Origin of the sequence: Mesoflavibacter sp. CH_XMU1404-2 (assembly GCF_037029465.1) — a bacterium.
Taxonomy (GTDB): domain Bacteria; phylum Bacteroidota; class Bacteroidia; order Flavobacteriales; family Flavobacteriaceae; genus Mesoflavibacter.
The window spans coordinates 288,358-346,028 of the sequence record NZ_JAYMEM010000026.1 but is presented as its reverse complement, the minus strand read 5'-3'; the positions used below and the strand labels follow the sequence as shown (position 1 = coordinate 346,028).

54 protein-coding genes (2 of these 54 only partly in view) are annotated in these 57,671 nt (G+C 31.3%); 14 read left to right on the top strand and 40 right to left on the bottom strand.

Annotated features, from left to right (window positions below):
• Positions 1-404, bottom strand: the beginning of a protein-coding gene (locus tag WA327_RS10030) for a microtubule-binding protein (protein ID WP_336069303.1). 943 nt of this gene lie to the left of the window's left edge; only the first 404 of its 1,347 coding nucleotides appear in the window; the start codon lies at positions 402-404; the stop codon falls past the left edge of the window.
• A gap of 167 nt (positions 405-571) precedes the next feature.
• Between WA327_RS10030 and WA327_RS10025 the strand changes: the two genes are divergently transcribed.
• Complete coding sequence (locus WA327_RS10025) at positions 572-1,363, top strand: MBL fold metallo-hydrolase (protein WP_336069302.1); 792 nt, start codon at positions 572-574, stop codon at positions 1,361-1,363.
• Between the two features lie 251 nt (positions 1,364-1,614).
• On the opposite strand, the gene ettA is transcribed toward WA327_RS10025, so the two are convergent.
• Positions 1,615-3,306: an energy-dependent translational throttle protein EttA gene (ettA, locus tag WA327_RS10020; protein WP_336069300.1), complete on the bottom strand. Its 1,692-nt coding sequence runs from the start codon at positions 3,304-3,306 to the stop codon at positions 1,615-1,617.
• A gap of 33 nt (positions 3,307-3,339) precedes the next feature.
• Positions 3,340-3,522, bottom strand: a complete 183-nt coding sequence (locus WA327_RS10015) for a CAL67264 family membrane protein (RefSeq protein WP_336069297.1) — start codon at positions 3,520-3,522, stop codon at positions 3,340-3,342.
• 290 nt (positions 3,523-3,812) lie between these two features.
• On the opposite strand from WA327_RS10015, the gene WA327_RS10010 reads away from it, so the two are divergent.
• Positions 3,813-4,961 (top strand): MFS transporter, encoded by a 1,149-nt coding sequence (locus WA327_RS10010; RefSeq protein ID WP_336069294.1) that lies wholly within the window; start codon positions 3,813-3,815, stop codon positions 4,959-4,961.
• Positions 4,962-5,012: 51 nt separating this feature from the next.
• On the opposite strand, the gene WA327_RS10005 is transcribed toward WA327_RS10010, so the two are convergent.
• Genes WA327_RS10005 through WA327_RS09995 form a run of 3 tightly spaced genes read right to left on the bottom strand, consistent with a single transcriptional unit; the run spans position 5,013 to position 6,748 of the window.
• Positions 5,013-5,729: a pirin family protein gene (locus tag WA327_RS10005; protein ID WP_336069291.1), complete on the bottom strand. Its 717-nt coding sequence runs from the start codon at positions 5,727-5,729 to the stop codon at positions 5,013-5,015.
• A 34-nt stretch (positions 5,730-5,763) separates the two neighbouring features.
• Positions 5,764-6,207 carry a MarR family transcriptional regulator gene (locus WA327_RS10000; RefSeq protein ID WP_336069288.1) on the bottom strand — a complete coding sequence of 148 codons (444 nt, stop codon included), beginning with the start codon at positions 6,205-6,207 and terminating at the stop codon, positions 5,764-5,766.
• A 4-nt stretch (positions 6,208-6,211) separates the two neighbouring features.
• Positions 6,212-6,748, bottom strand: coding sequence for an NAD(P)H-dependent oxidoreductase (locus tag WA327_RS09995; RefSeq protein ID WP_336069285.1), 537 nt, complete (start codon positions 6,746-6,748; stop codon positions 6,212-6,214).
• Positions 6,749-6,909: 161 nt separating this feature from the next.
• Here WA327_RS09995 and WA327_RS09990 point away from each other — a divergent pair, with 161 nt between their 5' ends.
• Positions 6,910-8,553 carry an acyl-CoA carboxylase subunit beta gene (locus WA327_RS09990; RefSeq protein ID WP_336069283.1) on the top strand — a complete coding sequence of 548 codons (1,644 nt, stop codon included), beginning with the start codon at positions 6,910-6,912 and terminating at the stop codon, positions 8,551-8,553.
• Positions 8,554-8,556: 3 nt separating this feature from the next.
• The gene (locus tag WA327_RS09985; RefSeq protein ID WP_336069281.1) at positions 8,557-10,539 is read left to right on the top strand and encodes a DUF3352 domain-containing protein; all 1,983 of its coding nucleotides are present in this window, start codon (positions 8,557-8,559) and stop codon (positions 10,537-10,539) included.
• Between the two features lie 4 nt (positions 10,540-10,543).
• Here WA327_RS09985 and WA327_RS09980 read toward each other — a convergent pair whose 3' ends face one another.
• From WA327_RS09980 to WA327_RS09955, 6 genes are all read right to left on the bottom strand, one after another.
• The gene (locus WA327_RS09980) at positions 10,544-12,199 is read right to left on the bottom strand and encodes a SulP family inorganic anion transporter (protein WP_336069279.1); all 1,656 of its coding nucleotides are present in this window, start codon (positions 12,197-12,199) and stop codon (positions 10,544-10,546) included.
• A 102-nt stretch (positions 12,200-12,301) separates the two neighbouring features.
• A complete protein-coding gene (locus tag WA327_RS09975) occupies positions 12,302-14,383 on the bottom strand; it encodes a von Willebrand factor type A domain-containing protein (RefSeq protein WP_336069278.1) in 2,082 nt (693 codons plus the stop codon).
• 11 nt (positions 14,384-14,394) lie between these two features.
• The gene (locus WA327_RS09970) at positions 14,395-15,042 is read right to left on the bottom strand and encodes a hypothetical protein (protein ID WP_336069275.1); all 648 of its coding nucleotides are present in this window, start codon (positions 15,040-15,042) and stop codon (positions 14,395-14,397) included.
• A gap of 93 nt (positions 15,043-15,135) precedes the next feature.
• Positions 15,136-16,221: an AMP-binding protein gene (locus WA327_RS09965; RefSeq protein ID WP_336069272.1), complete on the bottom strand. Its 1,086-nt coding sequence runs from the start codon at positions 16,219-16,221 to the stop codon at positions 15,136-15,138.
• Positions 16,205-17,188, bottom strand: a complete 984-nt coding sequence (locus tag WA327_RS09960; protein ID WP_336069269.1) for a CPBP family intramembrane glutamic endopeptidase — start codon at positions 17,186-17,188, stop codon at positions 16,205-16,207. The genes WA327_RS09965 and WA327_RS09960 overlap by 17 nt, the downstream gene beginning before the upstream one ends.
• Positions 17,189-17,191: 3 nt before the next feature.
• Positions 17,192-18,226, bottom strand: a complete 1,035-nt coding sequence (locus WA327_RS09955) for an o-succinylbenzoate synthase (RefSeq protein ID WP_336069266.1) — start codon at positions 18,224-18,226, stop codon at positions 17,192-17,194.
• 59 nt (positions 18,227-18,285) lie between these two features.
• Here WA327_RS09955 and WA327_RS09950 point away from each other — a divergent pair, with 59 nt between their 5' ends.
• Positions 18,286-19,077: an SDR family oxidoreductase gene (locus tag WA327_RS09950; RefSeq protein WP_336069264.1), complete on the top strand. Its 792-nt coding sequence runs from the start codon at positions 18,286-18,288 to the stop codon at positions 19,075-19,077.
• Between the two features lie 2 nt (positions 19,078-19,079).
• Here the strand turns inward: WA327_RS09950 and WA327_RS09945 are convergent, their stop codons facing one another.
• Genes WA327_RS09945 through WA327_RS09935 form a run of 3 tightly spaced genes read right to left on the bottom strand, consistent with a single transcriptional unit; the run spans position 19,080 to position 21,328 of the window.
• Positions 19,080-19,571: a hypothetical protein gene (locus WA327_RS09945; protein ID WP_336069262.1), complete on the bottom strand. Its 492-nt coding sequence runs from the start codon at positions 19,569-19,571 to the stop codon at positions 19,080-19,082.
• 10 nt (positions 19,572-19,581) lie between these two features.
• Complete coding sequence (menA, locus tag WA327_RS09940) at positions 19,582-20,487, bottom strand: 1,4-dihydroxy-2-naphthoate octaprenyltransferase (protein ID WP_336069259.1); 906 nt, start codon at positions 20,485-20,487, stop codon at positions 19,582-19,584.
• Between the two features lies 1 nt (position 20,488).
• Positions 20,489-21,328 carry a 1,4-dihydroxy-2-naphthoyl-CoA synthase gene (locus WA327_RS09935; protein ID WP_336069256.1) on the bottom strand — a complete coding sequence of 280 codons (840 nt, stop codon included), beginning with the start codon at positions 21,326-21,328 and terminating at the stop codon, positions 20,489-20,491.
• Between the two features lie 283 nt (positions 21,329-21,611).
• Between WA327_RS09935 and WA327_RS09930 the strand changes: the two genes are divergently transcribed.
• Complete coding sequence (locus WA327_RS09930) at positions 21,612-22,034, top strand: hypothetical protein (RefSeq protein WP_336069253.1); 423 nt, start codon at positions 21,612-21,614, stop codon at positions 22,032-22,034.
• 173 nt (positions 22,035-22,207) lie between these two features.
• Positions 22,208-22,645: a hypothetical protein gene (locus WA327_RS09925; RefSeq protein WP_336069251.1), complete on the top strand. Its 438-nt coding sequence runs from the start codon at positions 22,208-22,210 to the stop codon at positions 22,643-22,645.
• Here WA327_RS09925 and WA327_RS09920 read toward each other — a convergent pair.
• The 11 genes from WA327_RS09920 to dnaK form a co-directional block, all read right to left on the bottom strand.
• Positions 22,632-23,468: a S1-like domain-containing RNA-binding protein gene (locus tag WA327_RS09920; protein WP_336069250.1), complete on the bottom strand. Its 837-nt coding sequence runs from the start codon at positions 23,466-23,468 to the stop codon at positions 22,632-22,634. The genes WA327_RS09925 and WA327_RS09920 overlap by 14 nt on opposite strands.
• Positions 23,469-23,539: 71 nt before the next feature.
• A complete protein-coding gene (locus tag WA327_RS09915) occupies positions 23,540-23,878 on the bottom strand; it encodes a DUF2853 family protein (RefSeq protein ID WP_336069249.1) in 339 nt (112 codons plus the stop codon).
• Positions 23,879-24,000: 122 nt separating this feature from the next.
• Positions 24,001-25,749, bottom strand: coding sequence for a 2-succinyl-5-enolpyruvyl-6-hydroxy-3-cyclohexene-1-carboxylic-acid synthase (gene menD / locus WA327_RS09910; protein ID WP_336069247.1), 1,749 nt, complete (start codon positions 25,747-25,749; stop codon positions 24,001-24,003).
• Between the two features lie 62 nt (positions 25,750-25,811).
• Positions 25,812-26,936 (bottom strand): chorismate-binding protein, encoded by a 1,125-nt coding sequence (locus tag WA327_RS09905; protein ID WP_336069245.1) that lies wholly within the window; start codon positions 26,934-26,936, stop codon positions 25,812-25,814.
• Between the two features lie 3 nt (positions 26,937-26,939).
• Positions 26,940-27,362, bottom strand: a complete 423-nt coding sequence (locus tag WA327_RS09900) for a hotdog fold thioesterase (protein WP_336069243.1) — start codon at positions 27,360-27,362, stop codon at positions 26,940-26,942.
• Between the two features lie 46 nt (positions 27,363-27,408).
• A complete protein-coding gene (locus WA327_RS09895) occupies positions 27,409-28,683 on the bottom strand; it encodes a hypothetical protein (protein ID WP_336069241.1) in 1,275 nt (424 codons plus the stop codon).
• Positions 28,684-28,764: 81 nt separating this feature from the next.
• Positions 28,765-29,385: a YiiX/YebB-like N1pC/P60 family cysteine hydrolase gene (locus WA327_RS09890; RefSeq protein WP_336069238.1), complete on the bottom strand. Its 621-nt coding sequence runs from the start codon at positions 29,383-29,385 to the stop codon at positions 28,765-28,767.
• Position 29,386: 1 nt separating this feature from the next.
• Positions 29,387-30,331 (bottom strand): nitronate monooxygenase, encoded by a 945-nt coding sequence (locus tag WA327_RS09885; protein ID WP_336069235.1) that lies wholly within the window; start codon positions 30,329-30,331, stop codon positions 29,387-29,389.
• Between the two features lie 56 nt (positions 30,332-30,387).
• On the bottom strand, positions 30,388-31,617 hold the full coding sequence (locus WA327_RS09880) for a class I SAM-dependent rRNA methyltransferase (protein ID WP_336069233.1): 1,230 nt from the start codon (positions 31,615-31,617) through the stop codon (positions 30,388-30,390).
• A 132-nt stretch (positions 31,618-31,749) separates the two neighbouring features.
• The gene (locus tag WA327_RS09875; protein ID WP_336069231.1) at positions 31,750-34,368 is read right to left on the bottom strand and encodes a BspA family leucine-rich repeat surface protein; all 2,619 of its coding nucleotides are present in this window, start codon (positions 34,366-34,368) and stop codon (positions 31,750-31,752) included.
• A gap of 449 nt (positions 34,369-34,817) precedes the next feature.
• A complete protein-coding gene (gene dnaK, locus WA327_RS09870; protein ID WP_336069229.1) occupies positions 34,818-36,728 on the bottom strand; it encodes a molecular chaperone DnaK in 1,911 nt (636 codons plus the stop codon).
• Positions 36,729-36,902: 174 nt separating this feature from the next.
• Here dnaK and WA327_RS09865 point away from each other — a divergent pair, with 174 nt between their 5' ends.
• Both WA327_RS09865 and WA327_RS09860 read left to right on the top strand, forming a co-directional pair.
• Positions 36,903-37,391, top strand: a complete 489-nt coding sequence (locus tag WA327_RS09865) for a hypothetical protein (protein WP_336069227.1) — start codon at positions 36,903-36,905, stop codon at positions 37,389-37,391.
• Between the two features lie 87 nt (positions 37,392-37,478).
• Positions 37,479-38,900, top strand: a complete 1,422-nt coding sequence (locus WA327_RS09860; RefSeq protein WP_336069225.1) for an L-serine ammonia-lyase — start codon at positions 37,479-37,481, stop codon at positions 38,898-38,900.
• A gap of 167 nt (positions 38,901-39,067) precedes the next feature.
• Here WA327_RS09860 and WA327_RS09855 read toward each other — a convergent pair whose 3' ends face one another.
• A complete protein-coding gene (locus tag WA327_RS09855; protein WP_336069223.1) occupies positions 39,068-39,517 on the bottom strand; it encodes a nuclear transport factor 2 family protein in 450 nt (149 codons plus the stop codon).
• Between the two features lie 101 nt (positions 39,518-39,618).
• Here WA327_RS09855 and panB point away from each other — a divergent pair, with 101 nt between their 5' ends.
• The 4 genes from panB to WA327_RS09835 are packed head-to-tail and all read left to right on the top strand — an operon-like array spanning position 39,619 to position 42,972.
• Complete coding sequence (panB, locus tag WA327_RS09850) at positions 39,619-40,437, top strand: 3-methyl-2-oxobutanoate hydroxymethyltransferase (protein ID WP_336069221.1); 819 nt, start codon at positions 39,619-39,621, stop codon at positions 40,435-40,437.
• A 50-nt stretch (positions 40,438-40,487) separates the two neighbouring features.
• A complete protein-coding gene (locus WA327_RS09845) occupies positions 40,488-40,838 on the top strand; it encodes a four helix bundle protein (RefSeq protein WP_336069219.1) in 351 nt (116 codons plus the stop codon).
• Between the two features lie 20 nt (positions 40,839-40,858).
• Positions 40,859-41,563: an RluA family pseudouridine synthase gene (locus WA327_RS09840; RefSeq protein WP_336069216.1), complete on the top strand. Its 705-nt coding sequence runs from the start codon at positions 40,859-40,861 to the stop codon at positions 41,561-41,563.
• Positions 41,564-41,601: 38 nt separating this feature from the next.
• Positions 41,602-42,972, top strand: a complete 1,371-nt coding sequence (locus WA327_RS09835; RefSeq protein ID WP_336069213.1) for an aldehyde dehydrogenase — start codon at positions 41,602-41,604, stop codon at positions 42,970-42,972.
• On the opposite strand, the gene WA327_RS09830 is transcribed toward WA327_RS09835, so the two are convergent.
• The 7 genes from WA327_RS09830 to WA327_RS09800 all read right to left on the bottom strand — a co-directional run bounded on the left by WA327_RS09830 (position 42,958) and on the right by WA327_RS09800 (position 48,449).
• A complete protein-coding gene (locus WA327_RS09830; RefSeq protein WP_336069211.1) occupies positions 42,958-43,794 on the bottom strand; it encodes a histidine kinase in 837 nt (278 codons plus the stop codon). The genes WA327_RS09835 and WA327_RS09830 overlap by 15 nt on opposite strands.
• Positions 43,787-44,497, bottom strand: a complete 711-nt coding sequence (locus tag WA327_RS09825) for a hypothetical protein (RefSeq protein WP_336069209.1) — start codon at positions 44,495-44,497, stop codon at positions 43,787-43,789. The genes WA327_RS09830 and WA327_RS09825 overlap by 8 nt, the downstream gene beginning before the upstream one ends.
• A gap of 6 nt (positions 44,498-44,503) precedes the next feature.
• The gene (locus WA327_RS09820) at positions 44,504-44,962 is read right to left on the bottom strand and encodes a hypothetical protein (protein WP_336069206.1); all 459 of its coding nucleotides are present in this window, start codon (positions 44,960-44,962) and stop codon (positions 44,504-44,506) included.
• 54 nt (positions 44,963-45,016) lie between these two features.
• Positions 45,017-45,739, bottom strand: a complete 723-nt coding sequence (locus tag WA327_RS09815; protein WP_336069204.1) for a hypothetical protein — start codon at positions 45,737-45,739, stop codon at positions 45,017-45,019.
• A gap of 6 nt (positions 45,740-45,745) precedes the next feature.
• The gene (locus WA327_RS09810) at positions 45,746-46,474 is read right to left on the bottom strand and encodes a hypothetical protein (protein WP_336069202.1); all 729 of its coding nucleotides are present in this window, start codon (positions 46,472-46,474) and stop codon (positions 45,746-45,748) included.
• Between the two features lie 3 nt (positions 46,475-46,477).
• Positions 46,478-46,837, bottom strand: a complete 360-nt coding sequence (locus WA327_RS09805) for a hypothetical protein (RefSeq protein ID WP_336069200.1) — start codon at positions 46,835-46,837, stop codon at positions 46,478-46,480.
• A 76-nt stretch (positions 46,838-46,913) separates the two neighbouring features.
• Positions 46,914-48,449, bottom strand: coding sequence for a YifB family Mg chelatase-like AAA ATPase (locus WA327_RS09800; RefSeq protein ID WP_027878832.1), 1,536 nt, complete (start codon positions 48,447-48,449; stop codon positions 46,914-46,916).
• 124 nt (positions 48,450-48,573) lie between these two features.
• On the opposite strand from WA327_RS09800, the gene WA327_RS09795 reads away from it, so the two are divergent.
• Positions 48,574-50,043, top strand: coding sequence for a DASS family sodium-coupled anion symporter (locus tag WA327_RS09795; RefSeq protein ID WP_336069197.1), 1,470 nt, complete (start codon positions 48,574-48,576; stop codon positions 50,041-50,043).
• Here WA327_RS09795 and WA327_RS09790 read toward each other — a convergent pair.
• The 6 genes from WA327_RS09790 to pabB form a co-directional block, all read right to left on the bottom strand.
• A complete protein-coding gene (locus WA327_RS09790) occupies positions 50,040-51,011 on the bottom strand; it encodes an alpha/beta fold hydrolase (RefSeq protein ID WP_336069196.1) in 972 nt (323 codons plus the stop codon). The genes WA327_RS09795 and WA327_RS09790 overlap by 4 nt on opposite strands.
• Before the next feature lie 14 nt (positions 51,012-51,025).
• Positions 51,026-51,274, bottom strand: a complete 249-nt coding sequence (locus WA327_RS09785; RefSeq protein ID WP_336069193.1) for a hypothetical protein — start codon at positions 51,272-51,274, stop codon at positions 51,026-51,028.
• Between the two features lie 32 nt (positions 51,275-51,306).
• Complete coding sequence (ade, locus tag WA327_RS09780; protein WP_336069192.1) at positions 51,307-52,929, bottom strand: adenine deaminase; 1,623 nt, start codon at positions 52,927-52,929, stop codon at positions 51,307-51,309.
• Positions 52,930-52,991: 62 nt separating this feature from the next.
• Positions 52,992-55,364: a protein-disulfide reductase DsbD domain-containing protein gene (locus WA327_RS09775; RefSeq protein ID WP_336069190.1), complete on the bottom strand. Its 2,373-nt coding sequence runs from the start codon at positions 55,362-55,364 to the stop codon at positions 52,992-52,994.
• Positions 55,361-56,677, bottom strand: coding sequence for a tRNA lysidine(34) synthetase TilS (gene tilS, locus WA327_RS09770; protein WP_336069188.1), 1,317 nt, complete (start codon positions 56,675-56,677; stop codon positions 55,361-55,363). Before tilS ends, WA327_RS09775 begins: the two co-directional genes overlap by 4 nt.
• Before the next feature lie 81 nt (positions 56,678-56,758).
• A protein-coding gene (gene pabB / locus WA327_RS09765; protein ID WP_336069186.1) for an aminodeoxychorismate synthase component I crosses the window boundary here: on the bottom strand, positions 56,759-57,671 show its 3' portion. The gene runs 380 nt beyond the window's last position; 913 of the gene's 1,293 nt are visible here — the last part of the coding sequence; the start codon falls outside the window, past its right edge; its stop codon occupies positions 56,759-56,761.

Genomic DNA, 57,671 nt, shown 5'->3' with positions numbered 1-57,671 from the left:
GCTTTTTTGATTTTGCTTTTTCTTCCCCAAAGGTTATTCCACCACGTATCAGGTTTGTTTTGTGCGTCTTCAAGTTCGATTTTAGCACGTTCTAATGCTTTTTGTGCATCGTCGATTACTTTTTGCTCGTCTTCATTTAAAGACGAAAAACGCTCGAAAAGTATACCAACTTCATCTTGATAATCGGTTAAGTCTTTAATTGCATCTAAAAGCGTTGTACGGTCTTTTTCTGCCATATGTACAACATCATCTAAGGTCGCGTTAAGAATTTTTTGACGACTTTCAGGATCGTCTTCTTGTGCTAGTTTAGACTTCATGGTGTCAATTGCTTTTCCCCAATTAACGTCTACTTTTTCGTTTTTTTCTTGAGAGTTGGTTTCTAATAAGTCAAAATCATCAGACATATATACTTAGTTTTAAGGTTGGACAAATTTTATGTAAGCAATTTCGATAAAAAATATTAGTTGAAGAAATATTTAATGCTCATATTATCAGTATTAATTGTTATAAAAATGTTACAAATTATTTTTTCTGTTGAATGATACTTATCTTTAAAAGAAAACCATAAAAAATGAAAAAACTACTATTTATTGCTCTTTCAACGTCTATTTTATTGACCAGTTGTAAAGACAATTCTAAAAAAGAAACGACCTCTGAAATGGCTAACACAGAAGTTATTGAACAACCAGAAACAAAATCGAGTTTAGATTTTACGCCAATCACACATGCAACCATGGTAATGAATTACGGTGACGAAACTATTTATGTAGATCCTACTGGCGGCAAAGCAGCATTTGCTGATTTTAAACAACCAACAATTGTTTTAATTACAGATATACATGGTGACCATTTAAGTATTGAGACCTTAAAAAAATTAAACCTTAAAGGCGCTTTAATTGTTGCACCACAAGCTGTGGTAGATAAGTTCCCTGAGGACTTTAAACCAATGTTTAAAGTGATGAATAACGGACAAACAGCAGTTGTTAAAGACATTAATATTGAGGCTATACCAATGTATAATTTACGTGAAGAAGCTTTAAAATTTCATGAAAAAGGAAGAGGAAATGGTTATGTGTTAACCTTTGGAGATGAACGTGTTTACATCTCTGGAGATACAGAAGATATCCCAGAAATGAGAAATCTTAAAAACATTGATAAAGCTTTTGTTTGCATGAATTTACCTTATACTATGCCTATTGAAAGTGCAGCAAGCGCTGTCTTAGACTTTAAACCTAAAACTGTTTATCCTTACCATTTTAGAGGTACTGAAGGTTTAAGTGATGTAGAAAAATTTAAAGCTATTGTAAACGAAGGTAATCCTGATATTAATGTTGAGCTATTAGAATGGTATCCAAATATATAGTGTATTTATTTGGTAGTTTTAAATAAAGCTTAAAATGATTGTATCTCTTCTACTTTTAATCCAAGAAACTACTGATGTAATATGGTTAGAAAAGCTAACAAGCATATTGTCTTATTCTTTATTAATCGTATTTTGTTTACTAATAATCAGTGTTTACAAAATTTTTCAATTGAAGAAAGAAATTAAAACATTAAAAGAATAAAATTTAATTCATAAAAAAAGCCTTCCAAATCGGAAGGCTTTTTTAATAACTATCTTACAAGCTTTTTATACTTGATTCGTTTTGGCATTAAATCTCCACCAAGACGTTTTTTCTTATTTTCCTCATAATCACTAAATCCACCTTCAAAGAAGTAAACTTGACTATCGCCTTCAAAAGCTAAGATATGCGTACAAATACGATCTAAAAACCATCTGTCGTGAGATATAACAACTGCACAACCAGCAAAATTTTCTAAACCTTCTTCTAACGCTCTAAGTGTGTTTACATCAAGGTCGTTTGTTGGCTCATCCAATAGTAATACGTTACCTTCTTCTTTTAACGTCATCGCTAAATGAAGTCTGTTACGTTCTCCACCAGAAAGTAAGTTCACCTTTTTGTTTTGCTCGCTACCAGAAAAATTAAATCGGCTTAAGTAAGCACGAGAGTTTACTTCTCTTCCTCCCATCATTACCAATTCCTGCTCGTCACTAAAGTTTTGCCAAATGGTTTTTTCTGGATCAATATTAGAATGACTTTGGTCTACGTAAGCAATTTTTGCAGTTTCACCTACTTTAAACTCACCTTTATCAGGTGTTTCTTCACCCATTATCATTCTGAAAATTGTAGTTTTACCAGCTCCGTTAGGACCAATAACACCTACAATACCTGCTTGTGGTAAATTAAAGTTTAAGTCTTCATAAAGTAACTTATCTCCGTAAGCTTTACTTACACCAATCGCTTCAATTACGTTTGTTCCTAAACGTGGACCATTTGGAATGTAAATTTCAAGTTTTTCGTCTAATTGTTTTTGATCTTGACTCATTAACTTGTCATAATTCTTCAAACGCGCTTTTTGCTTTGTTTGTCTTCCTTTAGCACCTTGTCTAACCCATTCTAACTCTCGTTCTAATGTTTTTTGACGCTTAGAAGCTGCTTTACCTTCTTGAGCCATTCGTTTAGATTTTTGATCTAACCAAGACGAATAATTTCCTTTCCACGGAATACCTTCACCTCTATCTAATTCTAAAATCCAACCAGCAATGTTATCTAAGAAATAACGGTCGTGTGTTACTGCAATTACAGTTCCTTTATATTGTGCTAAGTGATGCTCTAACCAATGTACAGATTCTGCATCCAAGTGGTTAGTTGGCTCATCTAATAGTAATACATCTGGCTCTTTTAATAATAATCTACAAAGTGCCACACGACGTCTTTCTCCACCAGATAAAACACCTATTTTTTTATCACCTTCAGGAGTACGTAGTGCATCCATCGCGATTTCTAATTTGGTGTCTAATTCCCAAGCATTAGAAGCATCTATTTGATCTTGTAGTTCGGCTTGACGGTTCATTAGCTTTTCCATTTTATCTGGATCGCTATAGACTTCTTCTAAACCAAACATATCGTTTATTTTGTTGTATTCATCAAGAATTGCAACAGTTTCTGCAGCACCTTCTTTAACAACTTCTAGTACTGTTTTTTCTTCGTCTAATTGTGGTTCTTGTTCTAAATAACCTACTGAATATCCAGGTGAAAACACAACATCACCTTGATAGTTTTTATCTACACCTGCGATGATTTTTAATAAAGTAGATTTACCCGAACCGTTAAGTCCAAGAATACCTATTTTTGCTCCGTAAAAGAAGCTTAAATATATGTTTTTAAGTACTGGTGTATTAGCGCTTTGAAACGTTTTGGTAACACCAGACATTGAGAAAATTACTTTTTTATCGTCTGACATATTTTATATGTTATTTTTTATTATTTATTACAATTATACGCGACCTTTAAGCGCATTAAATACCCATGCTATTGCAAAAAAGCCAATCCCAACAGAAGCAAATCCCCAACCAGCAACATCATCATATCTAAAAGCTCCAAGTGCTATTAAAGCTAATCCGACTACTATCATTATTGTTGTTGCCCATGCTAAGACTGTATTTTTATTCATTGCCATTTTTAGTTGTTTTAAAGTTTAGGAAAAACAAATATCGTGTATTTTGTAAAAAAAGTAGAGAAATTAAAGGCTTTTTTATACTAATAACATTTAGTTTCATATGTAATAGATACAAATGTATATATTATGAATTAAACGAATTGAATTCCTATTTTTTCTTTATATAGCAAGTTTTTAGCGGTTATTTTAAAGAGTTTTTAATTAACATATTATTACAAAAATTAAGACTTCTAAAGTTAATTGTACAAATTACATTTGTAACTTATTTTATCCTTAAACTAACCCTTTTTATGAATAAAGCATTATTATCGTTAGCAATTGGCGGATTTGGAATTGGACTTACCGAATTTGTAATTATGGGAATTCTTCCTGATGTTGCTACTGCTTTTGATATTACTATTCCTGTAGCTGGTCATTTTATTTCGGCGTACGCATTAGGCGTTGTTGTTGGCGCTCCTACATTAACAGGTTTTGGAAGCAAGTTTCCTTCAAATAAAGTGCTTTTAGGTTTGATGATTTGGTTTACCGTATTTAATACGCTATCTGCTTTTGCAACAGGCTATAATTCATTCATTATATTACGTTTTTTATCTGGTTTACCTCATGGTGCATTCTTTGGTATTGGTGCTGTTGTTGCTGGTAAATTATCTAAACCTGGTAAAGAAGCACAAGGCATAGCTATAATGTTTAGCGGACTAACATTTGCCAATCTATTAGGCGTACCACTAGGTACTTATTTAGGTAAAAATTTCTCTTGGAATGTGTCTTTCTTGCTTGTTGGTTTGGTTGGTGTTATGGCTGTTTTAGGTGTTAAATTTTGGATGCCACTTTTAAAAAATTCTTCTGATAAAAGCTTTTTAGAAGAATTTAAAATCTTTAAACGTGCCGAACTTTGGTTAATCGTTCTTTTAACAACTATTGGAACTGGCGGATTCTTTGCTTGGTATAGTTACATTGCTCCGTTAATTACTGAAGTTGCTCATCACACAGAAGATATTGTTACATATGCAATGATATTGGCAGGTTTAGGTATGGTTATAGGTAATTTTGTTGGTGCAAAATTAGCTGAAAAATTCTCATCCCTTTATGCTGTTACTATTGTCTTAATTTTAATGGTTATTTGTTTAATTATCAATACGTATGCGGCTCATCATAAAGTTATGGTTTTAGTTATGACTTTTGTAATCGGTGTCGTTTCTTTTTCAATTTCAACACCTATACAATTACTAATCATAAAAGCCTCAAAAGGATCTGAAACTCTAGGCTCTTCTCTAAATCAAAGTGCATTTAACATTGGTAATGCATCAGGTGCTTATTTTGCTGGATTACCAATTGCAATGGGTTACGGATACACCTCTGCAGATTGGGTTGGAACTGCTATGGCTGGTACAGGAATTCTTCTTGCAGGAATCATTATTTTAATAAGAAAACATCAATAAAAAAAGCACTCTTTTAGAGTGCTTTTTTGTAGATTATAATGTAAAAATGTGTTAGCTCATCGGTACTTCTATGAACAGAAGCTGAGTGTCTTCCTTAGTCTTTAAGGAAAAATCTTTAGTTTCATAAACACCTATTGCATCTCTGGTTTCTAATTCATTATTTTCTACTGAAAAACTTCCAGAAATAGTCATAATATAAACACCATGATTTTCACTTATCAGATTATAGGTAAAAGATTCATCTTTTAATAAATCAATTCTTGATAATTTAGCATTTTGATGAATTTTTAAACTTTCGTCATCATTATCAATAGAAGATACTAAAGTTTGTAATTTACCTTGCCTGTCTTCTGCTTTATAATGTTTTTGGTCGTAACGTGGAGTTACATTTTTCTTATCAGGAAAAATCCAAATCTGAAATAAATTTAAATACTCATCTGTTTTTGCATTCATTTCTGAATGTTGTACGCCACTTCCTGCGCTCATTACTTGTACTTCTCCTGCTTCAACCATTTCCCATTTATTTCCCATAGAATCTTTATGTTTTAAAGTTCCTTTTAATGGAATGGTAATAATTTCCATATTATCGTGCGGATGTGTACTAAATCCCATACTTGGTGCAATAATATCGTCATTTAAGACGCGTAAAGCACCAAATTGTATTTTTTCTGGGTTAAAAAAGTTAGCAAAACTAAAACTGTGGTTTGCTTGTAACCAACCGTGATTTGCAAAACCACGGTCTCCTGCTCTGTGTATTATTGTTTTCATTTTTCTTTTCTTTTTAGCAATATTTTCCCAATCGTTAATGTCTCATTTTATCTAAAAGACTACTTAGTTGTTCTGCTTCGTCTTCGCTTAAATTTTCAATTAAATTTAATTGCGGACTTTGCGGATCAATCTTCTTTAAAAGTTCTAGTCCTTGCTGTGTTATACCTATTAAAACCACGCGTCTATCACCTTCAAAAGCAATTCGTTCTATTAGCTTTTTATCACATAACTTATCGGTTAATCGTGTTAAATTTGGTGCGCGTTCTACCATGCGCTCTTTAATAGTTTGCACTTTTATTGGTTCTTTTGCACCTCTTAAAATTCTTAGAATATTATATTGTTGAGGCGATAAACCAAATTGTTTAAAAAACTCGTTTTGATGACTCGAAATCCAATTTGCAGTATACAATATGTTAAGCATCGCTTTAACCCTATTGTCTACAAAAGAAGAATTTATGGCTTCTGAAAAACTAGGCATAATATTATTTATTTAAAACTGAAGTAAATTTTTCAACAGCTTTTATTAATTCGTCGTTTAGTGCCTCATCAATAATTTTATCATCTTTAAAATTATCATAGAAAGATGGTAAATTAAATGTTGAAACAATTTCTGCTGAATGTCTAGGAAATCTATCTTTACCCATTGTAAAAGAAGAAATTCCTGCTCTTGCTCCTGGCGAAGTACTCATTAAGAGCATTGATTTATTAAAGAAAAAATTCAATTCAATTCTTGATAACCAATCCATTAAACTTTTAAAAACTGCTGTGTAAGCATTGTTATGTTCTGCTAATGATATGATAAAACCATCTGCAGATTTCAACTTTTCTAAAAACAATTTAGCATTTTCTGGAAAACCAGATTCGTTTTCAATGTTTACACTATATGTTGGTAAAGGATAATGATCAAGATCTAAAATTTCTACCTCAAAACCTTCAGTAAGCGTTGTTGCATAAGTCACTAACTGCTTATTTATAGAGGTTTTACTGTCGCTTCCTGCAAAAGCTATTATTTTTTTCATTGTAATTATTTATCTATTGAATGGTACAAATTTACAAAATATCAATTTATATTCCAAGGAATATATTTACATTGGTAAGTTTTTATGAATTAATTAACGTATTGCATTTTTTGTATTAAAAAGCATTTAGTTTTTGTAAATTCGTGGAAAAATGACATTCTATGGATTTAAACTTCAACAAAAACGAAGATCATAATAAATTATTAGTCTCTGAACTAAAGAAAAGACTTGCTAAAGTTAAACTTGGTGGAGGAGAAAAACGTATTGCAAAACACCATGAAAAAGGAAAAATGACCGCAAGAGAGCGTATAGATTACCTTTTAGATTCTAAAAGTAAATCTATAGAAATTGGTGCTTTTGCAGGAGAAGACATGTATCAAGAACATGGTGGTTGTCCTTCTGGTGGCGTTATTGTAAAAATAGGATATATAAAAGGTAAACAATGTATTGTAGTTGCTAATGATGCTACTGTAAAAGCTGGTGCATGGTTCCCTGTTACAGGAAAGAAAAACTTACGCGCACAAGAAATTGCAATTGAAAACCGATTGCCAATTATCTACCTTGTAGATTCTGCTGGTGTTTATTTACCTATGCAAGACGAAATTTTCCCTGATAAAGAACACTTTGGACGCATTTTTAGAAACAACGCGGTAATGAGTAGTATGGGAATTACCCAAATTGCTGCTGTAATGGGAAGTTGTGTTGCTGGTGGTGCATATTTACCTATTATGAGTGATGAAGCTTTAATAGTAGACAAAACTGGTAGTATCTTTTTAGCTGGTAGCTATTTAGTAAAAGCTGCAATTGGCGAAAGTATAGATAACGAAACTCTTGGTGGTGCAACTACACATTGCGAAATTAGTGGCGTTACCGATTACAAAGCTGCAGATGATAAAGATGCTTTAGATAAAATTAAGCGAATTGTAGATAAAATTGGTGACTATGATAAAGCTGGTTATAACCGTGTTGATGCTAAGAAACCAAAAGAAAACCCAGAAGATATTTACGGTATTTTACCAAAAAGTCGCGCCGATCAATATGATATGAAAGAAATTATCAAACGTTTAGTTGATAATTCTGAATTTGATGAATATAAAGAAGGTTACGGACAAACCATTATAACTGCTTACGCACGTATTGACGGTTGGGCTGTAGGTATTGTAGCCAACCAACGTACTTTAGTAAAAACTAAAGGCTCTAAAACCAAACCAACCGAAATGCAATTTGGTGGTGTGATTTATAATGATAGCGCAGATAAAGCGACTAGATTTATAGCAAATTGTAACCAGAAAAAAATACCGTTAGTTTTTTTACAAGACGTTACTGGATTTATGGTTGGTAGCAAAAGTGAACATGGTGGAATCATAAAAGATGGTGCCAAAATGGTTAATGCGGTTAGTAATAGCGTGGTGCCAAAATTTACAATTGTTGTTGGTAATAGTTATGGTGCAGGTAACTACGCTATGTGCGGAAAAGCTTATGATCCTACTTTAATTGCTGCTTGGCCAAGTGCAGAATTAGCAGTTATGAGTGGTAATAGTGCTGCAAAAGTTTTATTACAAATTGAGACTGCTTCTTTAAAGAAAAAAGGTGAAGAGATTACTAAAGAAAAAGAAGAAGAATTATACAACAAGATCAAAGCTAGATATGACAATCAAGTGTCACCTTATTACGCTGCTGCGCGAATTTGGACAGATGCAGTTATAGATCCTTTAGATACAAGAACATGGATTAGTATGGGTATTGAAGCAGCTAACCACTCGCCTATTGAAAAACCTTTTAATATGGGTGTTTTACAAGTGTAATTAATGAAAAAACGTCCCATATTATCCACTTTAGGAGTATTATTTTTAATCTTTTGCTTGTATCAAGTTTACGTGTTTTACTTTGCTACAAACGATAATATTCAGTCCATATATTTGGTACCGAAAGATGCTGTTTATGTAATAGAAACTGATCAACCTGTAGATAATTGGGCTGCAATAAGTAAAAGTGATATTTGGCAACATCTAAATACTAACGACTATTTTAACACGCTTGCTAAAAACCTAAACAAACTCGATTCTATTTTTAAAGAAAGAGAATCTGTTTTTAATCAAATTGGTAATAGAGATTTATTAGTTTCAGCACATGTTTATGCGCCAAAAAAATATGGCTTTTTATATGTTGTAGACTTGCAAAAAATATCAAGATTAAATGTATTAAAGTCGCATTTAAATACTGTTGTAAATGACAATTACAAAGTAAGCAAACGCAAGTATCACGAACATGAAATCACAGAAATTTACGATAAAAAAAAACGTGAAACGCTTTACATCAGTTTTGTAAAAAATCAAATGATTGCGTCCTATGTGCACACGTTGGTAGAAGCATCAATTGATCAATATTTAGAGCCAGAAATTGGTCGAAATCTTAATTTTTTAGAGGTTAAAAAAGAAGTCGACGGTAATGATATGTTTCGTCTATATTTTCAATACGATTATTTAGATGAGTTTGTCAAAGTATTCTCCAATAAACCAAATACACTAACCACATCAATTAGTAAAAGTTTAGCGTTTAGTGGCTTTAGTTTCGATTTAAATAAAAATATCATTACTGCAAACGGAATTACAAATGTTAATCCAAAAGCAGGAATCTACCTTAAAGCCTTACAAAAATCAGGTAAAGGCGGACGTAGTATTACTGAAATAGCACCAAAACAAACCGCGTTATATCTTAGCTTTGGTTTCAGTCGTTTTTCTGAATTTTATCAGAATTTTGAGACGCTTCAAAAAGAAAATCCAGAGCAATTTAAAACCTATACCAAAGGTATCGAGCAAGTCGAAAGTTTCCTTAAAATAAACATTAAAAGACACTTTATAAATTGGGTTGATGACGAAGTGGCTTTGCTTCAATTACATTCGTCAGTATCAGAATCTAAACAAGATGTTGCTTTAGTTTTAAAGGCTAAGCATGTAGATGATGCTAAAGAAAATTTAGGCTTTGTCTTAGAGCAAATTAGAAAACGAAGTCCTCTAAAATTTAAAGAAATAAACTACAAAGGTTATGCTATTAATTACATGCAAATTAAAGGTTTTTTTAAGCTATTTTTAGGTGGGTTATTTGAAGATATTGAAAAACCTTACTTTACAATTATTGATGATTATGTAGTATTCAGCAATCATCCAAATACGCTTAAAAGTATTATAAACACTTACATTGATAAAGAAACACTAGATAATTTTGAAGCTTTTAAAGACTTTGAAGATCAGTTTGAAAATAGATCTAGTGTTTTTACTTACATCAACACGCCAAGTTTATATAATTCGGCTTACCAATTTGTAGATAATGACACAAAAAAGCAACTAAAAGCGAATAAGGATTACTTTATTTGTTTTCCTCAAATTGGATTACAATTAACACCTGAAAATAAGTTTTTTAGTAGTAAAATTATCATGCAATATGAATCTGTAGAATCTGTGAAAAACAATTTCATTTTTGAAGAAGAAAAGCAATACACTTCATCTTATTCCATAGAAATTACAGAAGAAAATTTAGATAAAAACACAGTGTTTAACGTTGCCGAATTATATCCAACAGACTTAACCGCAAGAAGTTTTACCAAAAACTACGCTAACGGAAAGCCTCATATTGTAGTAGAACTAAAAGACGGTTTAAAACACGGTAAATACCAAGAATTTTATCCAAACGGGATTTTAAAAATTAGCGGTAAATACCGAAAAGACAAACAAGTTGGACTTTGGAGAGCTTACAATCTAAACGATGATTTGGTCTACAAAGATAGGTTGTAAACGGCTATAATTTAAAATGCGTTCTTAAGTACTCGTAAGCGTCTTCAATCGTATCAAAAATATGTGTTTCAGATATTAAATCTGGTACAATATCTATAGAAATAAGTTTATCTTTTGGTTGTTCCTGTACAGCGGTTAAAAGTACTTGTATACCGCGTTTTTCTAAATCTAAAACTGCATTTTCTAAAGCATATAAACCAGATTGATCAATGTATGGCACACGATCTAATCTTATAATTAATGCTTTAACTTGCTTTGGTATATTTGCTATTTCATCTTGAAAATGAGAGGTAAACCCAAAAAATAACGGTCCGTAAAGATGTTTAATATATACTTTGTCTTTATGCGCTTCGTAAAACTCTTTTTCGTCTTGCCAAGGTTTTTCACCATCAAAACCAGCCAAAGTACCAACTTCCATACCTTTTTCTCCAATATCACTAGCGCGTTTCATAAATAATAAAGACGCTAGTAACAACCCAATACCTACTGCTTGTATTAAACTTCCAAACGTGGTAATTAGTAAAACAATTATTAAAACTACAGCATCTGCTCTTGGCACAACTAGTAAATGTTTTAAGCCTTTAACATCTATAATTTTAAAGGCAATAGGGATTAATAATCCTGCTAAAACCGATAACGGAATAAACGCTGCTAACTTACCCAAACCTAGTAAAACTGCTAATAAAAATAATCCGTGTGTTGCACCAGATAATCTTGTACGCCCGCCAGAATTAATATTAATCACCGTCCCTTTGGTTGCGCCAGCACCAGGAATACCTCCAAAAATTGCAGCAATTGCATTTCCTATTCCTTGACCGATTAATTCGCGATTACTATTGTGTTTGGTCTTTGTCATATTATCTGCAATAACCGAAGTTAATAACGAATCTATCGAGCCTAGAACAGCCAAAACCAAAGCATATTCTAAAACAATAGCATAGGCACTAGCATCTATTGAAAATAATCCTGAAACTTGTAAATTTGGTAATCCAGAAGGAATTTCACCAATAATTGGCACATCCCATTTTAATAAAAATGCTAATACGGATGAAAAAATTAAAGCTACCAAAGCACTAGGAATCGCTTTTGTGATATAAGGAAATATGAAATATACAATTATCGTTATGCCTCCTAACACTAAGGCTTGCCAGTTAAAATCTGAAAACAACCTTGGCAAATCTTGCATAACTAACCACGTAGATTTAGCCGAACTTAACCCTACAAATGGAAACAACTGAAGAATAATTATAATTAATCCTACGCCACTCATAAACCCAGAAACTACTGGATAAGGAAAGTATTTTACATATCCTGCAATATTTAAAAACCCAAAAATAATCTGAAAAACACCACCTAATAAAAACGTAACAATAATTATTGGCATTGCAGCTTCCAAACTACCAGTAATCTCAATTGAAGCGGCAACTAATGCAGCAGAAACAACCGTCATTGGACCTGTTGGTCCGCTTGCTTGTGTAGCGGTACCTCCAAAAATAGCTGCAAAAATACCAACTGCGATTGCGCCATAAAGACCTGCAATTGCACCTAAACCAGATTGCACACCAAATGCTAATGCTAAAGGTAAAGCAACAACACCAGCAACTAATCCGCCAGTTAAATCTCCTTTTAAATTTTTAAAATCGTAAAATTTAGAACTCATAGGTTGTATTTTTAGTTAGACCATAAAAATAAATGAATAATAATTAAAAATACAACCGAGTTCTAAATTGGTAAGAAAAATACTAGTTAATAGTAAATTGAGTTAAAAGTTTTGTGATTTTGTTAATCTTATAAATTCGGCTCTATATCCATTTTTATCTTCTCCTCTTCCCTTTTCTGCTAGTTCTACAACTAAATCTTGAGATGCATTATTATAAAACTGAGATTGTCTTAATTGCATACCAAACAAAGCAACTGCACTAGCAAAATTCATGTCTTCTGAGGCTTCTGTTACTTCATCTTTTTGAATATGAACCATTTCTATACTCGTATCTTCATCTGGTTTTTTATATCTAAATTTAACTGTAAACAACTCATGAGAATAGTTGTCATTCACTTTTTTATCTGTGTATTTTAAATCAATTTCATCTTTAATATAATAACTTTTTACACCAACTGGAATCACTTCATAAAGAGCTGTTACTGTATGTCCAGCACCTAATTCGCCTGCATCTTTAGTATCGTCAATAAAGTCTTCGTCTGCTAATAATCTATTTTCGTAACCAATTAAACGGTATGCTTGTACTTTATTGGGATTAAATTCTACTTGTAATTTTACATCTTTTGCAATGGTAAATAACGTTCCGCCAAATTCGCTTTCAAAAATACGTCTAGCTTCTTGCATCGTATCTATGTAAGCATGATTACCATTTCCTTTATCTGCTAAAGTTTCTAGTTTAGAATCCTTATAATTTCCATATCCAAAGCCTAAAACCGAAAGAAATACACCAGATTTTCGTTTTTCAGTAATTAAATCTTCCATATCTTGATCTGAGGATGCACCGACATTAAAATCACCGTCGGTTGCTAAAATCACTCTGTTATTTCCTTTTTTATTGAAATTTTCTTGTGCCAATTTATAAGCTAATTTTATGCCTGCGCCACCAGCAGTAGATCCGCCAGAATGCAAATTATCTAATGCTTCGATGATTTTATCTTTATGTTTACCAGATGTTGGTTTTAATACTACTCCAGCTGCACCAGCATAAACCACGATAGATACTTTATCTTTTTCTCTAAGCTGATTTACTAATAATTTAAATGCTTGTTTAAGTAATCCTAGCTTATTTGGACTTCCCATAGATCCTGATACATCAATTAAAAATGTAAGATTTGCTGCAGGTAAGTTTTCGTTTTCATAAATTTTACCTTGTAATCCAATTTTAACCAATTTTGTATCTTGATTCCATGGTGTTTTTACTACTTCTGTATTGATTGAAAATGGATGCTCATCCTTTGGTTGCGGATAATTATAATTGAAATAATTAACCATTTCTTCAATCTTTACAGCATCTGCCGGAACAAATTGACCTGTATTAATTAAGCGTCTTACATTACTATAACCTGCTTTATCTACATCTATTGAAAATGTTGATAATGGTGAATTACTTACGGTTTTAAACTTGTTTTCATGAATTTTTGTGTATGATTCGTTTAAATGTTTTTGTTGAAGTAATAGAGACTTTTGGTCTGTTTTATAGCCTAGTTTTTCCTTTTCTGCAGTTTTATCAGTTGTTATTATTACAACACCATTTGAAGCCTTATCACCATATAAAGATTTTGCTGTAGAAGTTTTTAAAATATTTATTGAACTAATATTTAAGGCATCTAAAGAAATTAAATCTTTCATTATTTTACCATCAACTATATATAATGGAGAGGTTGAATTAGAAATAGAACCAACACCTCTTACTCCAACAAAAGTTTTGTTTTTTAAATTACCATTAGAAGAAATCAATCTTTTTTCATAAGATTTACTTTTAATTTTAGCAACTGAAGAAGTATAACTTTCCCTAGACTTATTACTAAAAGCAGTCACTACAACTTCATCTAAAGTGTTATCAAGTTCCATACTCACATTTATCTTATTAGAAGCTCCAACAGTAACTTCTTTACTATCATATCCTACATAAGCAAAAACTAATATATCACCTTCTTGTGCTGTAATTGAGTAATTTCCGTCAAAATCGGTTTGAGTACCGTTTGTTGTTCCTTTTACTAAAACGGTTGCAGATGGTAAGGGCAATCCGTTCTCATCAGAGACAACACCGCTTATTGTTTTTTCTTGTGCTTGTATTTGTACGATTGTAAATAGTACAAATAATGATTTTAAAAATAGTTTCATGATTATATAGTTTATTTTTTGATAACTTCGATTAATTCTGGTAGTAATGAAATAGCTGTTAAAAGCACAATACTATTGTCCTTAGTTTTTGCACCGTTTGCTTTTAAGGCTTCAACAATTTCTTCTGTTTCACTCGTTTCTGCTTTAGCATCTGGATTTCTTACCATAACTAAAATATTTTGAGCTTCTGTGTTGAAATTTGTATTTGCATGCGAATAAGCTTCTTCTATTCCATCTTCATAATCTTCTATTATATTCTTTTTTACGTCACTTAATGCGTGAAGTATTTTTTTAAGTGATTTTGGTGATTGATTATCTAATAATAATCCGTTTTGACCTGAATAAACTACTGTTGAAAGCTTATCTTTAGTACTTAATCTATCTGATAAAAACTTAAAAGCTTGCTTCAAGATAATTTCATCTTCGTCAGAAAAATTTGAAGTTGTCGTTTCTAATAAAAAAGTGACCTGATAATTTAAGTGGTTTTCATCTTCTTCGTCTTCCTCGTCTTCGTCGGTATTCTCTTGTTGTAAAGGAAAATTATCTGCTACAAATGAAATTAAATTATCTAGCTTTACTGATTTAGTTGTTAGCGTTGTTTCTTGTGCATTAATTACTGTAATAAACAGAAATAATGTTAATGATACAAATGTTTTCATAATCCTTGGTTTTAAAGTTTACAGCTAAACTATAACCAAACCAAAGTTTATAAAACGGGTATTGAGTGAAGTATGTTTTTTGTTGAGTAAAGTCTACTTTTGAAGTAGTTGCAATGTTTTCCCTCTGTTTATTTTTCCAGAAGATGTTTCTTTAAACTGCTCTAAAACATAGATTTTTTTTGGTGCTTCTATCTTAGTTAAACCTTTTAAATCTGAAGGTTTTAAGTTAAAATCTTTATCTTCTACAACAAGTATGACATGCTCACCAAATTTATCATCTTCTTCTTTCGAAATAAAAAATCGTGAAGCTATTTGTGGCTGTAATTTGGCTTCAATCTGTTCTGGAAAAAGTTTTACACCACCAGAATTAATCACGTTGTCTTTGCGTCCTAACCATTCAAAAGTAGTATCTGAATGTAACTTTACAACATCGTTTGTTAATATAGTTTCATCTAAAATATTTGGCGCATCAATGACTAAACACTGCGATTTATTTTGTGATATTTTGATGTTTGGTAATGTTTTGAAATAAGAAGATTCAGCTATGCTAAAATCTTTATCATCATGGAAGTTATTTAGCTTTTTTACAGCAACGTGCGTAATAGTTTCGGTCATACCGTAGGTTTCAAAAACATTGGTTTTTAAACTTTGGATTTGTTCTTTTAATTGATAAGAAACCGATGCACCACCAACAATTATGGTTTTAATATTATCAATTCGTTTTAAAGTTTTTTGAAGCTGAATAGGTATCATCGCACAAAAATCATAATGTACTTCGTTATCAAAAACTGGATTTGTTTTTGGTTCTATAACTTCAATTTCTAAACCTAAAATTAGTGCACGAACTAACATCATTTTTCCTGCTATATAATTTGCAGGAAGACACATTAAGGCTGTATTACCTGGTTCTAAACCAAAGAAATCTCCTGTAGCAATTGCCGAATTAACCATTGCTTGTTTACTTAAACTTATGGTTTTTGGCTGACCTGTAGATCCTGAGGTTTTTACATCGATAAACTCGCTATCATCTTGCCAATGATTTAAAAAATCTCCTATTTGCTTTTCAAAATCTAAGCCTTCTTTTATAAAGCTATAAGCAACTTCTTTTAAATCTTCAAAATTGTAATGTGTACCGTTTAATTTAAAACGATTATGAATGTTTTTATACGTTGGTGTCATTTCCTATTTGTGTAGTTATATCTAATTCTGGAGCTTCAACTTTACCAAATAATCGGTCGTTCCAGTTGTTCCATTTATACATTTTAGAAAAAATAAATAGTAGAATTGGAAAGATTATAAATACAGGAACAAAGATTTCTCCTAAAGCCATTTCGCCTGGTTCAGAAATATCTTTTAGAATAGAATCTGTCTGTAATGCTGTCCAGTCTGCTGTCACCAATAAAGCTGTAAACAAGTTATTTGCTGCGTGAAAACCTAGCGCTAGCTCCATACCTTCGTCCATTAAAGTTATAATTCCTAAGAAAAAACCTGTACCGATATAATATACCATGATCACGTAACCCAGTTTTTCTACTTCTGGATTTGCAATATGCATTACACCAAAAATTACTGAAGTAATCACAAGTGGCAACCATCTATTTTTTGCCATTACACCAATACCTTGCATTAAATAGCCTCTAAATAAATATTCTTCAAAACTGGTTTGAAATGGTAACAATACGATACCTATAACTGCTAAAACCAAGAATTTTTGCAAATCGAAATTCCAAACATAATCTTCTGGTGCTAATTTATAATCCAAAATCACCATTGCAGAAGAAATAATTCCCCAAAAGAAAAACGCAAACAAAATACGTTTCCAATCTACTTTAGTTCTTGCTGTTGTTAATGATTTAAACGATTGTTGATGGATAAATTTAACCACTAAAAATAAGCCAATAAGACCAATAACAAAAGAGATTAACATTAATAACAAAAAGTTATTTTGTCCTAAAAGATTGGTTAAACCAGCAATATCTGATGGTGTATTATTTAAATCTCCACCTTGCTTAAATACAGCCATTACTAAAGCTATTAATAAAGGAATAGCTCCAATAAATTGCCAAGCTACGATGACTAATAATAATCCAACAATGTAACGCCATGCGTCATGCTTAGCGTAAAACGCTTGTTTTATATAATCCATAGGTTAAAAATTAAAATCCCAATTTAAATTTGTATCGTACTGCAATGTACCATTTTTTACAATTAATGGTGAAGAAATATTATTAGTAAATAAACTACCTGTACCTAACCCTTGAGGCATAGTAACTTCTTTTAAATACGTATATTGCGCAATACCGTTAAGTCCAACATTACTTTCTAAAGCACTAGTAATCCACCAGCCAATATTTTGCTTATCGGCAAGGGTAATCCATGTATCACTACCTTTAAAACCACCTATAAAACTTGGTTTTAAGATAATATATTGTGGATTGATTGTGTTTAATAGTTGCTGCTTTCTATCGTCATTAAAAACACCAATCAACTCTTCATCCAATGCTATTGGAAGTGGAGTTTTATCACAAAGATTTGCCATTTCTTCCCATTGGTTTGGTTTTATTGGCTGCTCAATAGAATGTAATTTGAAATCTGATAAACGTTGTAGTTTTTCTAAAGCAGAATCAATAGTAAAAGCTCCATTAGCATCTACTCTTATTTCTATATCGCTTTCGCTAAAATTTTGCCTAATTCCTTTTAAAACTTCTAATTCTGTTTGAAAATCTATAGCTCCAATTTTCATTTTTATACAATCAAAACCATCTGCTATTTTTTGTTTGATTTGCTGATTCATAAAGGCTTTATCACCCATCCAAATTAATCCGTTAATTGGAATTGTGTCATTTCCTTTTGTAAAGTTTGAAGGAAATAATTCGAAAGTAGAATTAGCTTCTAAACTTTTAAAAGCCATTTCTAACCCAATTTGAATGCTCGGAAATTCTACATTTTCATTATAAAGTACGTCTAAGCCTTTTTCAATATTATTACAAGTTTGCTGTAATTGTGCTTCGTAATCTGGTCTATCGTCTGCACTTAAACCTCTTAAAATTCCACATTCACCAATACCACGTTTACCTTCATCCTCAATAATAATGTACCAGGTTTCTTTAGTTTTTAAAACACCTCTAGATGTGCCGCTTGGAACTTTGAAATTTAGAATATGTTGTTTGTAGGTTGCTTTCATAAAGTTAGTTTCAAAAATAGGTATTTATTTTTGTAAATTCACTTAAAATAAAAACTGAAATGACCTTTAAAAATAAAGTGGTTTGGATTACTGGTGCTTCTAGCGGAATTGGGAAAGGTTTAGTAGAACACTTATCTAAAATAGATTGTAAATTAATTATTTCTGCAAGAAATAAAGCCAAGTTAGAAAATATAAAACAAACCTGTAAAACTCCTGAAAATGTAGCTGTTATTCCTTTTGATTTAGCTGAAATTGATAACATGAAAACTGTAGTTGAAAATGCTATTAACTGCTTTGGAAAGATTGATGTTTTAATTAATAATGGAGGTATTAGTCAACGTTCTTTAATTGTAAATACAGACATAAGTGTAGATAAAAAATTAATGGACGTTGATTATTTAGGTACTGTTGCTTTAAGCAAAGCTTTATTGCCTCATTTTATTAAAAATCAAAAGGGTCAATTTGTTGTGGTTACCAGTTTGATGGGTAAGTTTAGTTCACCTTATCGTTCTGGTTATTGTGGTGCAAAACATGCTTTACATGGTTTTTTTGATGCTTTACGCATGGAACACGAAAAAGACAATATAAAAGTGACTATTATCTGTCCTGGGTTTGTAAATACTAATATTGCTAAAAATGCTTTAATAGGTGATGGTAGCTTACAAAACAGCCAAGATCAAGCAACTGAAAATGGACTTACAGTCCAACAGTTTTGTAGTCGTATGATTAAAGCTATCGAAAAAGAAAAATTTGAAGCTTATATTGGTAAAAAGGAAATTTTGGGTGTGTACCTAAAGCGTTTCTTCCCTAAACTATTACATCGTTTTGTAATGAAAAGTGCTGTGAGGTAAAATTAACAGCCACAATATATCTTAACCATTGTCGATGTTTTGTTTTCTATAATTTCATAGTAGCATCCAGCTCCTTCATCTGTTGGTCTAAAAATAGTCATTTCACTATTCCAGCTATGATCAATATCTGTTGGATATATTTTAAATATTTGTTCAACCCAAATAATTAAACTTTTTCTATCTGTTTTTGGTAAAGTTAAAATTGAACTTGAGCCTCCTTCTTCATTACATTGATAGTCTGTAAAATAATTAATATTTTTATAAAAATCCTGATTAAATGAACAAATACTATTAGAGTCGTAATCGTAATATTTTAAATCTTTTTTACTTGCTATTGAATCAAAGTTTTTAATTAAATATAAATAAACTTCATCTGATAAAAATTCTCTACTATTTAATTCTGCTTCTAATTCTTCAATATTTGGCTTTGGTATTACAAAGTCTTGAGAAAAACAAAAAAAGGGAAAAAATAATAAGATAAATAAATTTTTCATTTCGAATTAATTAAAGTAAATACCCAACACCTAAAAGTATACTATACAATACTGTTGATAATGCTAATTTTTTTAATTCTGGGTCAAAATTCTTTGGGTCTGACACTTTGTTAACTTTAGACAAATGCAATGATAACGGAATAAAAGCAATTACAAACAATAAACTAAACGGTGAAAACGTATAATAAAAAATACCAAAAAGTACAGCACAAAACATGGCGCCTCCAACTAAAAAATAATGATAATTTTTTGCATTTTCTTTACCTAATTTAACTGCTAGTGTAATTTTATTTGATTTTGTATCAGAAATAATATCTCTCATATTATTAAGGTTTAAAACCGCTGTACTTAACAACCCAATACTAATAGCTGGTAAAATAACAACATGATCAATTTGTTTAGCATACAATACATAGCAACCAATAACGCTTACTAAACCAAAAAATATAAACACATAAATATCACCACGACCACGATATCCATAAGCTGAATTTCCTACAGTATATTTAACTGCTGCTCTAACCGCTAATCCAGCTAATCCAAAAAAGAGTAAAGCCAAAAGAAAGTGATCCGATCCAAAAGAATAGTATACCAATCCTACAGTTAACACAATAGAAATTAATATGTTTATTCTTATGGCATTAAACATTTCATCTTTTGTAATAGCGCCACTTTGTAATGCTCTTTGCGGACCAATACGATCATCGTTATCTGTTCCTTTTACACCATCTCCATAATCGTTAGCCAAGTTGGATAAAATTTGATAACTAAGCGTTGTTAAAATCGCTAATACAAATATTTTTAGATCAAAAACACCATTATATTCTGCTAGACACGATGCTACAATTATCCCAGAAATTGATAATGGAAGCGTACGTAATCGCATTGCAGATATCCACTTTAAAGTATTTTTCATTTTAAGGAATCCATTTTTTAGGAAAGTTAGGCTTACGTTTTTCTAAAAAGGCATCACGACCTTCTTTAGCTTCGTCTGTCATGTAAGCTAATCTAGTTGCTTCACCTGCAAAGACTTGTTGACCTACCATTCCGTCATCTGTCAAATTCATTGCAAACTTCAACATTTTAATAGAAGTTGGTGATTTTGCTAATATTTCTTGTGCCCATTCGTAAGCAGTATCTTCTAAATCTGCATGAGGTATGACTGCATTTACCATTCCCATTTCATAAGCTTCTTGTGCAGAGTAATTTCTTCCTAAAAAGAAAATCTCGCGTGCTTTTTTCTGTCCAACCATTTTTGCAAGATATGCAGAACCATATCCACCATCAAAGCTAGTTACATCTGCATCGGTTTGCTTAAAAATAGCATGTTCTTTACTTGCTAATGTTAAATCGCAAACCACGTGTAAACTGTGTCCGCCACCAACTGCCCAACCTGGCACAACAGCAATAACTGCTTTAGGCATAAATCTTATTAATCGTTGTACTTCTAAAATATTTAATCTGTGATAACCATCTTCTCCAACATAACCTTGATGTCCTCTTGCTTTTTGATCGCCTCCTGAACAAAAACTGTAAATTCCGTCTTTTGATGATGGGCCTTCTGCCGATAAAAGCACGACGCCTATTGAAGTATCTTCATTTGCATCATAAAAAGCATCGTATAATTCTTTTGTGGTTTGAGGTCTAAACGCATTACGCACATCTGGTCTGTTAAATGCAATTCTTGCTACACCATCACATTTTTTATAAGTTATATCTTGATATTCTTTAGCGGTTTGCCAATTGATTTGATTCATTTTTATAAAGTTCTTTTTTCAGTGTATAAAAATAATTAAAAATAGATTATTACTTCATTTTTATCTATAAATACTGATATTTCAATTGAAAATATGAGTTATAAAATTTAAAATAAATTAATGTAATTCACTCATTACCAATAATTAAAAAAGATTTTTCTCACAAAAAATTTATTTTATCGTTAATTTTTACACTTAACCGAATTATTAGTTTTAACTACCTAACAAGGTTAATCGCTGATAATAAGCAATTTAACTTTGTAGAGTTATTAATCCATTTAAAATGAATATCAAAGAAACCAAACTTATCAACTGTGTTGAAGCCATTAATAATGCTAACTTAGGTAGCCTTTATTTTTATGATAATGTTGTTGTAAGTGAAATTAATGCAGGTGCTCACGTATCATTAAATGTTGGTGAAGAACACATGGAATTAATACAAAACCATTTTGGAGATAAACCATTTATTTATCTATCTAATAGAGTAAATGAGTTTTCTACAAACGCGATAGACTTTGAAAAGTTTTGCAACATATTTCCTAATATGAAAGCCTTTTTAACGGTTTACTATAATCAATTTACTTACAAAAGTTTATTCTTTGAAAAACAATTTTGTAAAACACCTTATTTTGACTTTAAAAATTTAACTGAAGCCTACAATTATGTTAGTCTATATTTACTAAATCAGTTAAATATGATAGCGTAAATTATTCCCTAAGTGTGGCTAATTATTTAGTTACCCTGACTACTAGCCAATAGCCCTAACCTATGGCTAGTAGTTTTTTTAACGAGTAAAGTATATAATTAATCGAAAACTGTTTCTTTAATTTTATAAAGGTATCTATAACACTTAAATTTGCACCTTAATTTATCCCAATAGTGAAAATAGCAGATTCAAATTTAGCAGATCAAATAAAAGACATCTATATTTCTGACCACGGAAATTTTTATTTTATGGATGGTATAATTATTTCTGAATTAAACGAAGGAATAACATATACATGGGAAGAAGCTAAAAAAGTTATTGATTACGCTATAAAGTTTTATGGTGAAAATTATAGTGTTAGTTACATCTCTAATAGAGTTAATAAATATTCTATTAAACCTTCAGATTGGTTAAATTTCAATAAAAAACAACTTAGATTAAACAGTTATGCAGTTGTAACAAACAGTGAAAGTAGCTGGTACAATGCGTTAATGGAAAAGCTTTTTTCTAAAACTGAAATTAAACGTTTTGACAACCTTTATGAGAGTATAAAATGGTGTCAAGCTAAAAACTTAGACCTCTTAAATAGTAAAAAAACTATTGCTTTTTAAGATATATACCGTCTTCTTTAATTAAAATTAACTTTTGCTTATATAGATTACCTATTGCTTTTTTAAAGCTTTTTTTACTCATCTCTAAAGCGTCTTTAATTTCGTCTGGATTAGATTTATCGTTTAATGGTAAAAAGCCTGAGTTATCTTTTAATTCTTCTAAAATTTTATCAGCATTTGGCTCTATACTTCTATAACCTACTTGTCCTAAAGCAATATCTAATTTGTTACCAAGTCTTATTTTTTTGACAATTCCTTGTAACTTATCACCAACACTTATGTCTTGGTAAATGTTGTCCTTATATATTAAGCCAGAATGCACACCGTTAACAATTACATTCATTCCAATATCACTAGGATGAGATGCTATTAAATCTACTTCTTCAAACTGCTCTACAGTTAGATTAGTATTGTCTAAAAACCTATTGGTTTTGCTTGATGCAACAAGGCGTTCTGTCTTTTCATCTACATAACAACGTACTAAATACCAACCTCCTTTTTTCATCGGAAAGGCTTGTTCTTTAAATGGGCAGAATAATTCTTTAACTAAACCAAAATCTAAAAATGCACCGTATTTAGAAACCTCATTACAGCGTAGCATTGCAAATTCTCCATTTTTAATGTAAGGTTTTGTTGTTGTAGCTATGATACGTTCTTCATTATCTAAGTAAACAAATACTTCAATCTTATCTCCTATCTCAAAATGTTGTGGTACATATCTATTTGGCAACAATACTTCGTTACCTTCGCTATCACCAAGAAAAAGTCCTGGTTGCGTATCTCTTAAAATTTCAAGTGTATTGTATTCTCCTATTTGTATCATTTTGCAAATGTAAGCATATAAAAAAAGCGCTACAGAAATGTGTAACGCTTTTTTTATAATTTTTTTATCAATTAATAAACAGACTCTTTTTTAAAGTGTTTAGTTAATAAGTAATATACTACTGCTCTGTATTTATTTCTGTTAGATCTTCCGTAAGTTTCCATAACAGAATCTATAGCTTTATCTAATTCTGGTCCGTCTTTTAAACCTAATTTTTTAATCAAAAAATTGTTTTTTACTGTATCTAATTCTGATTGATCTGATCCTGAAACTGTTGCTGAGTCAGCATTGTAGATTGATGGGCCACAACCAATAGTCACTTTTGTTAACAAATCCATATCTGGACTTACACCACATTTATCTTTTAAATCTGCAGCGTATTTGGTAATTAATTCATCACGTTTACTCATAATTATAATTTTTAGATTAATGTTTTTAGCTACTTTAAAGGTACAATTTTTTGACCTACTTTTCATACATACCGTAAAGAAATACTACAAACACGATAAAAAGTATTTTTTACCGATAAAGTTTATTTTATCGTTTTAAAATAATCTAATAAAACTTCATCATTTTTTGTTGAAGGTGTGAAAACCTCTAACAATTTAGGCTGATTAGACGGTTTGTAAAATTCTGAAAGAGCTTCTTTTAATTGAATTTCGTTATTAACTCTTTCATAATTAAAATCATACATTTTACAAAGATGCTCTGCTGTTAAATGATGTTTAGTTTCAAAATAATAATCAAAATTAGCAGTATTTTTATGACCTGGCAGAATTCTAAAAATACCGCCACCTTCATTATTTATAACAATAATCCTAAAGTCTTTTGGGATGTAATTATTCCACAAAGCATTACTATCATAAAAAAAGGATAAATCGCCTGTAACAAAAAGTGTTGGTTTAGTATTGCCTATAGCAGCTCCAATTGCTGTACTTGTACTACCATCAATACCACTTGTACCACGATTGCAAAAGACTTCTAGCGTTGGATTAACATCAAATAACTGTAAATATCTAATCGTTGAGCTGTTACTAACTTGAAGTTGCCAATTATTTGGTACTGTTTTTAAAATAGAATCAAAAACTTTAAAGTCTGTAAACGCAATATTATCTATATAGTTTTGATGATTTTTTCTACGCTTTTCAAACTGTAATAACCAAAATGAAGCATATTTACTTTGATTAGGTATAGTAAGCGGCAAAAAGGCTTTAAAAAATGAATTTTCTGTTTGTTTAAACACTTTATCCAAAACAAAAAATGTATCATTAGCCTTTTGTTTACCAACATGCCAATGATGCTTTGGTTGATAATCTCTTAAAAATCGTTTTATCTTTTTTGAAACTATTAATCCGCCAAAAGTCAATACAATTTCTGGTTTTAGCACGTCAAATTCATCTGCATTTAATGCTGCAATTAACTTATCAATACTAGGAATAATCCTTGGATGATGAAGGTTTGACGTGGTTTCAGTCATAATCAAAACACTATCATCTTCTGCTAATTGATTGATATATTTTTGCTCTACAGAATTTGGGTCTAAAACTCCAACTAAAACCAATTTTCTATCTGCTTTATTCCAAATTTCAGCATAGTTTTGATAGTCCGTTTCCTCTTCATTTTTAATATTTGGAAGAATGACTTTTGGGTTTACCGAAAGTACATCTACCCGATCATAAAGTGGCTCGTCAAAAGGAATATTAATATGTACAGGACCTAAATTTTCTATAGAAATATTTATGGCTTTATTAATTTCGGTTTCATTAAATTCTTGAATATTTTGCTGTAAACCTAAAAAAGACTCTAATCTATTTTCAATGTTTTTCATTATCGGTAAATCGTCTTCTTTTTTAGATTTTTTTTCGTCTAAATCTAACTTCAAATTTGCCGAATATAAAATGTGATTTTTATAGACATCTTCTTGATTAATGGTCTGTCCGTCACCAATACCTACCAAATATTTTGGTCGATCTGCACTTAAAACAACTAAAGGAATATTGCTATAAAAAGCTTCTGAAACTGCTGGATAATAATTTAACAAAGCGCTACCAGACGTACAAACAACTGCAACTGGCGCTTTAATTTGTTGCGCTATACCAAGTGCGAAAAATGCCGCACAACGCTCGTCTACAATGCTGTAGCATTTAAAATAATCGTCATGCGTAAAACCAATAGTTAATGGTGCATTACGACTACCAGGTGATAAAACAATATGTTGGATTTGTTTAGCTTTACAAAGCTGAACAATGGTCTGTGCTAAGGGAATTTTTGGGTACTTCATTCTACTTACAAAAATACGCAATTTTTAAGTCTAAATGAATTTGATTTTAAAAGAAATCTGGATTAAAGTAAGCTTTTTGTGGTTAAGCTTTTTGCAACGGTTTCTTCCCATTCTTTTTCTGGGTTAGAATCTTTTGTAATTCCGCCACCAACGTAGATTAAAGCTTGATCATTTTTTATTTGAAGACAACGTAAATTAACAAATAAATTAGTGACTGTTTTAATGCTTTGGTAAGCATTGTTTTCTACATTTTTACGGTTGGTATTTCTTGATTTTGTTTGCGTAAAATTAAGTTCACCTAAAAAACCAGTATAAAACTCACGATTATAATTTTCATTTTTTAAAATGAAATCTTTGGCTGGTGCTTTTGGTAATCCACAAACTGCTGGCGTTGGATGTAAAGCTTTTAAAACATTTTTAAAGTTGAAATTAGCTTTATCAAAAACTGCCGAAATTTTTGTTTGTAAGTGTAGTAATTGACCAGCTTTTATCGTTTGTCGTTTTGTAGTACTTACTCTGTTCACCAATGGTTTAAGGCTATCTACAATAAAATCGGTAACAAATTGTTGCTCTTCAATTTCTTTATTTTGCCAAGTTACGTCAGTTGTATTTACATACGGTTGTGTACCTGCTAACGACATTGTTTGCAATCGGTTACCTTCAATTTTTAATAACGTTTCTGGTGTTGCTCCTAACCACAAACCTACTTTTGGATGGTACCAACAATACACCATTGCAGTCTTATAGTTATTTAGCAATCTTTTAAATAGCAAAATAGTTTCTGAACTATTAAATGGCGATTGTTCAACTCTGGAAACGACTACTTTTTTAAAACTTTCGTTTTTAATTGCTTTTACAGCATTTTCAACTAAATTAATATGAAATTGCTTTGCTTCTTCTCTATTTTCTAGATTGAAATTGGGTTGAGAATGTTCCGTTTCATCTAAAATTATTTCATCTTTAAACTCAATAATTTCACTTTCATTTAAAGGAAAAATAATAGCGTTTTCAATATTTTCAAATGGTGAAAACACAAAACCAGAATTAGTAAAATCTTGATAATAATTTACAGCGTCATTCTTTTGTAAAATAGCAGAAACGCTAGTCTCATTTGGCTTACGATACGCTACAAATGGTAACTGATTTACTAAACGATTTTGTAATTGATTGAAAAACGATTGCTGCATTAATTACTTCTTTTTTGGTAAAGAAATAGTTGACAATTTACAGATAGAAATTAAGTTGTCATCTTGATCGGTAACTCTAATATCCAACAATTGCGTGGTACGACCTTTGTGTAAAAATGTTGCTTTTGCAAACACAAATCCTTCTCTAATACTTTTTACGTGATTTGCAGTAATTTCTAAGCCTCTAACCATTAAATTAGAGTCTGTAAAAATAACCGATGCAAAACTACCTACACTTTCTGCTAGTGCTGCTGTTGCGCCACCATGTAACACACCATCTGGTTGATGTACCTTTGAAGTAACTGGCATTCTGGCTACTAAAAAATCTGGTCCAAAATCTACCATTTCTATTTCTAAAGTTTCCATTAATGTATTTTTACTAGCTTTATTGGCTTGTGCTAGCACTTCTTCTTTTGTGTATTGCATGGTTATAATTTTGAGCTGTAAATTTACTAACTATTTTAGAAGAATTTTAATTATTACACTCAAAACACTGTAATAATTTTTCAGGTAAATTAATGTCTTCCGAGCCTTTTAACGGTTGATTTACTAAACCTTTTTTATCAATTTCTACTTTAAATTGCTTGGCATATTCTATTAAATGGTCACGTCTTGATTTTATTTTCGAGATGATTTCTTCTCCATCTATTTCTGCTATTTGTTTTGGCCAAACAGACAACGATTGTTCTAAAACCTCATCGGTTAATAATTTTTGAAGCTGTTTTGCTTGCTCAACAAATAATTCTTCGGACGTATTTATAAGAAAATATTGATCAAAAGGATAGACTAATCCTGGCATAAAATTTATTTCTGATGTAAATGGTCTTAATTCTGGAACTACATTTTTATCTGAAAGTATGGTTGGTAAAACGCCATCTACACTAAAAAAAGCATTGTCCCTATCTCCTGCAATTGGAATAGCTTTTAGCACTTTTTTTTCTTGTTTTACAATCCAGCCCCATTGTTTGGTATGTCTGTCCCAATCGCCAATTAATAAATCAAAAAGACGGACACGAATCAATGCTTTTTTATCTACAGTAAGTTGTTCTGGTTGTTCTAATTTTAGCTCTTGTAAATCGTCTGTATCTAATATTTCAATTACATTATTTTCTTTTGTCCAATTGGTTTTGCTTTCGGTTTCATATTCTAAAAGAAATAATCTATTTCCGTATTTATCATTATAATTATCTAGTGTTTTCTGTTTTGGTACAAAGACTAATTTAGGTTTTGTGTGATGTACTTTGGCGTGTTCTGCCAATTTAGCCACTAAAATAGCTGCGTAAGGATGTTGTGCCGAAATACCATCTACCACAATATTTTCTAATCCTAAAGTTTTTGCAAATTCCGGAATTAATGCTTCTGGATCTTTATTAACGCTACGTAACGTTAATTCGATATCATTTTTGGTTTTTAATTTTAAAGAATGGGTTTGCTTACCGCCACCTTCTTTTTCTATAGTAACGCCACCAAATAATGTATCTAAATACATAACTGGCACTTTTACAGGTGTTGACCAAGCTTTACGGTATTGCTCGCCTTGCATTAGTTTTTTAACCTCATCTGCTTGATACAAATCACTTGCTGCAACTAATACAGAATCTTTAGTTTTAAAATCTACTGAATTGATATTTTTAATATTAATTAATTCTGACTTTTTGAAAACTTGGTCTGTAGAAGAAGTTGACCAGTATAACAAGCCTAACGCTATTATTAACAGAATTATAAAAAAATATAGAATTCGTTTCATTAAGATTTAAGTTGGTTTTCTACAAGTTACAAAACTTAAAAAACCTTCAAAAATCAATTTCAGAGATTAATATTTTATTAACTAATTTCTAAAGCTTTTTACTAAAGTTAGGTGCTTGTTATTAGCCATTCCGTTAGGATTACAACCTAACTTACCTTCGGGAATTTCGATATTTAATGTTTTGTAATGACTAATCCAACCTTCGTGAAACTGATTGGTTTTTGGATCTTTAAACGTCATTGGTTCTAATTGAAACACTTGATGATCTTTGAAGGCTTCGTAGACAAATTCTGAACAATAATAACCTTCATCTTCAAAAATATAAGTGGTATTATAAGGTTGACCAACCAATGCTTTTGCATTACTAATAGCTTTTGAAGCTTGAGTAGATTCAAGCTGATTTATACGGTAAACATCTGCAAAATACGTTGTAGAATCTTCTGGTTGTAAAAACACTTGTAAAGGTTGAATTACAACGCCTAAATCTGCATCGGAATGTATCACTTTTACTGAGTCGTTTTCAATAAAACAAATACCCATATGCGTGTAATTAGTCACTTTTTGGGTTTGGGTAACTTCATTTATAGCTTCAGAAAGTTGACTGATTGAAATGGGTTCTCTAAAAATAACATCACCAGTTTTTATAGTCTCTTTTTTTGCACAAGAGACTATTAAAACTAGGATTAAGCATAAGTATTTCATCTTAGACTAAATTTGCAATAATGTCTTTTACAGGCAAAATTTCTTTTGTGTGTTCTATACTTGGACCTGCAACCCAAACCGTTTTGTAAGTCGCTTTTTTAGCTGCTTTTTCGGTAGCTTTCATTCCTATTGAAAAACGAATCATTTTCACCCATTTTTTCAATTTTTTATTCTTGTTTAACAGGTTTTCTATCCAAGTAGCTTTTGTACCAATCTTTTTAACATAAGGCGTATTAATGACTGTACATGGTGTACCCGAAATACGCTCGGTCATTACTATATCTTTTGCGCCATAATCTACGCAAGCTTGCTTATATTCATCTGTAACACCAGCTTCTACCGAGGCTATAAACGGACTTCCAACAGAAACGCCAACAGCACCATAACTTAACATTTTTTCAATATCTGCTTTTACTCCAACACCGCCTGCAGAAATAACAGGTATGTTTAAATGTTCTTTTAAAGTTGAAATTAATTGTTCTGGTGAGATATTTCCTCTATGTCCGCCTGCTTGGTTATTAACTGCAACAACAGCATCTGCGCCTAAACTTTCAACTTTTTGAGCAAAACGCAAATCGGTAATATCGCAAAACACTTTTATACCTACTTTATGAGCTTCTTCTATAGTTTCTTTTGGGTTACCTAAAGAGGTTAAAATAAAATCGCAACCTTCTTCACATAGCACTTCTAATTGTGCTTTTGCTTTAGGGTTAGATTTGTTTACGATTAAATTAAATCCAAAAGCACCACCTTCTGGTTTACTTGCTTTTAGCTCTTTTATTGCCGCTCTTAATTCTTCTAAAGTTCTGTAATTAAGTGCAGGAATGCAGCCTGCAATACCAGATTGCATGGCTTCTTTAACCATTGCAACATTAGACACCAAAAACATTGGAGCCATAATTATTGGATGTTTTATATTAAGTAACTCTGTAAGTTTAGTTTGCATTTTGTTATAATTTAGAAGGTCTAAATATACAAAATATTATGCACGCATAACACTTTTTAGTTTTGAAATCTATAATAACCACATTTAAGGTATTCTCCTTCTGGAAAGGTTACTGGATGATCAATGTCATGTCCAGTTTTTAAAATTAGGTTAAACGATCTATTACTATCTAGCAAAACCTGTTTATTAATATCGAAAAACACTTGAGGAACAACTCTAGAAGAACATGACGCTAAAACTAATAGTCCTTTTTTAGCAGTAAGTTGTTCTCCTAATTGGGCTAACTGCGCGTATTTCTTTTTAGCTAAATCTATTTCTGACGCTTGTTTTGCAAAACTTGGCGGATCAATAACAACTACATCAAACGTTTTGTTTTCTTTGATAAGTAGCTTAAGCGCTTCAAAAGCATCACCTGCAATGGTTTTATGTAAACCTAAATAATCGTTTAATTTTCCGTTTTGGATAGCAACTTCCAGCGCTTGTTTACTTATGTCTAAACTTGTTACTTCTTTTGCACCGTTATATAATGCGTGTACCGAAAATCCGCCAGCATAACTAAATACATCCAACACGGTTTTGTTTTTACTCCACTCGCCTACTTGTTTTCTATTTGCACGGTGATCTAAAAAGTAACCTGTTTTGTGACCTTTAATAACATGAGCTGAAAATTTTACGTCGTGTTCAACAAATTCAACAACTTCATTATGTAATTCGCCATAAATAACATCGCCATCTTTTAATTGGTGATTAGATGAATTTTCTAGACTTCGGCTTAATCTAACAACTACAGTTTCTGCTTTAGAAATTTGTTGTAAACTAGGAATAATGGTTTCTATATAAGGTAGCCAGATTTCAGAATACAATTTAACTACTAAAACTTTGTCATACACATCTGCAATTAACCCAGGGAAACCATCATTTTCACCAAACAATAAGCGATAACTATTAGTATTGGTTTGCAATAACGGTTGCCTTAATGCAAATGCGTTTTCTATTTTATGATGAAAAAAAGCTGAGTTGACTTCAACTTTGTCTTGAGAATTGTGAATGATTTTGATACGAATAGGCGAATTAGCATCAAACAAACCTAAAGCAATAACTTTGTTTTTGTTTTTACTGAATATAATGGCTAAATCACCAGTTTTAGCATCGTCATTTATCTTAACAATACTGTTAGAAAATACCCAAGGATGACCTTTTACAACAAATTGCTCGCCTTTTGCATTTAATTTTACAGCAAGGCGTTTGGGTTGGTAATTTGCTTTTATTTTTTCTGAAAAAGTCATCTATTAATTTTACTACAAATGTAGGTTTTATAAATGCAAAAACGCAACCGAAATGGTTGCGTTTTTGGTTTTATTTAGATTCCTGCTTGCACTTCGACTGCGCTCAGTGTGACACTCTGAATGACAAATTATTTAATTCTTTATAATTTTCTTACTTATCTTACCTTGATTGGTTTGTACTGACAGTAAGTATATCCCTGAAGACAATGCTTCGGTATTAATATATTCTACTGAATTATTAATATCTATCAACTTATTTCCTTTTAAATCATAGATTTTAGCTGACGTTATAGATACTCCGTTTTTAGTATTTAAAAATAGACCTTCTTTAACTGGATTTGGATAAATAGAAATTAATTGACTTACTGAAAATTCATCTGTACTCAAATTATTTACAACAGTTGTAGATACTGTGTTTGTTATAATTGGCAAGTTGTAGTCAAAATAAATACTTGCATCACCACTAAACACATCTCCTAATTGTACTGTTGTTTTTGGTTTTATTTTGTAGGCAATATAGCCATGACTGTTTGGTTCATCTGCTGCTTCATAAGCTAGATTAATGTTGTCAAATAAAAACTCAACTTCATTACCATTTGTAATTTTCACTTCGTAAGCATGGCTTGCACTTGTAATTTTAATCGTATTCCAGTCTAATTCTGGGTCTAAAACATCTTCTATTCTTACAAAAGTAGCATTAGCACTTCCTGTGTTTTGAAATCTTATAATATAATCTAAATAATTTGTTGTTTGAGACATTGTAATTTCATCACCTTGTAATACGCGTTTATCGTTAGGATCATAAGCATTAACTACTATTTGATCTAAAGTAAATACATTATCATTTGGAGTATAATCTGACGCATCTGGTAATACTGTAGCTGTAAACGTTAATACGTCATCTGCATTTACTGTTGGCGGTGTAAAGTTTTGCATAACAAAATCTACCTCTGCGCTACCAAATGGTACTATAGTGCCAATACTAAAATCTAAAGTATTTGCTGTTGTACTTGTAGCTGTTGGGTTTGCAGAAACAAAAGATTGTTTGGAATTATCAAATACAACATTTGCTGTTACTGCATTTAAAGTTTCTGTACCTACGTTTTGAACAATTAGTTTGTAATTAGACTCAAAACCAGGTCTAGCATCATCTAAAGGCAAAATAGTAATATTTAAATCTTCTACAACTTGGTTAGCTGTTATACAGAAATCTACTTGCTCTGTTGATGTGGTTGAAAAATCTACGGTTTGACTTTGTGGTGTTACCGTAAAATATGATGGTAAATTTAATAATGAAACGGTTTGATTGCCTCCATATACTGAAATATCATAACTGTTACTAGTTACAAAAGTAGAATAAGAATTAATACCATTATTAGAATCAACAATAAGATTAGATGTATGTATATCAGTATTTGTACATCCATTATTATCATAATCATAATAAATTGTACCTTGTATTTGGTTACAGTCTGAAGATTGACTATCTCCTACAAAAACACATCCATTATTCAATAAGTAATTACGTGGCGAGTCATTACAATAACCTAATCCTAGTACACCAATTGATTGATTATTAATATTTAAATCCGCCAATCGTTGTAAAAAACTATCATAATTGCTTACGTTTAAACCAGAATTATCTAAAAAATTTGAAAAATTAGTAACACTTGAAAAATTCCAACTATCTAATGATTGATTAAAAGCAGTTGAATTATTAAACATTTTAAACATATTTGATACATTAGAAACATCCCAGTTGTTTAAAGATTGATTAAAAGATGTACAGCCTGAAAACATAAAAGACATATCGTTAACATTTGAAACATCCCAGTTGTTTAAAGGTTGATCAAACGAATCACAATTAACAAAAGCTTGAGATAAGTTTGTTACACTTGAAACATCCCAATTATTTATAGATTGATTGAAAGAATCACAATTTCCGAAAATATAAAACATTTCTGTTACACTTGATACATCCCAATTATCTAATGTTTGATTAAAAGAGTTACAATTTTTAAACATTTGATTCATATTAGTAACACTAAAAACATCCCAATTATTTAAAGGTTGGTTAAAGTTATTACAATAATGAAAAGTATCAGACATATCTACTACACTTGAAACATCCCAATTATTAATGTTTTGATTAAATAATGAACACTGATAAAACATACCAGACATATCTGTTACGTTTGAAACATTCCAATTGTCTAGTGGTTGGTTAAATATATCACATGAATAAAATACATCTCTCATTATATTTACATTTGATACATCCCAATTATTAATGTTTTGATTGAAAGAATCACAAAAAGAAAACATTCTAGTCATATCTGTCACTTGTGATAAATCAGGAACATCCGTTGCATTAATAACCATATTTAAGCAATAATAAAACATTCTTTTCATACTTAACCATTGAATATTCCCCCATTGTTCTACGGATTTTAATTTTTCTGAATTTGTTGAATTATTAGAAGATTGATACAAACTAGGAAAAATACCAGAAATTTTTACTGTATATATTCCTGCACTACTATAAGTATGAGTTATATCTCCTGTTACATTTGTATTAATAACACCATCTCCAAAATCCACAGTATAATTGTATGTATAATAAAAAGAATTTGTATCTATTTTAATTGACAAATCACTACTTGTAACTTCCCAAGTCGTAATAAATTCATTTTGAGAAAAAGAAAGTGTTATTGTAAAAAGTAAAGTAAATAAAAAGTAGATTTTTTTCATTAGGTATTGATTAATAGGTTTTAAAGGTTGGCAATATCGACAAAATATTCAAAAAAAAAAAATGGACTGTTTTTTTTCTTTTTGTGCTCTTAATTATTAGTTGTTTTATATAGGTTTAGATGTTTTGCTTTGCAATTTGATAATAATTTGACAATACTTCGACAAGCTCAGTATGACAAGCTTAGTCTGACACTTTGAATGTAGAGATTTTTGGATTTTGGATTTTGCACTTCGACTGCGCTCAGTGACCAACGGTTGCGCTTTTTATTAGAATGAGATACTGAAACTAGTTCAGCATGACAATCATACTATAAAAAAAAAAGAGGCTGCCTAAAAAGGCAACCTCTTTTTTACTTCTAGCTTTCGTCTTAAGACTTCAAGCATTAATACTTCGACTACGCTCAGCATAAGCGATTCTCACACTTTTTTACTAAAAAGTGGTTCTCTGCTTACTTTACTTCTTCAAAATCTACGTCTTCAACATCGTTACCAGAGTCTGCTGCTTGGCCTTGTGCGCCTGCACCTGCGTCTGTTGCACCAGCTGCTCCTTGTGTCTCTTGTTGTGCTTTGTACATTTCTTCGCTAGCAACTTTCCAAGCTTCGTTAATTTTTTCTAACGCTGGCTCGATTACTGCTAAGTCTTTTGTTTCGTAAGCTTTTTTAAGTTCTTCTAAAGCATCTTCGATTGGCTTTTTCTTATCGTCTGATAATTTATCACCAAATTCTTTTAATTGTTTTTCCGTTTGGAAAATCATAGAATCTGCTTCGTTTAACTTCTTAGCACTTTCTGCTGCTTTTTTATCTGCTTCTGCATTTGCTTCAGCGTCAGCTTTCATCTTTTGGATTTCGTCTTCAGTTAAACCAGAAGACGCTTCAATACGAATATCTTGCGTTTTATTTGTTGCTTTATCTGTTGCAGATACTTTAATAATACCGTTAGCATCAATATCAAAAGTTACCTCAATTTGTGGTACACCTCTTTGTGCTGGTGGAATACCATCTAAGTGGAAACGTCCAATCGTTTTATTATCTGCCGCCATAGCACGTTCTCCTTGTAATACATGGATTTCTACTGATGGCTGATTATCTGCTGCGGTAGAGAAAATCTGAGATTTTTTTGTTGGGATTGTTGTATTTGCTTCGATTAACTTAGTAAATACATTACCCATAGTCTCGATACCTAATGATAATGGTGTAACGTCTAATAATAATACGTCTTTTACATCTCCTGTTAATACACCACCTTGTATTGCTGCTCCTAAAGATACAACCTCGTCTGGGTTTACACCTTTACTTGGCGCTTTTCCAAAGAAACTTTCTACTGCTTTTTGTACTGCTGGAATACGTGTAGATCCACCAACTAAAATAATTTGGTCAATATCACTTTTACTTAATCCTGCAGATTTTAATGCAGACTCACATGGCTCTATCGTACGTTTTACTAAATCGTCTATTAATTGCTCAAATTTACTACGTGTTAATGTACGCACTAAGTGTTTTGGTCCGCTTGCTGTAGCTGTGATGTATGGTAAGTTGATTTCAGTTTGCTCAGAAGATGATAATTCTATCTTCGCTTTTTCTGAAGCTTCTTTTAAACGTTGTAAAGACATTGGATCTTTACGTAAGTCCATGTTTTCTTCAGCTTGAAACTCGTCTGCTAACCAGTTAATGATTTTTTCATCTACATCATCACCACCTAAATGTGTATCTCCGTCTGTAGATAATACTTCAAAAACACCATCTCCTAATTCTAAGATAGATACGTCATGTGTACCACCACCAAAGTCAAATACTACAATTTTTTGGTCGGTTCCTTTTTTGTCTAATCCATAAGCTAAAGCTGCTGCTGTAGGCTCGTTAATGATACGTCTAACTTTAAGACCTGCAATTTCTCCTGCTTCTTTTGTTGCTTGACGTTGGCTATCATTAAAGTAAGCTGGCACAGTAATTACTGCTTCACTTACGTCTTGTCCTAAGTAGTCTTCGGCTGTTTTTTTCATTTTTTGAAGTACCATTGCAGATAATTCTTGTGGTGTATATAAACGACCATCAATATCTACACGAGGTGTATCATTATCACCTTTTACTACTTTATATGGTACACGTTCTGCTTCGTTTTTAGACTCAGAATATTTGTTACCCATAAAACGTTTAATAGAATAAACTGTTTTTGTTGGGTTTGTTACTGCTTGACGTTTTGCTGGATCACCAACTTTTATCTCTCCGCCTTCAACAAAAGCGATAACAGAAGGTGTAGTACGCTTACCTTCTGCGTTAGGGATAACTACTGGTTCGTTACCTTCCATTACAGAAACGCAAGAGTTAGTTGTTCCTAAATCGATTCCAATAATCTTACTCATAATTTTATATAATTTATTTTTTTGTTGTGTTTTTAAAAACTTATTCGACCTCATTAAGTCAATTAATATGCCAAGACATTTTTACTGACACGATGTCATATTTAAATTTAAATAACCGATAAATACAGTATTATAAAACATAATTGTAACTTTATAAAAATTAAAATTTTAGTTATGAAAAAATTATTGTCCTTAGTTATTGTCGCTTTATTATTTGCTTGTGAAGGTCCGCAAGGTCCTCCTGGATTTGATGGTCAAGATGCAGATGTCATTCCTTCGTTCGAAACTAATCCAATTAATTTTAATCAAGATAATTTCTTTGAAGCACAAGTACTTTATCCTTTTCAAATGTTTGAAGACGATATGGTTTTAGTCTATATTTTATGGGAAAGTAGTAACGGGCAAGATATTTGGAGATTAATGCCACAAACAGTCACTTTTGATGATGATAGTTTTTTAACTTATAACTTCGATTTTACGCTATCTGACGTGTTCTTATTTTTAGATGGTAATACAAATTTTAATACGTTACCACCAGAGTACACACAAAATCAAATATTTAGAATTGTAGTAGTTCCAGCAATTGACTTTGGTAGAGTTGACTTTTCTAATTTAGATGCTATCATAAAAATGTATGATATAAAAGAGTTTAAAAAAATATAAACAGATTTGAATTAAAACAAAGCTGTTTTTTTATTCTTTTAACTTATACAAAATGTATATTTGCGAACAATTATAACGTTTTCGTAAATGGAATGTATCTCGGTTTTTGATATGCTTAAAATTGGCGTAGGCCCATCAAGTTCTCATACTTTGGGACCTTGGCGTGCTGCAGAACGCTGGATTTATGAACTTAAAGCAGATAACTTTTTTGACCGTATTATTAGTGTAAAAGTTGACCTTTACGGGTCACTATCCTTAACGGGAAAAGGTCACGCTACAGACTTAGCTGTTATGCTTGGTTTAAGTGGCGCAGATCCAGAGCGTATCCCAACAGACACTATTGATATTGTCATTGCTTCCATTACTAACACACACAAACTGGTTTTAAACAACGAGCTAGTATTACCATTTGACCCTAAAAAGGACATCGTGTTTAACCGCGAGTTTTTACCTTTTCATGCTAACGGAATTAAGTTTACCGCTTTCGCGGAAAATGAAACGCACGAGTCTACGTTCTATTCTATTGGTGGCGGATTTGTAGTAAAAGAAGAACGTACCGTACATGAAGAAAACGTGGAGCTTTTAAAAGAATTTCCTTATCCTGTTCATAAAGCATCAGAGTTATTAGACTTTTGTCATAAAGAAAATCTTAGTATTTCTGAAATTGTTTTAGAAAACGAAAGATCACTTCGTACTGACGAAGAAATAGATTTCGAATTAAATCGCATTTGGCAAACTATGCTAGAATGTATGTTTGTAGGTTGTCATACTGAAGGTAATCTTCCTGGCGGATTAAACGTTAGAAGACGTGCTTACGATACACACAAACGATTAAATATTGAAGTACCTTACACAACGCCACAAGAATGGTTAGAAAGTATCAGAGAAAGTGAAGTCAAGTTTAGACAAATCCTTAAATGGGTTAGCTGTTTTGCTTTAGCCGTAAATGAAGTTAATGCGTCTTTAGGTCGTGTGGTTACAGCTCCAACCAACGGAAGCGCAGGTGTTATTCCTGCTGTTTTGATGTATTATATGGTTATTGAAAATCATGATGGCGATTTTAGCGACATTAAGCGTTTTCTTTTAGTAGCAAGTGAAATTGGAAGCATCTTTAAAAAAGGCGCAACAATTAGTGCTGCTATGGGCGGATGCCAAGCTGAAATTGGCGTATCTTCTGCTATGGCTGCAGGTGCATTAACCGAGTTACTTGGTGGTACACCAGAACAAGTCATGATTGCTGCAGAAATTGCAATGGAACATCATTTAGGACTAACCTGTGATCCAATTGGTGGATTGGTACAAATACCTTGTATAGAACGTAATAGTATGGGAGCAATAAAAGCCATTAATGCTGCCGAATTAGCTTTAGATACAGATCCTAAAAATGTCAAAGTACCTTTAGATAAAGTGGTAGATACGATGTGGGAAACCGCTAAAGATATGCACACTAAATACAAAGAAACTAGTGAAGGTGGATTAGCTGTTAGAGTAAGTTTGTCAGATTGTTAGCTTCGACTACGCTCAGCTACCATTTTTTCGACTACGCATAGCTACCAACTGTTCTATAATGCTTGGTTACCGATTTGGACATATAATTTTACTAGTCTGGTCGAGCGCAGTCGAGACCTAAAAACAACCCTCGACTGCGCTCGCGCTCGAGGAGACATTAAGTTTAATTAATCTTCACAATCTTTTCGTCTGGTATCAACTAAAAAGAAGATTTTCCAAGCATTGTCAACTTTAATTAATTGAAATGAATTAACACCACAATGACTAAACTGGTCGTTAAACCAAAACTCATAAGGAGTCCAAGCGTTTGCCATATTTCCATCAATTTTAATATCAAAACTCAATAGCTTTTCTTCAAATTTTTGATTTTCAGGAATTGATAAAATTGAAGTTATAAATTTGTCATAATCTTCGGTGTGTAAAATAGTTTTTCCTTCTCGGTTAGTCGCTATCGTTTGCAACGTCACATCTTTATAAACCACTTGGTTTAATAAAGTAGAATCTTGTTTATGAAAACCTTCAAAAAACGTTTCGATTGTTTTTTGTACTTCAGCTTCACTTTGCGCAAAAGTTTCAACAGAAATTAATAGCAGAATAACGTAAAGAATTGATTTCATCTTAAAAATAATTTATCGTAAATATAAGGTTTTCAGTGAAAAGAAAAATTTAGCAATACGCCTTAATTTTAGTATTTTTACAATCTATCAAATTAAAGATTATGTCTACCGCAAAAAAAGAATATAAAAGAATTACAGTAAAAACATTAGTGGATATGAAAGCTAATGGCGAAAAAATATCCATGTTAACCGCATATGATTACACTATGGCAACTATTGTTGATGGTGCTGGTGTAGACGTTATTTTAGTTGGTGATTCTGCAAGTAATGTTATGGCTGGTCATGAAACCACTTTACCTATTACTCTTGATCAAATGATTTATCATGCGTCGTCTGTAATTCGCGCTGTAAAACGTGCATTAGTTGTAGTAGATTTACCCTTTGGAACCTATCAAAGTGATCCTAAAGAAGCATTAAGATCTGCTATTAGAATTATGAAAGAATCTGGTGGACATGCTGTAAAACTTGAAGGAGGAAAAGAGGTTAAAGAATCTATCAAACGTATCATAAATGCAGGTATACCTGTAATGGGACATTTAGGTTTGATTCCGCAATCCATTTATAAATTTGGAACTTATACTGTTAGGGCTAAAGAAGAAGTAGAAGCCGAAAAACTAAAAGAAGATGCTTTAATGCTTGAAAAAGCTGGCTGTTTTGGTATTGTTTTAGAAAAAATACCAGCTAAATTAGCTAAAGAAGTTGCAGAAAGTGTTTCTATTCCTGTTATTGGTATTGGAGCGGGTAATGGTGTAGATGGTCAAGTTTTAGTATTACATGATATGGTTGGGATGACACATGAGTTTAACCCAAGATTTTTACGTCGTTACATGAACCTTTTCGACGATATGACTAATGCAATATCTCAATATGTTGAAGATGTAAAGACAGTCGATTTTCCTAGCGATAAAGAGCAATATTAAGCAACGATTATTTAGATTATTAGATTATTGGATTAATTAGACTAGTATTTATGCATAGGTTTAAGGATTTAGAAATTTGGAAACGTAGTAGAGTTTTTTGCTCCACTATTTATCAAGTAACTTCTAATTTTCCTGAATCTGAAAAATTTGGACTAACAAATCAATTAAGGCGTGCTGCTGTATCAATTCCTTCTAATATAGCTGAAGGTTCTTCAAGAAAATCAAATAAAGATTTTGCTAGATTTTTACAAATAACATTAGGTTCTGCTTTTGAAATTGAAACTCAACTTCTAATAGCTTCTGATTTAAAGTTTATTTCAGATGAAGATTTAGAATCTTTATTAAACGAATTAAATTCAATAATAAAAATGACTTCAAAGTTTAATTCTTCTTTAAGTTAATCTAAAAATCTAATCATCTAGTGATCCAAAAATCGAAGCATCTATCCAATAAAAACAATCTTCAGGTCATTTACGAAGACAATCATATTATTGTCGTTAATAAACGTGCTGGAGATATTGTACAAGGCGATAAAACTGGTGATAAACCATTAAGTGATGTAGTTAAATCATATTTAAAAGATAAATATAATAAACCTGGAAATGTCTATTTAGGAACTGTACATCGATTAGACCGTCCTACTTCTGGATTGGTCATTTTTTCTAAAACTAGCAAAGCGCTACCTAGACTTAATAAAATGTTTGCAACTAAAGATATTACCAAAACCTATTGGGCTTTAGTTAAAAATAAACCTAAAAAAGATTCAGATAAACTTGTGCATTGGTTAAAAAAGAATCCTAAAAACAATAAATCTTACGCACATTCAACTGAAGTCAAAGACAGTAAAAAGGCTATTTTAAGCTATCAAATTATTAAAAAACTAGATAATTTCTATTTGCTAGAAGTCACTTTAGAAACAGGTAGACACCATCAAATTCGTACGCAACTAGCTAGTATTGGCTGCCCAATTAAAGGCGATTTAAAATATGGTTACGATAGAAGTAACAAAGATGCTAGTATAAGTCTACATGCCAGAAATATTAAATTTATTCATCCAGTTTCTAAAGAAGAATTAGATATCACAGCACCATTACCAAAAGATCCAGTTTGGGACGCCTGTCTTTAGTTTAATAATTCTTATTTTTATTAAAAAAGAAATAAGGCATGATTGAAGCTATTGTAAATTCTCAAAAAGAGTTTTTTAAAACTGGAAAAACTAAAAATATTGACTATAGAAAGCAATTGCTAAAACAACTTCAATCGGAGTTAATTAAACAAGAAAACAATATTACTAAAGCGCTTTATGACGATTTTAAAAAACCAGAATTTGAGTCTGTCATTTCAGAAACTGCAATCGTTTTACAAGATTTAAAGCGTACAATAAAACACATTGATAAATGGGCTAAACCAAAACGAGTATTCCCAAGTTTACTAAATTTTCCATCATCAGATTATTTGTATTCTGAACCTTACGGAACCGCTTTAATCATCGCACCTTGGAATTATCCTTATCAGCTTGCGTTAGCACCGCTAATCGGCGCAGTAGCTGCAGGAAACACTGTTGTACTTAAACCAAGTGAACTTACACCTAATACCTCAGCTCTACTTTCAAAAATTATAACAACTATTTTTCCTCCAAAATTTGTAACCGTAGTTGAAGGTGGCGTAGACACTTCAACACAACTTTTAAATCAAGTTTGGGATTATATTTTCTTTACTGGTAGCGTTGGTGTTGGTAAAATTGTAGCTAAAGCTGCAGCACCTAATTTAACGCCAATCACATTGGAATTAGGCGGTAAAAACCCATGTATTATTGATAAAACCGCAAATCTAAAACTTGCAGCCAAACGTATAGTTTGGGGGAAATTTATTAATGCAGGACAAACTTGTATTGCGCCAGATTACATATTAATCGATTCAACAATTAAAAAGAAATTTTATAAGGTTTTAGAAGATGAAATCATTTCAGCTTACTCTAAAAACCCACAACAATCAGCAGATTTTGCTCATATTATCAACGAAAAAAACTTTAATCGTCTAGCCGAAATGTTAGTTGATGAAAACTGTATTATTGGCGGAGAAACAAATATTGAGAATCTTTACATTTCGCCAACAATAATTGATGAACCAACATTAGATAGTAAAGTCATGGAAGATGAAATATTTGGTCCGATTTTGCCTGTTATTTCATTTAAAAATTTAGATGATATTGATTCGATAATCCGTAGATATTCAAAACCATTAAGTTTGTATGTGTTTAGTACAAATTCCGTGCAAGCAAAACAATTAATCAAGCAATATTCATTTGGTGGCGGATGTATAAATGATACAGTAATTCATTTTGCAAACCACAGATTACCTTTTGGAGGTGTTGGTAATAGTGGTATTGGTGCTTATCATGGCAAGTATACATTTGATACCTTTAGCCATAAAAAAGCTATTGTTAAAAAAGGAAATTGGTTAGATATTCCTTTACGCTATGCACCTTACAAAGGAAAATTAAAACAGCTAAAATCCTTACTAAAATGGCTCTAAATTGTCATGTTTGTAAGGATAAATCAACTCTAAAGTAACGCCTTCACCTGGTTGAGATATTAATTGATATTCCATATTAATTAACTCGGCACGACTTTGCATATTTAATAAACCTGCACCTTTATTAACTGTTGTCATATCAAAACCTACACCATCATCTTTTGCTGTAATTTTTAGATGATTTTCTTGATAATCTAAAATAACAGATAAGTTTTTAGCTTCAGAATATTTTACTGTATTTGAAAAGAATTCTTGTAAAATTCTAAAGATAATTATCTCATGTTTTTTGTTTTCAAATTCTTTGATTTCGCCTTTAACGTTAAGTTCTGCGCTAGCAAACTTCATCTTTTTAAGACGATCAAGCTCATTACTAATTGATTTTTCAAAACCTATATTTAAAATCACTTCATTATTAAGTGACCTTGACAACATACGGACTTCTTTTAGGCTTTCTTTTACTGTCTCTGATGCATCTTTAAAAGAATTAAGCGCATCATCATCACCTAGTTTAGTTTTTAAAATATTAAGTTGCATACTTGCAGCTGCAAGCAACTGTCCTACGTTATCGTGTAATTCCCAGCCAATATTTTTAAGAGTTTGTTCTTGTATTTCGGTTTGTGCATCTGATAGTTCTTTTTCAAATACTTGTTTTTGCTTAATTTTATCTATTAGTAATTTATTTTTTCTTTTCTGAAATACTATAAAAAATAAGATTACTAAAGAAGTGATTACTACTAATACACCAATCATATATATAAGCAAATAACGCTCTGACGCTGTAGAAGTAGCTGGTTGTTGTAATAAAAATATAAGATTAATCATTGATTTTTTCTGGTTTTGAAACAATTAGACCAATTGCAAATGTAGTATACATAAACAAGTTAGCTATTAAATATATTTGCCATTTTAAGAGTATGAAGTTCCAATCTTCTGCTCTAAAATAAATATCAAAAAATGAAACAGGAGTTACAATTATCCACCACATAAATATAGCGACAGCAACGTAAAAATATAAATCTTTATAAAAGGTGAGGATTTTATCATTGTTTATTATTTCTAAAAAATAACTTACCGTACTAATGATGATTAATACAGCTCCTAATATTTGAATAAAAATAAAAAATTGAAAGAATAGTTTATTAAAATTTAAAAATATGTAGACAATCGATACTATGATAAAAGTGTAAGAAGATATACTTACAATTTTTTTATATGTTTTTCTTTTTAAGACTTTGTAAAATAATCTTGAAAATAAAAAAATCGTTATAACATCAAAACATATAGTAAACCACCAATAATTATCTCTGAATACGGAATCATAAAGAGGTTTTAAAAAATTAACTTTTCCATAATAATTAGGATAACTACCAAAAAGTTCTAAAAATAATATAAAAAATAGGATATGAATAAAAAATATAGCTGTAGACTGTTTATACTTTTTATAAGTAAATACTCCAGCTAATACAGCTATAAATTCAATTACATATGTTATATAAACATTATTATTAAGAATAAAATTTTCCAAAATTATTTAGTTAGGATATCCTTGTCCTGGAGGAGTTCCTCCTGTACCTCTATCTAAAGCATTTGCTGTAGAAATATCTTTTGGTGGATTACCTCTTAGTCCTGCTTTAGTCGGTACCATAAAAATAGTTGTTAAACCACCATCATCAAATGATGTATCTACACCTAAATATAAACGTATGCCATTAGCTTCTAAAGAATCCTTAGCATAATTTATATAATACTCCATATCATCAATAGAATACCAAGAAGAACGATTATCCTCTCCTCCATAAGCTACAGAATCGTTTGCAGCTTTACGGTAAGATGTCCAATTATCATTCAGGTTTCTTGCCTCGCTAGCTGTAATGATACCTGTTGGAATTGTAGTTGGTGGTGGCGTTGTTAGTCCTGAAGAACAGAAAAAATAATAAGAAATTAATGCACCAATAATTAATCCTATTAAAAGGCTAAGTAAGTTTTTCATGTTGGTTAGTTTTTAAGTTAATAGCTATTTACTTGTTAAAAATAATAAAAAAAATTATTTTCTTACTTCTGCTTCAGAAACTATTATTCCAATACCTATTAAACTATACATGAATATAATTGCAAAAAAATTGACTACATATTTTAGGCTAATATAATCTGGATCTGAAAGATTAAAATATCTTTCAAAAAAAACTAAAGGTGTTGTTGTTATAGTAAATACAAAAGCAGCTACTGTTACATAAAAAGGTAAAGTTTTATAGAAAATAACTAGTTTTTCACTATTAATTAATTGCATAAAATAAGTTGAAACTAAAAATAAAATGACCACTAGATTTATAACTTCTGTATAAATCAAAAAATCATAATCTAATTTTCTTAAAAACAAAATGAACAATATAAGTTGTACTGATACAGTAGCAAAACATAGATATTTTATATAAAACTGTATTTTTTTTGACTCTGAAATTAAATAATAATAGAAACTAAAAAACACATTTGAGCCAATAAACCAAGCTATAAAATACCACCAATAATTTCTTAGAAAAGCAGTGCCGCTTAATAAATCTTTTAACCATTTTAAACTTTTCTCTTCTTGTAAAAGAGTTGGATAATGTGCTATAACTTCAATAACATTGACATAAATTAAAAAATAAATTAAATATTTAGCTGCTTTATCATACTTATACTTTTTGAAAAATATTATACCTGATAATGCTGCAAAAATCTCTGCAGATCTAAAACCAATCGCATAATATTCTTCTATAAAGGATATCAAATTTAATTAGCTTTTTTCTGGTTTAGACACTATTAAACCAATAGTATAAGTTAAATACATAAATAATATTGAAAACAAACTAATAAAATATTTTAAAGCAATATAATCTTGGTCTGAAGTATTAAAATATTTTTCAAAAAAAACAACTGGTGTCTTTATTAAAAAAAACATCATTGCTGATGTAGCTACATAAAAAGGCAGTGACTTATAAAAATTGGTTATTGCTTCACTATTAATTAATTCAATAAAATAAATTGAGGTTACAATAAGTACTAAAGCTAAGTTTAAGATTCTAATTTCTGTAATGTTTCCTGAATGAAAATTTTCAAACTTAAAGACATAAAAAAAGAATTGTATGCAAATTATAGAAACTGCTAAATATTTAACTAAAGTCTTTAACTTTCTTGATCTTAAAACTTTATAAAAATAAATTGAAAAAAATATAGATGAGCCTATTGCCCATACTAAAGAATACCACCAATAATTTTTTGAAAAAACAGTGCTTTTTAATGTATCGTAAATATCTAAATAATCTTTATTCTTGTATATTAACAAAGTGTAAGATCCTAATGTTTCAATCAAAACCACATAAAACAAGAAAAATATAAAAAATTTAGCCGTTTTATCTTGTTTATACTTTTTTAGAAGAATTAAGCCTGTCAAAGCCGCCATAACTTCTAAACTTTTTAAAAGTAGGATATAGTTTGATTTAATAAAAGAGATAAATGTATCCATTGATTATTGCGGATAACTTGCTGATGGCGGGTTTCCTTCTACTCCATCATCCATACCATCTGCACCTTCAATATCTATATTTTTACCGTCTTGTTCTTGTGTTGGAACCATAAAAATAGTTGTCATTCCTTTTAAGTCTTCTTTAGTAGTTTCTACACCTAAATAAAAACGAACGCCATTAACGTTATCGTTTTTTTCTTTTATATAGTCTAAAAAGTTTTGCATATCATCTAAAGAGTACCAAGATGATCTATTGTCTGGTTGTCCTGCAGCTGCTTCATTAGCTTTTGCTCTTAAGTTTGTCCAGTTGTCGTTTAATGTCTGTGCTTCTTGAGCAGAGATTATTCCTTGTGGTTTTTGCATTTGGTTAAAATTAGTTTGATTAATATTGCATTTACTTCATAAAAGTAGGAAAAATTTTGTTAATATTATAAATCGACTACCCCAACCAACCATCACGATCTAAACTTCTATATTGAATTGCTTCGCTTATATGATTACCCAAAACGGTTTCGCTTTGCTCTAAATCGGCAATAGTTCTGGCTACTTTTAAAATTCTGTCATAAGCTCTAGCCGAAAGATTTAATCGCTCCATCGCTGTTTTTAAAAGCTGAAGTGAAGCATCATCCAACTTACAATATTTACGTATTTGTTTGGTAGACATCTGCGCATTGTAATGTACATTCTCAAAATCTTTGAAACGTTTTGTCTGGATTTCTCTAGCTTTAGTTACTCGCTTTCTAATATCTACAGAACTTTCTGCTATTTGATCATCCGACAATTTTTCAAAAGGAACTGGCGTAACTTCAATATGAATATCTATCCTATCCAACAACGGACCAGAAATTTTGCTTAAATACCGTTGCATTTCAGCTGGACTAGAAGTTACTGGCGCATCTGGATCGTTAAAATAACCGCCAGGACTTGGATTCATACTTGCTACCAACATAAACGATGATGGATAAGTCACAGTAAATTTTGCTCGTGAAATGGTAACTTCTCTATCCTCCAAAGGTTGACGCATTACTTCTAAAACTTCTCTTTTAAATTCTGGCAACTCGTCTAAAAACAGCACACCATTATGGCTTAAAGAGATTTCTCCTGGTTGCGGATAACTTCCGCCACCAACCAATGCCACATTCGAAATCGTATGATGCGGACTTCTAAATGGTCTTTGCGACATTAATCCTGTGTCTTTTACACGACCAACGACACTGTGTATTTTTGTGGTTTCTAAAGCTTCATGCAAGGTCATTGGTGGCAAAATGCTAGGCAAACGCTTGGCTAACATAGTTTTTCCTGCGCCTGGTGGACCAATTAAAATAATGTTATGTCCTCCAGCTGCAGCAATTTCCATGCAACGTTTAATACTTTCTTGACCTTTAACGTCTGCAAAATCAAACTCGGGGAAGTCTAGATTTTTTTCAAATTCTTTTCTGGTATCAATTTTAACTTGTTGCAATGCTTCACCTTTATCAAAAAAGTTAATTACTTCTTTAATATTTTCTACACCAAAAACCTCTAAATCGTTTACTATTGCTGCTTCTTTTGCATTTTGCATAGGTAAAATAAACCCTTTGTAACCTTCTTCCCTAGCCTTAATTGCAATAGGCAACGCACCTTTTATAGGTTGTAAATTTCCGTCTAAAGACAACTCGCCCATAATTAAATAACGGTCTAAATCTTCGGCTTTAATTTGTTTAGATGCTGCTAAAATCCCGATAGCTAACGTCAAATCATAAGCAGAGCCTTCTTTACGTAAATCTGCTGGAGACATATTAATGATAATCTTCTTTCCAGGGATTTTATAACCGTTATTTTGTAACGCAGCTGCAATACGATAATTACTTTCTTTTATAGCATTGTCGGGCAATCCAACAAGATGATAACCTATACCGGTATCTACATTAACTTCTACGGTTACCGTTGTTGCTTCAACACCAAAAACGGCACTTCCAAATACTTTTTTAAGCATAAATGATTGGTTTAGAGTGTTAATATATAAATTTTGAATGAATTGTCATTTTTAATATAGTTTTAAATCGAGGTTATTAATAAATAATAAATTCTTTACTTTCGTTTTATTCAATTCAATGTAAATGAAAAACACTCAAAAAATTGGATTGGTTTTAGGACCTATCGTTTTTGTACTCTTACTATTATTTTTTAAACCTGAAGGTTTATCTACAGAAGGTCGTGCTGTATTAGCTGCAACAGCTTGGATTGCTATTTGGTGGATTACAGAAGCAATACCAATTGCGGTAACTGCGTTATTGCCAATTGCACTTTTCCCATTGTCTGGCGGACTTAATTTAAGTGATACTACAAGTGCTTTTGGACATAAATTTGTGTTTTTATATTTAGGCGGTTTTATAATCGCTATTGCTATTGAAAAATGGAATCTTCACAAACGTATTGCACTAAATATCATTAATATTATTGGGTTTAATTTAAAACGAATTATCCTTGGGTTTATGCTAGCTACCGCATTTTTATCCATGTGGATTAGCAATACCGCTACCTCGGTGATGATGCTTCCTATCGGTGTGGCTATCATTTTGCAACTAAAAGATAACCCAAACACACCAGAAGACGAAAATTTAACCTTTGGTAAAGCCCTAATGTTAGCGATTGCTTATAGCGCCTCTATTGGTGGTATTGCAACATTAATTGGTACACCGCCAAATTTAGTGTTGGCTGGAGTTGTTTCGGATATTTATAATTACGAAATCACCTTTTTACAATGGTTTATGTTTGGGTTTCCTATTTCAATTATATTATTATTTATCTGTTGGAAATACCTTACTGAAGTTGCTTTTAAATTTGAAAAGAAAGAATTTTCTGGAGGAAAAGCCGAAGTTAACCGTCAATTAAAAGCTTTAGGCAAAATTAGTTATGAAGAAAAACTGGTCGCTTTTATTTTTGGTTTAACTGCTTTTTTCTGGATTACACGTTCGTTTTTATTTAAAACTATTTTACCTGCGTTAGATGATACTATTATCGCTATTTCTTTTTCTATCGTATTGTTTTTGTTACCGTCTAAAAAACAAGGAACAAAATTGATTAGTTGGGATGATGCAGTGAAAATCCCGTGGGGAATTATTTTATTGTTTGGTGGTGGAATGGCTTTAGCAAAAGGTTTTGAAACTACAGGTTTAGCGAAATGGATTGGCGAACAAATGACCACTTTTGCAGGTGTAACAACCATCATTTTACTATTATTATTAATTGCTGCGGTTAATTTTTTAACCGAAATCACATCTAATTTAGCAACAACCGCAATGCTATTACCGGTGTTGGCTCCTATGGCTATTTCAATAGATATTCATCCATTTATATTAATGGTTGGAGCTGCTGTTGCGGCGTCTTGTGCTTTTATGCTACCTGTTGCAACGCCACCAAATGCTGTAGTTTTTGGATCTGGTTATTTACGTATTCCAGATATGGTAAAAAAAGGTTTTGTGTTGAATTTAGTATCAATCATTTTATTAACCTTGTTTGTTTACTTTATCCTTCCATTGCTTTGGAATATTACAATCGAAGGATTTCCTGACGCTTTTAAACATTAAAATGAATTAGAAATTTGATTTAAAAATGAAATCATTCTAGATTCAGTATAATAAATATTGTTTTTATAATGAAACCCAACGTGTCCACCATATTTTGGTAGTTCTAAAAATAGGTTTGGGTTGTTTTTGGCTTCTTCTATTGGATAACATTCTTTTGATAAAAACGAATCGTTTAGCGCATTAATTAATAACGTTGGTACTGAAATTTGGTTTAAAAACTGAAGACTGCTTGATTGCTCATAATAATCGTAAGCATCTTTAAAACCATGTGCTTTTGATGTATAATTATCGTCAAAATCTTTTAATGTCTTTACCGACTTTATTATGGAATTTGAAATTTTTTCAGGATATAAAACCTGTTTTTCTTTCAGTTTTTGCTTTAAATCTCTTAAAAATTTAATGGAATACATTTTATTTTCTAAAGCCATCAAACGTTGCAAAGATCCTTTTAAATAAACTGGTACCGAAACTGCTACTGCTGCCTTAATTTGCTTTGGTATATCTTCCGTTTCACCTAAATATTTTAAAATAACGTTTCCGCCTAAACTAAATCCGTTTAAGTAAATTGTATCGTAGTGATAATGCGTTGTAATGTGATTAATAACGTATGCTAAATCATCTGTTTTACCAGAATGATACGACTGAAAACTTTTGTTGACTTCGCCACTACAACCTCTAAAATTAACACAAACAGCATCCATATTATTTTGGTTAGCTATTTTAGCCGATCCAAGTACGTAATGCCTATTACCGTTACCTTCTAAACCGTGTAAAACAATTAGTAACTGATTCGTTTTTTTAGTTGAAAAACTCCAATCTAAATCTAAAAAATCTTGATCTGGTAAAACAATACGTTCTCGTTTTTGATTAACGCCTTTTACCCTACGCCATAATCCTGAATAAATCGTAGCAATATGACCATTACGGAATAGTAAATTGGGTTTGTATGTTGTGTTTAGGATTGGCAATAAAATAGTAATTACTACATATTATAAAAATCTTTTTGTAAATCTATAATCTGAATATTCAATGTATATAATTTTTCATGAATACTAATTGTATCATTTATTAAGCCCTCTAAAATTGTCTTTAAAAAAGGAAGTTTTTCTTCTATATCAACATCTTCATCAAAAACATTTAAAATTTTTAATAAAAGCTCATTTTTATTAATATTGTTTTCTTTTACTTCTTTTAAGCTCTCTATAAGCTTATCCATTTCAGATTTTTCCATTGATTAAATATTTTACGAATTATTAATCAAAACTATATCATTAAATCCACAAACTCAAACTTACTTCCATCAAACAAGCCTTTATCACTTAATTTTAAAGCTGGTATAACTAACAATGCCATAAATGATAACGTCATATAAGGCGCGTGTAAAGTGGCGCCTAAGTCTTTTGCCATTTGGTCTAATTTGGCATAGGCTTTACCAATAGTTTCGGCATTTTGATCACTCATAATTCCTGCAACTGGTAATGGTACAACCTCTTGTTTTGTATTAGAGACTGCACAAATTCCACCTTTATTTTCAATGATTAAGTTTACTGCTTTACAAATCGCTTCATCATCTACGCCAATAGCAATAATATTATGAGAATCGTGACCAACAGAACTTGCGATTGCGCCTTCTTTTAATCCAAAATTTTTAATAAATGCTATTGCAGGCGTGTCATTTTTATAACGGTTAACAACCGTCATTTTTAAAATATCTGTTTTAGTATTAGAAACTAAATTTCCATTTTCTATTGTAGCTTCTGCCAAGATTTGGTTAGTCACTAACTCGCCATCCAAAGCTTCAATTACTCTAATATTTTTTGCTTGACTTTCAACTTTAAAATCAGAAACCTGCTTCGTCTCTGTGTTGAAATTATTAAGATTTTCAAAATTAATATGAGGCATTAAAGATGTACCGTTATCAAAAACTAATTCGCCATTAATATAAGTTTGTAATGTTTTAAATGCTTTTAAATCTTCAACTACAATAAAATCTGCAGTGTCACCTTCATTTAATAATCCAACGTCTAAATTATAATGCTTTACAGGATTTATGCATGCTGCTTGCAACACGTTAAAGACATTGTTACCTTTTGCTACTGCTCTAGCGCATAATTTATTTATATGGTGCAACAATAAATCGTCTGGATGTTTATCGTCACTACAAAACATGATGTTTTGATAATGCTTTGGAAGTAAATCTATAAGCGCTTCGAAGTTTTTGGCGGCGCTACCTTCACGAATAAGGACTTTCATTCCTTTTTGCAATTTTTCTAAGCCTTCTTCGTAGGTAAAACACTCGTGATCGGTTGTTATTCCTGCATTAATGTATTTGGTTAAATCTTCACCACGTAAACCTGGCGCATGACCATCAATAGGTTTGTTATAATGTTTTGCCCATTCTATCTTTTTTAAAACTTCAGAATCATCAAATAAAACGCCAGGATAATTCATCATTTCGGCTAAATATTTAATGTCTGGATTTGCCATTAAGGTTTTTATATCATCAGAATTTATAACAGCTCCAGCCGATTCAAAAGTGGTTGCAGGCACACAACTTGGTGCTCCAAAATTGAATTTAAATGGTGTTTGCTTACCGTTTTCAATCATAAACTCGACACCTTTTACGCCTAACACATTGGCGATTTCATGCGGATCACTAACAGTTGCAACCGTACCATGTTTTACGGCTATTTTAGCAAACTCGCTAGGTACTAACATGGAGCTTTCTATATGAATATGTGCATCTACAAAACCAGGTAAAATGTAGTGTTTTACATTATGTGCTTCTTTTTTAATAGCTTTAATTTTTCCGTTTTCTACTAAAATACTTCCGCTAAAAATTGTTCTATTTTGTATGTCTACTATTTGACCTTGTATTGTTTTCATTCTTATTTATTTATGTCACAAAATTAAACTAAAAAAAATCCTGCATTTGCAGGATTAGTTTTTTATTTCTTGAAGTTTTCAACGCCTTTTTGGAGCCATTCAAAATACTCGTCTGCGTTTGGTGTGTAGGCAGTTGTGTGATTTAACAATTCCATATTATGATTTAACAACACATAAAATGGTTGTGAGTTATTTTGAAAGTTTAGCGTTTGTAAGGTCGCCCATTTATCGCCTATCGTTCTAATATTTTTTAAATTTCCGTTAGGTTTTACGTATTTAAATTGCTCTTCTTTTGGCAGTTCTTTACGATCATCTACGTATAATGAAATAATAATATACTCTTCTTTAAGTATTTTATAGATTTTACTCTGACTCCATACTTGTTCTTCCATTTTACGACAATTTACACAAGCCCAACCTGTAAAGTCTAACATAATTGGTTTGTTTGCAGCTTTTGCTGCAGCAATACCTTTGTCTAAATCTTTATAACAATCTAAACCTAAAGGACATTCTGAATCTTTTTCATAAATACTATAAGATATTGGTGGCGGAAAACCACTTAACGCTGTTAAGTCCCATGTTGGATTTTTTAGTATTCCTGGTGCTATATAAATAACAAATGAGATGACTAAAACAGCTGTACTAACCCTTAAAAAACTTAGCTTTTTTAATGGGCTATCATGCGGAAATTTGATTTTTCCTATTAAATAAAGGAACAACCCAATACCTAAAATTATCCATATTCCTAAGAAAATTTCACGTTTTAAAAGTCCCCAATGTGACACTAAATCTGCATTTGATAAAAATTTAAACGCCATAGCTAGTTCTAAAAATCCTAAAACTACTTTAACGCTATTTAACCAACCACCCGATTTTGGCAATGCATTTAACCATTTTGGAAACATTGCAAATAAGGTAAACGGTAATGCTAATGCTAAACCAAAACCTGTCATACCAGCAGTTAATTGCATTGCGCCACCATCACTTGTTAATGATCCTGCTAATAATGAACCTAAAATTGGTCCCGTACAAGAAAACGAAACAATTGCTAAGGTTAACGCCATAAAGAATATACCAATAAAACCACCAATGCTTGAGGATTTTTCGTCCATTTTATTTCCCCAAGACGCTGGTAATGTGATTTCGTAAAAACCAAAAAATGAAAATGCGAAAAAGCCTAAGATTAAAAAGAAGATAATATTAAGCCATACATTGGTTGAAATAGTATTTAAAATTTCTGGATCTAAAGAGTCTAAAAAGTGAAATGGTAAACTTAAAAGCACATAAATTAAAAGAATGAAAAACCCATATAATATTGCATTTGCAATACCTTTTTGACTGTTTTCTGCGCTTTTTGTGAAGAATGAAACCGTTAAGGGAATCATCGGGAACACACAAGGTGTTAATAATGCTATTAAACCGCCAATAAAACCAAGAATGAAAATACCAAAGTTGGTTTTTTCTTTAACTTCTTCTTGTTTATAATTTTCCCAACCTGTAATATTTAGATTTAATTGTCTTGATTTTTCTAAGCTTTCAGCATCAATTTTAGTGGTTTCTATTAAAGCTTCTGTTCCGTCTAAATTATTAACAAATTCAAATGTTGTTGGAGCTAAGCATTTTTCGTCATCACAAGCTTGAAAAAATACTTCAGCTTCAATTTTATTTAAAGCAGGATTTAGAACTTTAATTTTTTGAGTGAAAACCGCCTTATTTTCAAAATAAGTCACGTCCATCTTAAAAGCATTTTCATATTTAGTTACGCTTTTAGATTCTTTAACTTTTCCTACTAATTCGTAATCTTTATTAATATCATTAAAAGTGAATTCTGTAGCAATTGGCCCATCTAAGTTTGTGTTTTTTTGAGAATAAATGTGCCATTTTTCGTCTAAATCTGCGGTATAAATTAGTTGATACTCTGTATCACTTAATTTTTCAATTTCTGAACTCCATTTTACGGGTTCAAAAACTTGAGATTGACCTTCTTTTAAAGGAAAAGTAACGATTTCACTTTCAAAAATACATCTAGCATCATCACATGCTTGAAAGCTAATTTCGGCTTCAATTTGTGTTACATTTGGGTTTTTAAGTTTTATTTTTTGAGTAAATGTTGCTTCATTATCAAAGTAAGTCAAATCCATTTGAAATACTTTATCAAACTTAGTAATACTCTTACTTTCGGTAGCTTTACCAACTAGTTCAAAGTCGCTAGTTAAAGCATCTTCGTTATAGATAAACTCGGTCGGAATTGCACCACCTTCTGGTAAAGTTTGAGAATATAAATGCCAATGATTTTCTATATCTGCTTTATAAATTAGATTGTATTCTGTGTCACTAATTTTTTCGACTTCTGCCGACCATTTTACAGGTTCTATTTGAGAAAAAACGGTTTGTATTGAAAAAAGTACAATTACAAAAGCTATTAATTGCTTCATTTTTGATATTTAATTTTTAAAATGTCTTGGGTTTGTTTAGTTATTTTAAACCTATTGTCTGCTCTGTGATTAATCACCCAAACCACTTGATGATCACTACACAAAAGCAAGGTATTTTGTTTATCTATCAAAGATAATTTTTCGTCTTTAAAAAACTTACTTAGTTTCTTTTTTCCTTGCATTCCTAATGGGTAAAAATAGTCGCCTTTTTCCCAATGTCTTACAGTTAAAGGATACTTTAACGTTTTTTTATCAATATAAATGGTGGATTTATCTGTTTTACCTATTTCTTCGACTGACTCTATACATAAAATTCCGTTTGGTAATTTTATTTCGTTTTGATCTTCAAGAATGGTAACTGTTTCATTGTTTTCTTTTGAAGACAATTCACTTAAAATCAAATAATCTCTATCTTTTAATAGCTGATGCGTTTTAGAAAACACCAACTTTCCGCTTTGTGCAGTTAGTAAATTTTTAATGTCTTTCCATTGTGTAAAACCATAATCTTTAAAGACTTCAAATAGATAAGCTTTTGGATTATTTAATGCTTCAAATTCTGAAATTTTATATGAAATTTGGCTGTCATCAATAGATACAATCGCTTTATTTAAAAAGGAATCTACAGCATCTTCAACGATAGTTGAACTATCATTTAAATGCGCCAATGTGTTTTGAAAGTTTGTTAAAACATCTGGATTTATGTCTTTTAAAACAGGAATTATATCATGACGCAACTTATTACGCAAGTATTTTGTAGAAGCATTGCTGCTATCTTCTCGCCATTTTAAATGGTGTTTTTTTGCATAATCTTCAATGTCTTCTCTTGAAAAAGACAACAACGGTCTAACGATAGTTTCATTAACTTCAGGAATACCTTTTAGACCTTCTAAACCTGTACCACGTGATAAGTTGATTAGAAACGTTTCTAAATTATCATCTGCGTGATGCGCAGTTAAAATGTAATCGAATTCTAATTGTTCTGATAGTTCAAAAAACCAATCGTAACGTAGTTGTCTTGCGGCTAATTGTATGGATAGTTTTTCGTTTTTTGCAAAACTTTCGGTATCAAAATTTTGGATAAATACTTCAACATCTAAATCTTCTGCAAGCTCTAAAACAAAACTCTCATCAGCGTCACTTTCATTTCCTCTTAAATTGAAATTACAATGCGCTAAAGCAAAATCTAGATTCGCTTCTTTACACAAATGCGTTAAAACCACCGAATCTACGCCGCCAGAAATAGCAACCAACAGCTTACTTTCTTTTAAAAAAGGAAGTTGTTGTTTTATGTGATTTTTAAACGCTTTTAGCATACTGTAAAAGTACTTTTTTAATTTTTATTTTGTCTTTAAACTATCTACAACTTAAAACCAATTTAACCTACCACAATTTTATTAATTTTCTAAAACTGTACGCATAGCTTTGGCTTTAATCAAGCATTCTTCATACTCTTGTGTAGGATCACTTTTTGCTGTAATAGCACCGCCAACCGAGTAGCTAACATACTTTTGTGCTTGATTGTACAAAATGCTTCTTATCACTACATTAAAATCGAAATCGCCTTCTGGCGAAAAATAACCGACAGCACCAGAATATAATCCGCGTTTTGTAGCTTCTAAATCTTCGATAATTTTCATTGCCGAAATTTTTGGAGCGCCAGTCATACTTCCCATCGGGAAAGTGGTTTTAATCACATCTACAGGATGTACATCTTCCCTAACTTGAGACGTGACTGTAGATATCATTTGATGCACTTGCTCAAACGTATACACTTTACATAATTCTTCTACTTTTACACTTCCTTTTTTGGCAGTTAAAGACAGATCGTTACGTACTAAATCTACAATCATAATATTCTCACTACGCTCTTTTGGGTTAGCTACCAAATCGTGTTTAAGCAAGCTATCTATCATAAAATCTTCATCACGTTTTGCGGTTCCTTTTATGGGTTGAGAAATTATAGTTTCGCCTTCTTTTTTTAAGTAACGTTCTGGTGAAGCACTTAATAAATACTTGTCATTTTGCTTTAAAAATGTAGCAAATGGCGGCGTAGAAATGGCGTTTAACTTATTGTAAATCTCTAACGGATTTATCGTTGTATTTTCAGCATAAAATTCTTGACAAAAATTAGCTTCATAAATATCGCCACGATGTATGTGAGCGAGCATTTTTTCTAGCTTTTCAAAATATTCATCTTTATGAATACGAAGATGAATTTTAATTGGTGATTTATATGAAGGTTGTTCTACAATTTCAAAATTAGATATAGTTACAAAATCTGTATCCATTTCATCATCAACCATCTTT

Excerpts from the sequence above, each read along its gene's own strand:
- WA327_RS10000 (WP_336069288.1), bottom strand. The coding sequence starts at position 6,207 with ATGCCTAGTTTTTCAGAAGCCATAAATTCTTCTTTTGTAGACAATAGG.
- menA (WP_336069259.1), bottom strand. The coding sequence starts at position 20,487 with ATGAAAAATACTTTAAAGTGGATATCTGCAATGCGATTACGTACGCTT.
- WA327_RS09895 (WP_336069241.1), bottom strand. The coding sequence starts at position 28,683 with ATGAAACGAATTCTATATTTTTTTATAATTCTGTTAATAATAGCGTTA.
- WA327_RS09965 (WP_336069272.1), bottom strand. The coding sequence starts at position 16,221 with ATGACACCAACGTATAAAAACATTCATAATCGTTTTAAATTAAACGGT.
- WA327_RS09995 (WP_336069285.1), bottom strand. The coding sequence starts at position 6,748 with ATGAAAAAAATAATAGCTTTTGCAGGAAGCGACAGTAAAACCTCTATA.
- WA327_RS10005 (WP_336069291.1), bottom strand. The coding sequence starts at position 5,729 with ATGAAAACAATAATACACAGAGCAGGAGACCGTGGTTTTGCAAATCAC.
- WA327_RS09865 (WP_336069227.1), top strand. The coding sequence starts at position 36,903 with ATGAAAAAATTATTGTCCTTAGTTATTGTCGCTTTATTATTTGCTTGT.
- WA327_RS09845 (WP_336069219.1), top strand. The coding sequence starts at position 40,488 with ATGCATAGGTTTAAGGATTTAGAAATTTGGAAACGTAGTAGAGTTTTT.
- WA327_RS09945 (WP_336069262.1), bottom strand. The coding sequence starts at position 19,571 with ATGAAAAATTTATTTATCTTATTATTTTTTCCCTTTTTTTGTTTTTCT.
- WA327_RS09935 (WP_336069256.1), bottom strand. The coding sequence starts at position 21,328 with ATGAATCAAATCAATTGGCAAACCGCTAAAGAATATCAAGATATAACT.
- WA327_RS09930 (WP_336069253.1), top strand. The coding sequence starts at position 21,612 with ATGAATATCAAAGAAACCAAACTTATCAACTGTGTTGAAGCCATTAAT.
- WA327_RS09875 (WP_336069231.1), bottom strand. The coding sequence starts at position 34,368 with ATGAAAAAAATCTACTTTTTATTTACTTTACTTTTTACAATAACACTT.
- WA327_RS09890 (WP_336069238.1), bottom strand. The coding sequence starts at position 29,385 with ATGAAATACTTATGCTTAATCCTAGTTTTAATAGTCTCTTGTGCAAAA.
- tilS (WP_336069188.1), bottom strand. The coding sequence starts at position 56,677 with ATGCTAAAAGCGTTTAAAAATCACATAAAACAACAACTTCCTTTTTTA.
- dnaK (WP_336069229.1), bottom strand. The coding sequence starts at position 36,728 with ATGAGTAAGATTATTGGAATCGATTTAGGAACAACTAACTCTTGCGTT.
- WA327_RS09885 (WP_336069235.1), bottom strand. The coding sequence starts at position 30,331 with ATGCAAACTAAACTTACAGAGTTACTTAATATAAAACATCCAATAATT.
- WA327_RS09855 (WP_336069223.1), bottom strand. The coding sequence starts at position 39,517 with ATGAAATCAATTCTTTACGTTATTCTGCTATTAATTTCTGTTGAAACT.
- WA327_RS09970 (WP_336069275.1), bottom strand. The coding sequence starts at position 15,042 with ATGAAAACATTTGTATCATTAACATTATTTCTGTTTATTACAGTAATT.
- WA327_RS09985 (WP_336069281.1), top strand. The coding sequence starts at position 8,557 with ATGAAAAAACGTCCCATATTATCCACTTTAGGAGTATTATTTTTAATC.
- WA327_RS09860 (WP_336069225.1), top strand. The coding sequence starts at position 37,479 with ATGGAATGTATCTCGGTTTTTGATATGCTTAAAATTGGCGTAGGCCCA.
- WA327_RS09980 (WP_336069279.1), bottom strand. The coding sequence starts at position 12,199 with ATGAGTTCTAAATTTTACGATTTTAAAAATTTAAAAGGAGATTTAACT.
- WA327_RS09795 (WP_336069197.1), top strand. The coding sequence starts at position 48,574 with ATGAAAAACACTCAAAAAATTGGATTGGTTTTAGGACCTATCGTTTTT.
- WA327_RS09905 (WP_336069245.1), bottom strand. The coding sequence starts at position 26,936 with ATGCAGCAATCGTTTTTCAATCAATTACAAAATCGTTTAGTAAATCAG.
- WA327_RS09955 (WP_336069266.1), bottom strand. The coding sequence starts at position 18,226 with ATGAAAGCAACCTACAAACAACATATTCTAAATTTCAAAGTTCCAAGC.
- WA327_RS10025 (WP_336069302.1), top strand. The coding sequence starts at position 572 with ATGAAAAAACTACTATTTATTGCTCTTTCAACGTCTATTTTATTGACC.
- WA327_RS09805 (WP_336069200.1), bottom strand. The coding sequence starts at position 46,837 with ATGCAAAAACCACAAGGAATAATCTCTGCTCAAGAAGCACAGACATTA.
- WA327_RS09960 (WP_336069269.1), bottom strand. The coding sequence starts at position 17,188 with ATGGATTATATAAAACAAGCGTTTTACGCTAAGCATGACGCATGGCGT.
- WA327_RS09915 (WP_336069249.1), bottom strand. The coding sequence starts at position 23,878 with ATGAGTAAACGTGATGAATTAATTACCAAATACGCTGCAGATTTAAAA.
- WA327_RS09800 (WP_027878832.1), bottom strand. The coding sequence starts at position 48,449 with ATGCTTAAAAAAGTATTTGGAAGTGCCGTTTTTGGTGTTGAAGCAACA.
- WA327_RS09820 (WP_336069206.1), bottom strand. The coding sequence starts at position 44,962 with ATGAAAAACTTACTTAGCCTTTTAATAGGATTAATTATTGGTGCATTA.
- WA327_RS09830 (WP_336069211.1), bottom strand. The coding sequence starts at position 43,794 with ATGATTAATCTTATATTTTTATTACAACAACCAGCTACTTCTACAGCG.
- ade (WP_336069192.1), bottom strand. The coding sequence starts at position 52,929 with ATGAAAACAATACAAGGTCAAATAGTAGACATACAAAATAGAACAATT.
- WA327_RS09900 (WP_336069243.1), bottom strand. The coding sequence starts at position 27,362 with ATGCAATACACAAAAGAAGAAGTGCTAGCACAAGCCAATAAAGCTAGT.
- WA327_RS09785 (WP_336069193.1), bottom strand. The coding sequence starts at position 51,274 with ATGGAAAAATCTGAAATGGATAAGCTTATAGAGAGCTTAAAAGAAGTA.
- WA327_RS09810 (WP_336069202.1), bottom strand. The coding sequence starts at position 46,474 with ATGGATACATTTATCTCTTTTATTAAATCAAACTATATCCTACTTTTA.
- WA327_RS10010 (WP_336069294.1), top strand. The coding sequence starts at position 3,813 with ATGAATAAAGCATTATTATCGTTAGCAATTGGCGGATTTGGAATTGGA.
- panB (WP_336069221.1), top strand. The coding sequence starts at position 39,619 with ATGTCTACCGCAAAAAAAGAATATAAAAGAATTACAGTAAAAACATTA.
- WA327_RS09975 (WP_336069278.1), bottom strand. The coding sequence starts at position 14,383 with ATGAAACTATTTTTAAAATCATTATTTGTACTATTTACAATCGTACAA.
- WA327_RS09920 (WP_336069250.1), bottom strand. The coding sequence starts at position 23,468 with ATGATACAAATAGGAGAATACAATACACTTGAAATTTTAAGAGATACG.
- WA327_RS09880 (WP_336069233.1), bottom strand. The coding sequence starts at position 31,617 with ATGACTTTTTCAGAAAAAATAAAAGCAAATTACCAACCCAAACGCCTT.
- WA327_RS09775 (WP_336069190.1), bottom strand. The coding sequence starts at position 55,364 with ATGAAGCAATTAATAGCTTTTGTAATTGTACTTTTTTCAATACAAACC.
- WA327_RS09835 (WP_336069213.1), top strand. The coding sequence starts at position 41,602 with ATGATTGAAGCTATTGTAAATTCTCAAAAAGAGTTTTTTAAAACTGGA.
- WA327_RS09990 (WP_336069283.1), top strand. The coding sequence starts at position 6,910 with ATGGATTTAAACTTCAACAAAAACGAAGATCATAATAAATTATTAGTC.
- ettA (WP_336069300.1), bottom strand. The coding sequence starts at position 3,306 with ATGTCAGACGATAAAAAAGTAATTTTCTCAATGTCTGGTGTTACCAAA.
- menD (WP_336069247.1), bottom strand. The coding sequence starts at position 25,749 with ATGAAGTACCCAAAAATTCCCTTAGCACAGACCATTGTTCAGCTTTGT.
- WA327_RS10015 (WP_336069297.1), bottom strand. The coding sequence starts at position 3,522 with ATGGCAATGAATAAAAATACAGTCTTAGCATGGGCAACAACAATAATG.
- WA327_RS09950 (WP_336069264.1), top strand. The coding sequence starts at position 18,286 with ATGACCTTTAAAAATAAAGTGGTTTGGATTACTGGTGCTTCTAGCGGA.